A 57,671-nucleotide genomic window follows, 5' to 3' on the forward strand; every position below is an offset into this window, starting at 1 on the left:
CCTGCGCCGGGTGATTGTGGACGCTTGCGGGGTCCGCCGGGTCCTGCGCCGGGTGATTGTGGACGCTTGCGGGGTCCGCCGGGTCCTGCGCCGGGTGATTGTGGACGCTTGCGGGGTCCACCGGGTCCTGCGCCGGGTGATTGTGGACGCTTGCGGGGTCCACCGGGCCCTGCGCCGGGTGATTGTGGACGCTTGCGGGGTCCGCCAGGTCCGGCTTGTGATGGTCCACCAGGCCTCTGGGGTCTGTCCGATCTGTCCACCCTGTCCGGTCTATTCCCACTATCCCCTCTACCAAGTCTATCTGCACTGCCCGGCCTGTCTCCCCTCTCACCCTTATCAGGTCTGTCCTGTCTATCTCCCCTCTCACCCCTATCGGGCCTGTCCGGTCTATCTCCCCTCTCACCCCTATCGGGCCTGTCCGGTCTATCTCTCCTCTCCGGCCTATCAGGTCTGTCCGGTCTGGTATTCGGTGACCTGGAACTATCGGGCATCTGGGGTCTATCCGGCCTCTCCCCCCTATCGGGCCTGTCCGGTCTATCTCCCCTCTCACCCCTATCAGGCCTGTCCGGTCTATCTGGTCTGTCCTGTGACGAAGCATTTGTATCCGCCGGGTACAATTCCTGGGTCGCCGCGGGTGCAGGAAACGAAAGGAGAAATAGGGCCGCTAAGGCGATGACAATGTGTTTCCGCATTGTTTCTTACCGTCCATGAAATTACGCATGCAGCGTAGTCCCTGCCGTTAGTCTTTCAGGCGCTGCAGCTGTTCGGTCAGCCTTTCAATTAACGCGTTAAGTTTTTCGCGTGCGCTCTCGCTCAGGTCTCCAAGCTCTTCTTTCATCAGTTTACGCATGTTAGTCAGGTCTTTTTCCAATTGTTTGCGCATTTTTTCCCGTTCGACCTTCCGTTTGGCGTGCTTCTCGGTGCGTGTGGCGTCTCGCTCCTGCCGGTGTTTGGTCCTGAGTTCTTCCATCTCTGTCTGGTGTTTTGTGCGCATCTCGCCCATTTCCTGCTTGTGCCGTTCCTTGAGGCCGGCCTTGTCTACCTTTTGAGCCGAGGCTTCCGGTGCGGGTTTTTCCTCTTCCGCCAGGGCTGCAACTGACAGGGTAAGACAAAGTGCCGCCAGCACAGGTATCATTAGTTTATACATTAACTTTTACCTCTTTCATGAGTTAAGGGAATGAAATACACGGGTTCCTGCCAGGGATTAGAAATTGTACCAACTATGATTTGGATGGTTCTAAAGTCGACTCTTCCAGGAAATTACGAACACTCCGCTCTACGTCTTCCATGGTCACGTCGGTATCCTTACAGTACCCATGAGGCCTCAGGTTGGGTACCGAGACAATAGCCTTAGGGAACGCGGCCATTAGTCCTATACGCAGTTCCTTCTCGCACGCTATGGCTATCACACCGCGGATTTCGTCAGACTTGACCCTCTGCAGTGCGGCCCTTCCCCCGGTAGCCACGGCCAGATGGACACCGTATTTATCGGATAAAGCTATTAGATCCATTACCTTACACTTACCGCAGCGCTTGCACTCTGCAAGGTCGAGGGTTATCTTCTGCGGACACTTTGACCACTGGATGCAGTGTGGAAACATTATCAGGAGGCTGGAGGGTGGGCACTTAGAGCCCTTCAACCTCTGCAGCATGTTGCTCAGAGAGACAAACTTGCCGTCCAGTACCTCACCAATGCTCATATATCTTTCCCCTTCGAAATTATAGGACTTTTATGCCATTTTATATGGGGTGTGGTGAAAGTCAAGGATGTTTATTACGACACAAAGCACTCACCTTCAACCACATGGTGCCCCAGCAGGTATTCCCGTGCCGTCATCTCCCTGCCGCCCTCCGGCTGGAGCCGGGTTATCCATAACGAGCCTGCCCCCGCGGCTACCTGTATGCCCTGGTCTGACGTGCCAAGTATGGTACCCGGCCTGCCGGGTTCTCGTGACTCGTTTTTGGCCTCTACGCGCGAGCGCAGGACGATGAGCCTTTTCTTCGGCCTGCCCCCTTTACCGGGGAGGAAAGCAAAGGCACCCGGCCACGGGTTCATCCCACGGACAAAATTATGTATATTTTCCGCTGGCTGGTTCCAATTGATGAGGGCATCTTCTTTCTTTACCCGGCGTACGTAACTTGCCGATTCTTCCCGTTGAGGGGTACAGGATACCGTCGAGTCTTCGTAGGTGTCGAGTACCCTTATCAGGAGGTCACCGGCTACCACGGCAAGTCTCCGTTCCAGCTCCCCGGCCGTTTCATCAGGCCCTATCTCCACCACTTCCTTGTCGATAACGTCCCCGGTGTCTATTTCATATGCCACCTTTTGCGCCGTAACGCCCGTGACCTTTTCACCGTCTATGATGGCCTGTGCGATGGGTGCGGCCCCACGATATTTGGGCAGTAATGAGGCATGGAGGTTGATGCAGGCAATCCTTGGGATCTTGAGGAATTCCCGTGACAGCTTTTGGCCGAATGCGACCACAACGATGAGGTCCGGAGCAAGGCCCTCAAGCGTCCGGATCGTACCCTGCTCATTGACGCTCTCGGGCTGGATTATTCTGAGACCGAGCTCTTCGGCCAGCTGTTTTACGGGCGGGGGGAACGTGTGCTGGTGGTGCCGTCCCCTGGGCCTGTCCGGCCGGGTAACTACCGCAGTGATGCGATGTCCGGGGGTACCGGCAAGGCGTCTGAGCGGGGGCAATGCGAAGTCAGGCGTTCCCATGAAAACAACGTTCATTTGCTGAAAATTCTCCAGGACGGGGCACAGACGGCAGGGGGTTGTTAGTGGGGCGGTTTAAAGCCTTTGGGTGCTGGCGGTCTCTTCTTTGTAGATCGTCTCCAGTTCCTTGATTCTCCTCGAGTTTGCCACACTGCCGGCAGGGGTCATCCTGTCAATAATCAGCCTGCCGTTGAGGTGGTCTATCTCGTGCTGCCACACCCTTGCCTCAAGGCCCTCCGCCTCCATCTCCAACCTCTCACCTTCAAGATTGTACGCAACTACCCTTACCGTTTCAGACCTTGCTATGTTTCCGAACACGCCGGGCAGGCTCAGACAGCCCTCCTCTTCCAGCGACGCGCCCTCCTCATGCGTTATGACAGGGTTTACGAAGACGCTCCCGCCGGTCTTTTCGCCGGAGGTGTCTTTCACCAGCAGCCTTACGGGCCAGCCCACCTGCGGGGCGGCAAGCCCCACCCCTTCAGCCTCGTACAGAAGCCGGAGCATCTCCTCGGCCTTTTTACAAACCTCTTTGGTTATCTCTTTTACGGGCCCGGCCTTCCGGCTCAGCCTGGAGTCAGGGTAAAGTAGTATCTTCATGCTCTGTTTAAAGGAATTTTATGGGCAAAAAAGCCTGGGACAACCTGATACCAGAGAGTCCCTGCTAAAAACCAAGTATAACAGCCACTTGATAGTTCTGCAAGGGGCAGGGGGCAGCCACTTGCTTTTTACAGCGGTGGCGAGCCGGTGAGGCGGCCTCCAAAGAGTTATTTCTGTTGACAGATGGTTTCACGTCTAATAAATTATACTGTTTTCATGTTTCTTGGGAGGAGACTATGCCACAAAGACCAACGGCAAGCAAGAGCCTGAGACAGAACGTACAGCGGCGGGCGCGAAACCGCACGGCAAGGTCTGCACTCAGGACGCAGTTGAAGAAATTTGTTACGGCCGCTGAAACAGGAAACGTAGATGCGGCAAAGGAAGAACTGCGCCTTACCATCAGGGCGCTGGACCGGTCGGCAGCCAGAAACCTCATCAAAAAGGGCACGGCTGCGCGTCAAAAATCCCGCCTTACCATAAGACTCAGCAGGCTTGTGGCCGGAGAGGGCAAAAAAGCCTCAGAGACCGGGAAGTAACTGCCAGGCAAGACCGTGCAAACGTCATTATGTCATTCTGAGTTTTTTGAGCGAAGAATCCAGGTAGGGGCACGTTGCAACGTGCCCCTACGATTAGATTCATTTTTCTCCCTTAGAATGGTCCGCCACAGGTGTAATTCTTCATAATTATTCTGGTAACAGTCTGGCAGGGTAGCGGCAGGGTAGCGCGGAAGTTGGGAAATCCATTAACTAACCCTGCCAGGGAGGCTGTTAGCAACGACAAAGTCTATCAAATCTGTCTTGACCGGTAATCGGGTATTGGAGTAACGTCTCTGAGCTTTCACGATTTTTAAAGGCATGAATTAAGAAATGGGATTAACTGTACAGAAATTTGGCGGCTCATCCGTTGCCGACGCGGAGAAAATTAAGGCCGCGGCCCGGAGGGTGGTGCAGTCCTTCAGGGAAGGTAACCAGGTGGTGGTGGTCGTGTCGGCCCGCGGGGAGATGACCGACGAGCTCTTCGGGCTTGCAAAGGAGATAACAGAGAAACCTTCGTCCAGGGAACTTGACACGCTGGTCTCCACCGGTGAGCAGGTGTCCATCGCGCTAATGGCTATGGCCATACATGCCCTGGGCCACGACGCCATATCGTTTACCGGCGCGCAGGTAGGTATAGTCACGGACGGCTACCACACCAACGCCAGAATACTAAAGATAGACACAAAGAAGATAAAAAAGGAACTGGACAGCGGTAAGATCGTGGTGGTGGCCGGATACCAGGGGGTAGATGCCTACAAGAACATCACTACCCTGGGCAGGGGCGGCTCGGATGCGACTGCCGTGGCGCTTGCGGCGCTGCTGAAGGCTGAACACTGCGACATCTTTACGGACGTGGATGGTATATATACGGCAGACCCCAGGATAGTCCCTGAGGCGAGAAAGCTGGACAGGATATCGTACGGTGAGCTCCTCGAACTGGCCAGTATGGGCTCTCAGGTGATGCAGGCCCGTTCCATAGCGTTTGCCAAGAAGTACAACGTACCGTTGAGGGTGAGGTCGTGTTTCAACAACTCAGAGGGAACCATAATATGTCAGGAGGTTAAGGAAATGGAAGAAATCGTGGTCAGCGGTGCCACGGTCACCAAGGACGAGGCCAAGGTGGTTATCAGAGGCATTCCGGACCGGCCCGGGCAGGCCGCCGGGGTATTTAGAGAGATGGCACGGAACAACATTAACGTAGACATGATAATCCAGAACATAGGCTCCCGCGGCCTTGCTAACATTACCTTCACCGTGCCGAAGGCGGAACTTGACGCGGCAATGGAGGCGGTACGCAAGTTACAGAAAGAGGAGGGGTTCGCTGAGGTCCATGCCGACAGCAAAGTGGCGAAGTTGTCTGTGGTGGGCATAGGCATGCGGAGCCACTGCGGAATTGCCGAGAAGATGTTCCACGCACTTGCGGAGGAAAAAGTAAACATCCAGATGATAAGCACTTCAGAGATAAAGATCTCATGCATCATTGACGAGGCGCAGGCGGAGCGGGCGCTGAAGGCCGTGCACAAGGCATTTGAACTGGAAAAGACGGGAAAAACAGCCGTATAGCTGGGACTTTTAAGTCTGTGAAACACTGTGTTCCTGATTTTAGTGGAAGTTTATTTGAAAGAAATGTAGCGTCGGGTCTCCGTACCCGACGCGGGACGTCCGATACAGAGGTCGGACGCTACAGTAAGGTTTCGCCTGGTGCATTTGTATACGTATAAAAAGAGTGTATAAAAAAATGAAAAAAATCATCGTTTACGACACAACACTGCGTGACGGAAGCCAGGCCGAAGGGGTCTTCTTCTCTCTGCAGGACAAGATAAGCATCGCCCTGAAGCTCGATGACCTGGGGGTGGACTATATCGAAGGCGGTTACCCCGGCTCTAACCCGAAGGACAGGGACTTTTTCAGGGATATCGCGTCCAAAACGCTCTCTAACTCCAAAGTCGTCGCGTTCGGCAGCACACGGAGGGGGGATAAAAATGCCGAGGCAGACCCCGGTTTGCAGGCCCTGCTTAAGGCCGAGACCCCTGTGGTTACCATTGTGGCCAAGGGCTGGGACCTGCACGTCAAAGAGGTGCTGCGAGTGTCTCCGGAAAACAATTTAAATATGATATCGGACACCGTCAAGTTCCTGAAATCCCACAACAGAGAGGTATTTGTGGACATCGAGCATTTCTTTGACGGATATAAGTCAGACGCCAAGTATGCCCTCAAGGTAGTGAAGACTGCCGTATCCTCGGGTGCCGATGCCATCGTGTTGTGTGACACCAACGGTGGCTGTCTTCCTTCTGAAATATCATGGATGGTAAAGAAGGCGAGGGGTGGTGTGAAGGTCCCGTTAGGCATCCATACCCATAACGACTGCGACCTGGCAGTGGCCAATACACTGGCGGCCGTGGAAGCCGGAGCTACACACGTACAGGGAACCATAAACGGGTTTGGTGAGAGGTGCGGCAACGCCGACCTATGCTCAATCATCCCCGTCCTTACACTGAAACAGGGTCTAACGTGTCTGGACGAGGGAAAGCTGAAGAAGCTTACCGAGGTCTCGCGCTACGTGAACGAGGTGGCGAACCTCGCCTCCAGGTCCAACCAGCCGTTTGTGGGCGTCAGCGCGTTTGCCCATAAAGGCGGCCTGCACGTGGACGCAATCACAAAAAACCGGCAGACATACGAGCACATATCCCCGGAGGTAATAGGAAACGAGAGACGTATACTCATCTCCGAGCTCTCCGGGAACGCCACCTTGCTGGCCAAAACGGCTCAATACGACATAACCAAAAACAAGGAGACGATGAGGAAGATACTGAAGCAGGTCCAGGACCGTGAGAACCAGGGTTATCACTACGAGTCGGCGGAGGCGTCATTCGAGATACTGGTAAAGAAGGTGCTGGGGAGGTACAAGCGCTTCTTTGACACGGTAGGCTTTCACGTCACCGTAGAAAAACACGATGGCGCGCCGGTAACGGTGGCGACCGTCAAGATTAGTGTGGACGGCGTGGAGGAATTAACCGCGGCAGAGGGGGATGGCCCTGTAAACGCTCTGGACGGAGCACTGAGGAAAGCGCTGAAAAGGTTTTACCCGGAGCTTAAATGGCACCTGGTGGATTTCAAGGTCAGGGTCATCAATCCAAAAGACGGCACCGCCGCAAGGGTCAGGGTAATCATTCAGTCCCAGGACGAACAGGACATCTGGGGTACGGTAGGCGTCTCCGAGAATATCATAGAAGCCAGCTGGGAGGCCCTGGTAGACAGTATCGAGTACAAGCTCCTCAAGGACCAGGAAAAGACAACCCGGCGGCCGGCCGCGGCGCTAAAGAGCAGACAGCAATGACAGGTGCTTCTCTGGCCCCGAAGTACGACCCCAAGGAGGTAGAAGACAAGCGGTACAGCTTCTGGGAAGGACATAACTACTTCCACAGTGAGCCGGACCCCGACAGAAAGAGTTTTACCATTGTCATCCCGCCGCCCAACATCACCGGTGCCCTCCACATGGGCCATGCCCTCAACACCATCATCCAGGACGTACTCATCAGGTGGAGGAGGATGGACGGTCACAACGCCCTCTGGATGCCCGGTACCGACCATGCCGGCATCGCCACACAGAACGTCGTGGAGAGAGAGCTCATACAAAAGGGGCTCAACAGGAAAGAGATGGGCCGTGAGAGGTTCCTCAAGGCCGTCTGGGAATGGAGGGACGAGTACGGCTCCACCATCATAAAGCAGCTAAAAAAGCTCGGCAGCTCCTGTGATTGGGAGAGGGAGCGGTTTACAATGGACGAGGGCCTTTCCGCAGCCGTTAGAGAGGCCTTTGTACGGCTGTGGGAAAAGGGGCTGATATACAGGGGCAAATACATCATTAACTGGTGTCCCAGGTGCCAGACGGCACTCTCAGACGATGAGGTGGACCACGAGACCCATGACGGGCACCTCTGGTATATCAAGTATCCCTTCAGAGACGAGAGCCACCTGAACATGATTGTGGCCACGACAAGACCGGAGACCATGCTGGGCGACGTGGCCGTGGCAGTAAACCCGGAAGACGGGCGGTATAAGGACTTCGTTGGCGAGACACTCGTGCTGCCCGCAATAGGCAGGGAGATACCGGTAATTGCAGATGTTATGGTGGATAAGGCGTTTGGTACAGGAATCGTGAAGATAACCCCTGCCCATGACCCTAATGATTTCGAGATGTCACTCAACCACGGGCTTGAACCCATCGTGGTTATGGAAGGGGATGGGACGATGAACAAGAATGCCGGCGAATATGCCGGCATGGACAGGTACGAGTGCAGAGAGGCCCTTATAGAAGACCTGAGACATAAGGAGCTTATCGCCAAGATTGAACCGTACACCCATTCCGTGGGACACTGCTACAGGTGTCACACGGTAATCGAACCCCGTCTATCCGACCAGTGGTTCGTAAAGATGAAACCCCTGGCAGAGGCTGCCATAAAGGCCACAAACGACGATTTAGTCACATTCTACCCGGCCAGGTGGACAAAGGTGTATCTGGATTGGCTGGAAAACGTCAGAGATTGGTGCGTCTCGCGGCAGATATGGTGGGGCCACCAGATTCCCGCGTGGCACTGCAAGGATTGTGGAGAAATTAACGTCTCAAGGGACACGCCGACCGGATGCTCCAAATGTCAGGGTACAAATCTCGACCAGGACCCTGACGTCCTGGACACGTGGTTCAGTTCCGCCCTTTGGCCGTTTTCTACCCTCGGCTGGCCTGAAGATACGCCAGAGCTGGGAAATTACTACCCCACCAGCGTGCTGGTGACCGATAGGGGGATAATATATTTCTGGGTGGCCAGAATGGTGATGATGGGACTTGAGATGCTTGGTTCTCCGCCGTTCTCCAAGGTATACATCCACGGCACCATACTGGATGAACTGGGCAGGAAGATGAGTAAATCAATGGGCAACGGCATAGACCCTCTGGACATGACAGGGCGCTACGGCACCGATGCGGTAAGGATGTCGCTCCTGCTCCTGACCACCGAGGGCCAGGACATAAAGCTCTCAGAGAGTAAGTTTGAAATGGGCAGGAATTTCACCAATAAGATATGGAACGCAACCCGGTTTATACTGATGAATCTGGAGGGCCAGACACCTCCGGCCCTTTCTACCGTAAAAGACAGTCTGAGTTTTGAGGATAAATGGATACTGAGCCGGCTCAATCTGACGATCAAAACTGTAACCTCAGAACTGGAAAGGTTCAGGTTCAACGACGCGCTGAGAACGGTCTACGAATTCTTCTGGCATGAGTTCTGTGACTGGTATCTTGAGATAGTAAAACCGAGGCTCTATGAATCCGCCGGCCAGGAAGAAGAAGAAGATAAGACGGTTGCTCAGACGGTACTTGTCCACGTCCTGAAAGATACGGTGAAACTGCTCCACCCCTTCGCGCCCTTCCTTACCGAGGAGATATGGCAGGGCCTGCGCGAGAACCTCGATAAAGGCGCTCGGCTCGAAGAAGGCGTAATAATCGCCTCATGGCCAACGGCTGAAGCCCAAGACCATAACACAGAAACGGCCATGGAGTTGCTGCAGGAAATAGTACGGTCGTTGAGGAATATACGGCGAAACCTGGACATACCGGACAGGCAACCCCTCTCGGCCTCGATTTCTACACGCACGCCGGATAGTGTGCAGATGCTGGAACGACACTCGCAGTTTCTGAGGAAGATGGTCATCCTTAAGGATTTAGAGATAGGACAGGACATAGCCAAGCCTCCTTCATCTGCCAGTGCAGTGGTGGGACAACTCCGGCTGTTTGTCCCCCTGTCGGGGATAATAGACATTGAGGCCGAAAGAGAACGCCAGCAAAAGCGTATCACAGAGTTGGAGTCATACCACCGGAAGGTCGTGCAAAAACTATCCAACAAGAATTTTGTAGAAAAGGCACGGCCTGACGTCGTTGAGAAGGAACGGTCGCGGGAGACAGAACTCTCTGAACAGATAGGCAAGCTCAAGCAAACACTTACGGAGTTAGAGAGATGAACAGATTGTCAGGCTTTCTCTTCATCATGGTTTACATCATGCTGGTCGTTTCCGCACTATCGGCGGGCGAAGAGGTAAAGATATGCCCCAAATGTAACGCCACGTACCCCGCGGAGGCCGGCTTCTGTGCTGCGGACGGCACAGCGCTGGTTGAACAGGGGGTTGTGCTTCAGTGCCCGAAATGCGGGAGGATGGGAAGGACGGCCGAGATATTCTGTCCACTGGACGGCGAGAAATTAAGGCCGGCAGGAGAAAGGGTGCGGGCACAAAGAGCCCGTGACGCAGTGTTGGCCACACAGCACTATAAAGAAGGAAACAGACTGAGCGACCAGCGTGATTATGACAAGGCCCTGGAAGAATATCAGGAGGCGGAAAGGCTGTATCCTGACCTCCCTGAATTGCACCACAATATGGGCTGGGTCTACAGCAAACTGGGCAGGCAGAAGGAGGCGGTGAAGCACCTGCGAAGATACATTATACTAAATCCAGACGGGGAAGACTACATCGAGGTCCTTTCGTATATTACCATAATGGAAAAGTCAATGGCCGCAAATAAGGAAGGGGAAGAAACCCGGATACAGCGTGACGAGGCGATGAAAAAGGGTCTGGAAGAGGGCCGGGACAAATTGGACATGGTCCTGATACCCGCCGGTGAATTTATCATGGGGATAGAGAACCAGAGGGAAGACTCCAGACCTGCACATACCGTCTACCTGCCGGCCTTTTACATAGACAGGTATGAGGTAACAAACGCTCAATACTACGAGTTTCTAGAATATATGAAGAAGACCGGCGACCACAGCAAATGTCATAAAGACGAATCCCCGGGAAAGGACCACACCCAGAGGGAGTGGAAAGACCCTTACTATAACAACCCTGAGTTTCCCGTATCCCGGATAGATTGGTTCGACGCCTACGCGTACACTGCCTGGGCGGGTAAGCGGCTGCCTACGGAGGCGGAGTGGGAGAAGGCGGCCAGGGGGCCGAACGGCAACTGGTGGCCGTGGGGAAACGTCTGGGACCCGAACAGGTGTAACATGGGAGACGAAGCAAAACCCGTGGGGAGTTACGAGGCAGGCAAAAGTCCATACGGGTGTTATGACATGGCGGGGAGTGTGGCGGAGTGGGTGGCCGACTGGTATGACCCTTTCTATTACCCGACGAGTTCATCCAGTAGTCCAAAAGGGCCGGAGAAGGACTTGAGGAAGTGCGTCCGCGGGGGTTCACGCTACGGACGCGGCTTCCTGCTGAGGACCACCTACAGGAAATCAGAACAACCGAACTTGCACAACAAGGCCATCGGCTTCCGTTGCGTCAAGGACCCTGCATGAGAATCTTGAGTCTTATCACTCATTCAACGCCCTGACAAAACACTCTTCCGCTTCTTCGTGGCGTCCCATCTTCTCCAGCACCACTCCTTTATTCTGCCATGCACTCTTGTTATCAGGGTTCTCCTTGAGCACCACATCGTAACACTCCAGCGCCTCTTCATACCTTTCCAGTCCCGTAAGTGCGGCCCCCTTGTTGTTCCAGACGGCGTTGAACCTCGGGTTTATATCCAGGGCCCTTTCGTAGCACACCAGGGCGCTTCCATACTTCTTCAACTGGACATAGATGTTTCCCTGGTCGTACCAAATAGTGGCGTTACCGGGGTCAAACTCAATCGCCTTGTCATAACACTCCAGGGCATCGTCGTATCTCTTCAGACTCTCGAGAACCTGTCCCTTATTGTACCAGGCATGACTGTATACGGGGTCTAACTCAATCGCCTTATTATAAAATTTCAAGGCCTCTTCATGTCTGTTCAGACTGTCCATTACATTGCCCTTACCGTTCCAGGCAAAGGTGTATTTCGCATCTAACTCGATGGCCTTGTTATAACACTTCAGTGCCTCTTCATACCTCCCCAGGCCATACAGCACGTTGCCCTTGCTGTTCCACGCGTCGACGTAGTCCGGTTTTAACTCAATGGCTCTACTATAACATTCCACGGCATCCTCCAGATCGCCGCGCCGGACAAAATCGTTTCCCTGCACCAGGTACGCCTCGGCCTCTCCCGCATACGCAGTATGACATCCGGACCACCCCGATTGATTAAACCCTGCCGTCAGGTATGTTGCAATAAACATACAACTGAACAAAATGCAGCCTGTCAGCCTTTGATTAAAAACCCGTGTGAACAATTTTTCTGCTCCTAACTGGTGCAAGCGAAAGAATATAAGCGGCCTTTCGCACACCTCCTGCCATTTAACGCGCACATCACCCCCCATGATGTCCTGAGTTTACTTCCTCGTGCTCTTTGAGACATTCCCTCGCCTCCCCATCACGGCCCAATTTCTCCAGCATGTGGGCCTTTTCGTGCCATGCATCATCAAAGGACGGCTCCAGTTGAATCACCATATCATAATGCTCCAATGCCTCCTCGTACCTGTTCAGTTGATTCAGCAGGGTCGCCTTCTCATAGAATGACGCAATAACCTCAGGACCCGCAACCTCTATGGCCTGATCATAACACTCCAGCGCTTCATCGTACCTCTTGAGCGCAGAGAGTGCACTTGCCTTCCCTAACATGGCGTTGACAAAGTTAGGGTTGATTTCTACGGCCTTACCGTAGGCGTCAAGCGCTGCGTCATGCCTCTTCATATTGAACAAAATATTTGCCTTATTGAACCAGATATAATCATGTTTTGCCTCGACTGCCAGCGCCCTGTCTATGGACTCAAGTGCCTCGTCGTTCCTGTTCAACTGGGTAAATACGTTTGCCCTTCCACTTAACGCATGGACGTCGTCCCGGTTTATCTCCAGCACCTTGCCAAAACACTCCAGGGCCTCATTATACCTCTTCAGTATGCTCAGGGCATTGCCCTTGTTGTTCCACGCATGCGCAAACCCGGGGTCGGCGGCAATCGCCTTGTCGTAGTACTCAACGGCTTCCTCATATCTGCCCTGTGCGGACTTGTTGTTCCCAAAAATGTACCATTCTCTGGCATCTCCGGCACGGACTGATGTCTGGAGCGACATAATAACGCCCAGGCTGAATAAGGCCGATACTACGATGCGGGTACAGCGTCTGTGCAGGGAAGCCGTCATGTCTTTTTCCTCCATATGCATCGTTACAACCTTCCTCCGTAAAACTCTATGACCTAGCCCTTGCTCCCAATCTTGGGGTCTAATTCCAGCGCCCTGGCATTGCACTTCTCGGCCTCGTCCCGGTTGCCCATAACGTCAAGTATATTGCCTTTAGCATACCAGGCCATGGCCGATCTGGCGTCGGCGCTAATTGCACTGTCATACGCCGCGACGGCCTCGGTGAACCTGCCCAGCGTGCGCATGACGTCGCCCTTTTTGATCCACGCTCCGACATTTTCAGGATCAATTTCCACGGCCTCGTTGTAAGACCTCAAGGCCTGAACGTATCTGTGCAGCCCCAGAAGTGCGTTCCCCTTGTGTAGCCACATCTCCGCATAATCCGTGCCATCCGCTCCCCCCGCCGCATACACTCCCCTCATCGCTTCCTTTCCTTCCAGAGCCGGGTTGAGCACGTCAAGGGCAACTTTATATCTATGTAACCCATTCAGCGCGCGAGCCTTGATATTTAACATCTTATCCCCGCCAACGCGTGGTGCCGACGGGTCTTTGACAAGGTCTTCAATCGTCTTTTTCTGTTTTACCTCTTGCCTTGACTCCATATAGGTGAATATAGGCTTCTTCGCGGGAAGGGGTTTTGAGGTCTCGGCAATAACCAGCAATACGTCCTTGTATTTCCCCTGGTCAGCCAGGATTTTAGCCTTGGTCCGGATGAGCTCCACATCCCTCGGATTAATCTCCAGCGCTACGTTAACAAGTTCTTTTGCATCCTCACTTCGTCCTATTTTGTGTAGTACCTGCGCCTTGTCACACAGTATGTCGACGTCCCTGGGATTGAAATCCAGGAGCCTGTCGAAGCATACGATGGCCTCTTTATACCTGGATAAGGCTACCAGAATGTCGCCCCTGTTGGCTAGAGCAGTCAGGTCTGCCCGGTCTATCTCCAGGACCTTGTCAAAGCATACAAGGGCTTCCTCCATCCTGCCCAGTTCCTTCAGGAGCATACCCTTGCCGAACCACGGGCCTGTAAGGTCGGGGTTTCTTTCAATGGCCTTGTCGTAAAATGCAATCATCTCCGCCACGTCTTCCGCTTTACTCCTGTCCCCCCCTCTTCCCGACACCCTCACGCGTGCGCCTCTGACGGTCAATTCATGTGCGAGCCTCGAATCCAGCCCCAGGGCCCTTTCAAAGGACGCGTTGGCCGCTCCCTCATTTCCCAGCCTGTTCAGGGCGACACCCCTGTTACTCCATATCTGGGCCACATCCTCTCTAATCTCCATTGCGGCATTAAAATATCCCAACGCCTCCTCGTATTTCCCCTGCACCAGCATTACCTCCCCCCTGGCATTCAACATCCAGATGTCTTCCGGATAGAACTCCAGGAATTCGTTAATGGAGTCCAGGGCCTCTTCGGCCTCGCCCATCTTGGCCAGGGCTACGGCCTTGTTGCTCCACCCTCGTGAAAGGCTGTCATCAATATCAATCATAGCCTCAAAGCACTCCAGCGCCTCCGCATTTTTGTTAAGCCTCACCAGGGCCTGCCCCTTGCCGTCCAACGCGTCTATGTCATTGGGGTTGAACTCCAGTACACTGCTGAATGATTCGGCGGCGTCTCTGTACATGCCTTGTGCGCTGCTGGTAACGCCTTTGTTGTACAACGCCAGGATATTGTCCTCATCGAGCAGCAGCACCTCATCAAAACACCCAACGGCCTCTCCCCACCTGCCCAGTTTATACAAGGCAACCCCCTTGTTACCCAATGCCCTTATATCCCGGGGGTTTATCTTCAGTGCCATGTCAAAAGACGTTACGGCTTCTCTATATCTACCCAGTTTGCTTTGGGCCAGGCCCATATTATACCAGGCCTCGTAGAGTGTCGGATATATCCGTATGGCCCTTGAGAAGAAGTCTATTGATTCCTGGTACTCGCCGCCCTCGCTGAACGTTAAACCTTCTCTAAGCCACTCTTCCGCATATTGTTTTACAACATCTTTACTCCCTTCGTAAGACTCGTAAATCTCTACCATCGTGCCAAAGGCCTCCACGGCCTCGGCGTCCTTATTCATCTTCATCAAGACCGTTCCCTTCTCGTACCACGCATTAGTGTAATAGGGGTCCAGCTCCAATACCCTGTCAAACAGCACGACGGCCTCTTTATACATCTCTTCCACAGACTTGAAATCCTCTTTGCCATTGTCTTTCATACTTCCGCCAGCCTCCCGGCGCGTGGCCTGCGCGGAGACGGCAATGCCTTTATTGTACAACGCCAGTACATTGTTCCCGTCGGATGCCAGCACCTCACCAAAACACTCAATGGCCTCTTCCCACTTTCCCACCTTGACCAGGGAGACTCCTTTGTTAACCAGCGCGTCAGGGTCCTCCGGGTCAAATTCCAGCACGTGGTCAAAAGACGTTATGGCCTGTCCGTATCTGCGCAGTCTATTTTGAACAAGCCCCAGATTGTACCAGGCCTCATAGAGTTCCGGGTCCGCGCGTAACGCCCTTGTTAAGAAGACTAATGACTTATCGAGCTCGCCCTTTTCCCGCAGCGTTAATCCTTCACTGAGCATCCCGCTTGCATATTCCTTGAAAATATCATTACCGCCTTTATAGACCTTATATTCAATTGGAGGCAATTCCATTACCTGCGAAACATCGAGCTCATCTGCGTCCCCTGTTGACAGCTCCTCTTCCCATACGACTTCCACGTCCTCCGGTTGAGCCACGGCAGGGACTGAGCACCAACCTGAAACGAGAGCCGCGAGCATTAGCAGGAGGTAAATCATACCCTGGCCCCCCCTGTTAATTCTCTAGCCCTCTCAACGGCCTCTTCCCGTGTGTGGACCTTTCCCTCCAGTTGTTCATCATAGACCTGCGTAAGGATTTTGGAAAAAATAGGGCCCGGCTTCAAATCCATCGCTATGAGGTCGTGGCCGGTAAGGAAGTGCCGGGGCTTTAGTTCTTCTTCCCTGAATTCTTCGCGCATACGCTGGCAGTAATTGTAGTCGGTGAGGTCGCCACTGCTGGCAAGCGCGTCTGCCCTGCTGACCTCGGCCAGGAGGGGATAATCCTGGTGGGACAGCAGCCTCTTCAGCTTGCTCAGCCTCATCTTCCGGGCGTCTTTAAAGACCAGATGCTTCTTGACCAGCCATTTTATCTTATCCTTTTCCTCCCCGGACGTTCTCAGGCGGTCACAGATATCTCCCGCCATATCGGCCCCCACTGATTCATGGAGGGGATAACGTATCCTGCCGCCTTTTTCTTCCATGGTTGCGGGCTTTGCCACATCATGAAGGAGCGCGCCCATCGCAAGCACCCATGACGGTGACCTCAGATGTGACACGGTGAGCAGCGTGTGTACAAACACGTCGCCTTCGGGATGGAGATTTTCCGGTTGTTCAACGCCTTTCATGACACTTACTTCCGGAAGTATATGCTCCATAAGCCCTAGATCGTCAAGCAGTTGTAAACCTCTTTTCCTGTTCTCGTCCAGGAGTATCTTTTGCAACTCCTCCCGTATCCTCTCCCAACTAACGCCCAGGATTTTCCCGGCGTTTTCCTTGATGACATCTCTGGCCGACTCCTCTATCTCGTAGCCAAAACGGCTGGCGAAACGCGCGGCGCGTATCATGCGGAGATGGTCCTCGGAGAACCTGTCCGAGGGGTTTCCTATAGCACGCACAATCCTTAGCTTTATATCCTTCCCGCCATCAACAAAATCCAGTATTTCGTCCCTGACGGGGTCGTAAAACATACCGTTAACGGTAAAATCGCGCCTGCGGGCATCGGCTTCCGGTTCAACGAACTTGACACAGTCCGGGTGGCGGCCGTCGGAGTAAGGACCTTCGGTGCGAAACGTGGCCACCTCATAGTTAAAACCCCCGGCAACCACTACGACCACACCGAACTGCACCCCCACGGGGACGGTCTTCTCGAAAAGGGCCACCACCTCTTCAGGATGCGCGCTGGTGGCTATATCGTAGTCGGCCGGTTTTATACCCATAAGCATGTCACGGACGCAGCCGCCGGCAAAGAGGGCCTTGTAACCCCTTTCCTGCAGGCGCCTGACAAGCCCGACCGCTACCTCTTTCTTTTTGTCCTGATAGCTCATACCCAAACAAGCCCGTTCTCATTTAGCCTCAATCGCTTGAACCAGGGACTTGAACTGCCTGCCCCTCTCCACAAAATTGACAAACATATCATAACTCGCACATGCGGGTGACAGTAATACAGTGTCCCCGCTTTGAGACGCAACCCCGGCAGACCTTACCGCTTCTTCCAGGGACGGTGCAAAGAGGACTTCAGGGGTATCCCTGCCGTCTTTCGCCCGGTTAATCAATTCCCCGATAGTTTGTGCGGTTTTACCTACAAGTATAACACATTTGGTGTGCTTCGCGCATTCTTCGGCAAAGTTGTCAAACGGCACCCCTTTGTCATAGCCACCCGCAATTACCACTACCGGGGTTTCAAAGGCCCTGATGCCGGCGATAGCCGATTCGCATGTGGTAGCGATTGAATCATTGTAGTAGCGCACCCCGTCTATCTCACGAACAAACTCCAGCCTGTGCTCAAGGCCGGAGAATTCTTTCAACGCGGCGTCTATATGTTTACCGTCCGCGTCCATCAGGAATGCCACGCAGGAGGCGGTGAGGATGTTTGCCACGTTATGTGCGCCGGGAATTTTTACCTCGGAAAGGGCGGAAACCTCTGCCTCTCTTCGTCCTCCCCCGCCCAGACGCAGACGAATCTTCCCGTCCTTAAGGGAGGCCCCGTCTTCGACGGCCTCTTTGGTGCTAAACCAGCAGACCTTTGCCCCGGTCTCGGCGGGCCATTTCCTGAGTTCCTCGTCATCAAGATTGAGGACACAGTAGTCGTCGGGGCCCTGAAAGTGGATTATACTCTTCTTTGCCTCTATGTATTCCCTGTAGCTTTTATGCCGGTCCAGATGGTTTGGCGCTATGTTCGTAACGACACTCACGTGAGGAGACATCTCCAGCTCCCCCAAGTCCTCCAGTTGGAAGCTGGAAAGCTCCAGCACGACCACGTCGCCTGCGTCTATTTCGTCCACGTGCTCAAGGAGCGAATACCCGAGGCCGATATTGCCTCCGACCCATACCTTGCGCCCCTGATGACGAAGCATCTCGCCTGTCAGCGCGGTCGTGGTCGACTTGCCCTTCGTCCCCGTCACACCGATTATAGGGGCACGGCAGAGTTTGAAGAACAGGTTCATCTCAGTCTCAAGGGGAACGTTACTGTCCCTGGCAATCTGTAAGAATCTGGAATCCTTCGGCACGGCTGGGTTTACCATCACCATATCCACGTCTCTAAAGTCGTCTTCCCTGTGCCCCCCAAGGTGGAGTTCCATGGGCGGTGCGTCTGGCGTATCCAGTGAGGTTAATGAGCGGGCCAACTGTTCCTCCGTCTTCAGGTCTGTGACGACGAGTCTGGCCCCCCGGCGTCTCAGGTAGCGGGCAAGGCCGGCACCCCCGCCAAAGAGCCCCAGGCCAAAAACAGTTATCTTTTTGTCTCTGAACATCTTATCGTCCATCATCCATCCTCACCACACCGCGCCAGTCGCGCGGGATATGTCCCGCCGCATCCTAATGACCGCGTCCTCAACCGCCCTCTCCCAGTCCTTCGCCCCATATCTTTTTTTCCATGACGGGTTCTCATACGCAAAGATTATTGACCGGGAGGAACTGATAATGACCCCGTAGCCGTTAGCGTCAAAGTAATGCCGCATGTCTTCGGCCTTCGCGCCCTGAGCGCCGTAACCCGGCACAAGAAAGAAGGCCCGCGGCATAAGACGCCTCAGGCGCTTCCCCACGCCCGGTGAAGTCACGGCCACTACCGCACCCACCGCGCTGTAACCCGACTTACCCACCAGACCACTACCCCAGTCATTCACCTTCCTGGCCACAAGCTCGCAAAGCCTCTCCGCACCACAGCGTCTGTCCTGAAAGTCCTTCGAAGAAGGGTTGGTACTCTTGACAACGATGAATACACCCTTACCATTGGCCTTTGCCATTTTGAGGAAAGGCATGATACTGTCCGACCCGAGATAAGGGTTGAGCGTAACGGCATCCACGCCGTATCCCTGAACCGTGGAGCCGTCTATGTCCATCTCACCCAGGTGCGCGCGCGCGTAGGCCTCCGCAGTGTGTCCAACGTCGCCACGCTTTATGTCCCCAATGACAAGAAGCCCTTTCTTCAGTGCAAGGCGGACGGTCTTCCGGTAGGACTCAATTCCATGCGGGCCAAGGGCCTCGTAAAATGCGATTTGAAGTTTTACCACACCCACATGCGGGGATATGACGTCCAGGACGCGGCGGTTGAATTCGAGGATGGCCCTGCCGGCCCCCTTGAGATTTTTTCCGAAACGCTTGAAGTTTTTGGTCTTTATCTCAGGCGGCAACGATTGAAGCTGAGGGTCCAGACCCACTACTGCCGGGGTACCCTTCTCTTCAAGTGCTTCTATAAGCCGGTCGCTAAAACTCTTCAAAGTCCCTTCAAAGCTCAAAGAAATTACGTATTATCTTCGGCCCCACTTCAGTTAGGAAAGATTCCGGGTGAAACTGTACCCCCTCCAGTACATATTCTTTGTGTCTCAGCCCCATTATCTCGTCCTCGTCAGCCCTGGCCGTCACCTCCAGGCAATCGGGCAAGCCATTCTCCCCCACTATGAGGGAGTGATACCGTGTAGCCTCAAAGGGATTGGGCAGTCCCTTGTAAACACGCTTTCCGTCATGATGTACCATGGAGGTCTTTCCATGCATTAACCTGCGGGACCTCACCACCTCGCCACCAAACGTGTGGGCGATACACTGGTGCCCCAGGCACACCCCCAGTATCGGCACCTTCCCGGAAAAGTGCCTTATTACATCATTAGATATACCGCTTTCCTTTGGCGTGCACGGGCCGGGGGAGATAATTATGTGGTCCGGCGACTTACCCTCAATCTCTTTGACAGTAATCTTGTCGTTCCTGAACACCTCTACCTCCCTGCCCAGCTCTCCCACACACTGGACCAGATTATAGGTAAAGGAATCGTAGTTGTCGATTACGAGAACCAACTTAAGCCCTTAGTTTAAAAGACTGTAACCATCATCAGATTACTAAGATACTAACAAAAACACGGTTGGATTTAAAGATAAATAGGTTATGTGTTGTCAGCATCGTTATCCTCATTATTTATAATATAAACGGCTAGGATTGGCCTCTTTGAAACAGCCTTATTTATTGTCAAGAAATCATCAAATAAACACTCCAAACTGCCCTCAAGAGGTACACCTCCACCGGAGCTCTGGGACAGCTTACACGATAGCAGATTGTATAGAAAGTCTTTTAGGACGTGTAAGGGGAAATCTGGTCATGCACGGATTTGCCGGTCAACAAAAGGTTTTCCTCTGAGCTCATAAGGGGTTTGCCGCAGGTATGTTATGATGTTTGGAATGGTGAATACTACTGGGCAGCACCAAGATATGTGGTAAACTTATAGATTAAGGCTACTTTTATAGCATTCTTGTTCTGTCAATGTCCGGGGGGTTTTGTTAATTTAAAGGTACGGGCATGAAAGTTTATTACACACCTATTTTATTGTATCTAAAATAGGGGAGGGCTGTTGCATGGGTAAGATTGCACAGCGCAAGCAGGCGCAATTTTGCTTACTGGCCCCAAAGAAGCGGGACGTACGCAAGGGGTTGCTTGAAGACTTAAGTGGCCTGAGCGTGGAAGTTGTCGACTCGGTAACCGACTCGGGCTTGCGTTCGGCAGACGTTATTATGCCGTACGTAAAGGACGAGCAATGGGGCAAAGAAGCTGTAAAGGAGCTAAGGTCCCGGCCGGAGTTTTTTCTCAAGCCTCTGTTAATCCTTTCGGAACGCCCTCTTGAGCAGGTCACGGACGTTGTGGACGATGTGTTAGTCCTGCCTGTCCAACAAGACGTCCTGCGTCCCAAGATAGAAAGGCTCCTCGCTATATCCCAAAGGGTAAAAGGGCTTGCCGCCGTGCCTGATACATTAAGCGGAGAAATGCAGTTAGAGATATTGCTCCTGCGGTTCCTTTACACCAGAGAAAATTATCTCTTGAGACCCAGAAGAGACACCGCCGCCAGCATAGGGTATTCTTATGCCCTGGTCCGGTCATTGTTTGACATGTCTCCCGGTGCTGAAGCCGGCCTTCTGGAAGGGCAGGAAAGGGCGCGCCTGCTTAAATGGGAGATGGAAGACAAGGTCAATCTGTGTCCTTTCTGCCAGCATTTCCAGATAAACTTCCGGGAGATATGCCCCGAGTGCCGTTCCCTGATGATTAAGGAGGAGCCGACTATCCATCACTTCAGATGTGCCTACGTCGGGAAAGAAATAGACTTCAGGGAGGGTCCCGTCCTGAGATGCCCTAAATGCGGGAGGGAGCTCCGTCACATTGGCGTCGATTATGACAGGCCCACCGAGGACCTGTGGTGTACCTCATGCAGCAGCAATTTTTACGAGAGTACGGTGCAGTGTCACTGCCTTAACTGTGACAAGATATTTCCCCCTGAAGAAACCCTCCTCAAGTATATAAAGGTATACTCCCTTACCCCCGAGGGCCGGACGGTTGCCGAGAACGGGGTACTCCCCAGGATGGGCCTTATGAACATCTTAAAAGGCGAGGTCGACCTGTACAAATACGAGGCATTTAAGGAACTCTTCAGGCTGGAGGTGTTAAGGTGTAGACGCTATGACTACGACTCGGCTCTGGCCAGGGTGACTATGAAGAATTTTGATGAGATACTTGACACAAAAGGTATTACCTATGCGCACATGTTCACCAGGGAGTTTGCGACCATCTTCAAGGAAACGTTTAGAGAAACCGACATCCTGACCGAGCTCGACGGCAACGAATTCCTAGCCCTCTGCACGAACTGTGGCAACATAAACGTTAAAAAGGCCCTCGAGAGGCTGAGAGAAAAAAGCAACACCGTCTTTAAGACAGGATTAGACCTGAACTACAACATCATAGACCTCCGCACGGAGGTGGAAGACCTGGACATCGTCCTGGATAAGATGAAATGACAGACTACTCCGTCACAGACGTCATCAGCTACTTACAGTCCTTCAGCTGGGAAAAGACCGTCCGCGTGTACTGGTTCTTTCTTCTTTTTGACTTTCCCAGGTACGTCTTGACCGATGTCTACATTTTTATATACGAGATGATCAGGCTTGGCACGCCCAGGAAAAAAAGGAGCGCGTTTGCCGAAAGTCTGATGGAGAACCCGCCGCTTGTTTCCGTCCTTATCCCGGTCCTGAACGCGGGCGACACGATACAATGGACCATCCGCTCTCTAACCGAGCAGACGTACAAAAACATTGAAATCATAATCGTAGACGACGGCTCAACGGACAGTACCCCGAGAATATGCCGCAGGCTGGAGAAGCAGGAAAGAGTCACGTATTTCCGTTTTGAAGAAAGGGCCGGGAAGTCCGCCGCCCTGAATCACGCCCTAAGATATGCCAGAGGCGAATACATTGTTTTCATAGACGCAGACACCACCTTTGACAGAGACGCCATCTTTAACGTTATAAAGAACTTTGCCGACCCGAAGGTGGGCGCCGTAGCAGGAAACCTGAGGCCACGGAATGCGAAAAGGACCCTGCTGACCCGTCTCCAGCAGATAGAGTATCTCTTTACCATCGACGTCGGACGCAGGATCCGGGCGAACTTCGGTATACTGCCCATCGTATCGGGCGCGTTCGGGGGGTTCAGACGTGAACTCGTGGAACAGGTAGGCGGCCACGAACCCGGCCCGGGAAACGACTCGGACCTCACAATCAGGATCAGGAAGCTGGGTTATAAAATAGTGTTCGCCCCGGACGCCGTCTGCCTTACCAACGTGCCGGACAAACTGTACAACCTGTTAAGACAGAGAATGAGATGGAACAGGAACCTCGTCAAAACCAGAATCATGAAGCACAAAAACGTCTTTAACCCCTTCTCCAAGAACTTTATGATCCGGACCACCCTTTCGTTTATGGATACGATATTCTTCCACGTGGTGCTCGCAGTACTGAGTCTCGTTTATTTGATAGACCTTTCTGTCAACTATCGCCAGATAATGATATTTATACTGGTAGTAAACTACCTGGCCTATTTCCTGGCCGAGTGTTTAGAATTGATAATCGCCGCAATTCTGACAAGAAGCTGGTCAAACCTGGGGCTGTTCCTTTACCTGCCGGTATACAACCCCTACAAAATTATGTTGAAGATTTTCAGAGTGGTGGCATACTTCCAGGAGTTGGTATTCCGTTACTCGTACCATGATCCTTTTGCCCCGTACAAGGTAAGGGAGAGGATGATAAGATGGTAAGCCACAAGACTTTAAGTCTTCTGGCCGTGTCCATACTGGTCTTCTTATTCCAGACGGTTTATGCCTCCGATATGACTAAGCCCCCACGAAAGACCTACGGTCTAAAAGAACTCGAGCAACTGGCCGTAGAGAGAGACGCCAATGTAGAATCGGCCCGCCACCTGGTAAATTCGGCAAAGGGCGAACTGGGCGAGACCGGGCTAAGCTACGGTCCCGACGCCGACATCCTTTTTATATACGGCCCCCGTGGCGGAAAAGTAACGAAAGAAGAAATTCACAAGGAATACCAGGTGTGGATGCTCGTTGAACAGGACCTGGTAGACCTGTTGAAGATCAGGCCCGGACGGATAAAGGAAATGATGGCCGGGGTAGAAGGCGCGGAGGCGGAATTTGAAGAGGCACAGAGATTGGCAATCTATGAATTAAGGGAGCAATATGTTGACATATTGGAGGAGAAGACCCAGGCAGACTTCTACCTCCAGCTTAAAGACATCTACCAGAATTTGCTGGCAATCATGAAGATAAGGCAACTGGAGAAAGAGGCCTTGCTCTCTGACGTACTGGAAATAGAGGGGGCCCTGATTGAGGCAAAGGAGTCATTTCTCACCTTCTGGAACAACTACGAAAGCAGCAGAAACCTCCTGGCACTGTCGCTGGGACTGATGGCGGAAGAGATAGAGATAAGAGACATTAGGCCCCTGCCTCCCCTTCCTTCGGAAGAAAAATTGACACATGCCTCTCTCAAGAACAGAGGAGAGATAAAACTCTTTGAAGCCAACGCGAAACAGGAAGAAGCGAGGGCGTCTACCTCCGCCTATGAGGACATAGACGCGGAGATATTCGGCGGTTACCGTTTCAGGAAAAACAAGGAAGGGGAGTGGAGGTCCGGCCCGGAAGTGGGAGTCGGGTTTTCAATCCCCTTGAGTTACCTGGGCCTTAAGAAAAGCAGGCGGAAACGGTTTACTGAGGCGAAAAGATTCTGGGAGTCGGAGGCGAAGGCCGTTGCCGAAGAGACCAGGAGGGAAATAAGACGGGCCTATGAGAGATATGCACTCGAAAACATCCGAAGCCTGAACGCCGAGAAGGGGATGGAGCTGAAAAGAGAAGAGATGAGAATAGAGCGGGCGAGAATTGAGAACGCCGTAAGCACCGTACCGGCCGACCGTGTCAATCTTCTGATATTGGAGGCGGAAGCCGTAGAGATGGACATGGAGAAAAGGCTTGCGGAATACGAAAAGATGAAGAGCTACTATGAATTGCTTTTCTTGGCCGGCGTATCGCAGCCGGAGGAGTTGAGCGTATACAATCTTGCGGGTGGAGGCGGCAGAAAACTCTACCCCAGGGCCCTCTGGGTATGGGATGTGAAGAACGTCCTGGGCAATGACCCGCAGGAGGCGTTCTTTGTGTCCTTTTGCAAGACAAAGGGTATCGACAGGGTGTTCTTCTCTGTTAACAGGCAGATGGAGGGTTCCCTGCCCCGGAACACAGACATGCCCGATTTCATTACAAGGCTTCACCAGAACAACATAAAGATATCCGCACTCTTTGGCGACAGCCTCTGGGTCTATCCGAGGAAAAGGGCGAGGCTGATAAAACGCATACAGTCGATTGTGGCCTATAACGCCGTCCACGGCAAGCGAGCAAGATTTGACGGCATTCACCTGGACATCGAACCCCACACCTTAAAGGAATGGGGCTCAGAAAAGAAAGAACTTTTGAAGATGCTGGCGGACACCTATGGCCTGGCGAAGGCCGAAATAGCAACCGAGACCGGGTTGCTGCTGGAGGTAGACATACCCACCTTTTATGAGAAGGTAGACCCTTCAGTGTTCAAAAAGATTGTAGAGACGGTCGATGTCATAACCGTTATGGACTATGAGAGAAAGACTCCTGAGAAGGTAATCGGCGCGGCCCGGGCGGAGATAGACGCAGTCGTTAAGGCTGACAAGGGCGTTATAGTGGGTCTCAACGCCGGGGATTTTCCGGACGAGACCGACCTGGAGAAACTCATGATTGAGGTGGGTAACAGACTGTCCGCAACCCACTCCTTTATGGGGTTCGCCATCCATGACTTTGATTCTTATCGGGCACTGGCGGTAAAGTAACGATGCGCTTTAGAAAACGAACAGCATCCATGATCACACCTGAAGAGAGGGAAAGAAGGGGCTTCCCCTGGGGGAAGGTCGTCTATTTCGGCATCCTTGGCGCGATTGTCATCGGTTTCGGGGCCTGGGGGTTCAGCAAGGTATTTTACATCAAAGGCAGGGGAGTCCTCGAGGCCGATTCCATCAAGGTGGAGTCCAAGCTTAATGCCAGGATTATAGAGATAAAGCCGGGCGTAAACGACCGGGTGACAGAGGGAGAGCCCGTCGTCTTTCTGGACAAATCCAGCCTGAAAGCACAAATAACCAGCAAAGAGACAGAAGTCGGCCGGAAGAACATCCTCTCCAGAAACGAGCTTGTGAAGGCGGAGAGTGAGCTCAAACTTGCGGAACAAGAGAAAAGGAACCAGGAGGAGTTGGTAAACGGCCTGCGCGGGGAATATGACAGGGCAAAGAGACTGCTGGCACTGGAAGCCATTACACGCCCCCAGTTCCTGGAGATACAGGGTGCCTTCGGGCAGGCGGAAGCCAATCTCTCCGTCCTATCGACAGCGGCAGCCGTGGCGACGACGACGTATGAGACCCATAAGAAAGAATACGACTACTATCACGAGCTTGTACAGGCAGACAGAAAAGAACACCAGGGACTCCTCCTGGAGACCGAACTTCTGGCGCCGATTAGCGGCGTGGTGACAAAGATATACAAGCAGGTGGGAGAGATGGCGTTGAGGGGGCAGCCGGTTATCGGGATTGCCGACCCGTCAAAGATATTTGTTAAGACCTATTTTGACCCGGCAGACGAGGGGAAGATATACGTAGGGAAAAGAGTCACCGTTATTTTCGCGAACGGAGACAAATACCTGGGAGAAATCAGGGCGGTTTATCCGGCCAGCCATAAATTGCCCCTGGTGTACAGGAAGTATTATGGCCCTGCAGAGACCCCCATAGTATCTGAGGTGGACCTGCTGGCAGAAGAGCCTCCGTCTCAAACCCTGGGGACGACGGCCATGGTGCGATTCAGAAGGCCCTGGTTTTAGAGAAGAAGGGAATGCCTTTAATTCCCCACCCCATGTTCCAGGACTGACGACAAGCGCTTACCCTCTCTCAGTAGTTTTTCAAACTCCTCCGGCGGGACCGGTTTGTTGAACAGCGTCCCCTGTATCTCGTCACACTTTGCCGAGCGCAGAAACTCCAGTTGTGCCGGGGTCTCCACACCTTCGGCAACGGCCTTCAGCTTCAGGCTGTGCGCCATGGCAACCGTCGCCTTCACGACTGCGTCGTTGTCAGGATGTATCGTAAGGTCACGCACAAAAGACTGGTCGATCTTCAACTTGTCTACCGGCAGGCGTGTCAGATAGCTCAGCGAAGAATACCCGGTACCAAAATCGTCTATAGCCACGTGTACCCCCATGTCTTTTAATTCGGCCAGGGTCCTGGCACCGGCTTCCAGGTCTTTCATCAAGACGGTCTCCGTTATCTCAAGTTCAAGAAGACTGGGGGGCAGACCGGTATCTTTCAATACGCGGCCGACTACTTCTGGAAGACCCTGTTTCTGGAACATATGGGCCGAAAGGTTCACCGCCACGCATACGGGCGGAAGCCCGGCCTCCTGCCAGGCCTTATTTTGCTTACACGCAGTCCGCAGCACCCACTCCCCGATGGGTATAATAAGCCCGATATCCTCCGCCAGCGGGATAAATTCCGTCGCCGCTACAATACCCCTCTGGTTGTGCCGCCAGCGTGCCAGGGCCTCCATGCCGACAATCTCCCCGGTGTTGAGATTCACCAGAGGCTGGTAGTATACCATAAGTTCCTGATTTTTCAGAGCGCGTCGCAGGCTGTTTTCCAGTTCCAGTTTCTCAAGCACATTGGTATGCATACTCGGTGAATACAGCTGGTACTTATCCCTCCCCTCCTCTTTCGCCCGGTACATGGCGGTATCAGCATTCTTTAACAGTGTCTCAGCGTCTTCGCCGTCATTCGGGAAGAAGGCAACCCCCATGCTGGTGGTAATAAAGAGTTCATGGCCTTCGAGCATATACGGCTGCTTGATGGATTCTATAATTTTACCGGCAATACCGACCACGTCCTCCACATGGGGGACCTCAACTATTAACAGAGTAAATTCATCACCTCCCTGACGGGCGACAGTATCCTCCTTACGCACACAGCTTTTGAGCCTGCCCGCGGCGCTCTGCAGCAGCAGGTCCCCTATGTCGTGCCCCAGCGTGTCATTAATGACCTTGAAGCGGTCCAGGTCGAGGAATATAACGGCCAACATCCGTCCGGTACGCCTTGCGTGCTCCAGTGCCTGGTCAAGACTCTCCCTGAAGTGTTTCCGGTTTGACAGCCCGGTCAGGGCGTCGTGATAGGCCATGTATTTAATCTTTTCCTCGGCCTTCTTGCGCTCGACAGCATAGCGCATGGAGCGGACCAGCAGACTGGTGTCCACATTCCCCTTGACCAGATAGTCCTGTGCCCCCTGTTTCACCGCCTCAATCGCCATCGTCTCATCGTTCGAACCGCTGAACACTACTATCGGCAGTTCCGGCGCCTTTTCGTGGACACCGCGGAAGGTGTCCAGCCCGACGCTGTCCGGCAGTCCGAGGTCTAAGAGGACAAGGTTTATCTCGCCCTTCTCAAGACGTTCCAGCCCCCCGGAGAGACGGCCTACCCACTCCAGTTTAAACGGCTCGTCACGCGCCTCTGCCAGCATCTCCTTTACAAGACGGGCGTCGCCCGGATTGTCTTCTATCAGTAGCACGTTAATCTTTTCGCTCTCCATTTCCCCTTCTCTCATCTCGGTGGCAGTTTCACTATAGTGAGCCAAAAATCCTCGACAGTCTTTACTATCCCCATGAACTGGTCCAGGTCAACGGGCTTTGTTATGTAGCAGTTGGCGCCCAGGTTATAGGTCTTCAGGACGTCCTCTTCGGCCTTTGAGGTGGTCAGTATCACTACGGGGATGCGCTTCAGGTCTTTGTCGGCCTTGACCTCTGCCAGCACCTCGCGTCCGTCCTTCTTCGGCAGGTTCAAGTCCAGTAAGATAATGTCCGGACGGATCGCCCCGGCATATTTGCCCTCCCTGCGCAGGTAGGCCATGGCCTCTACACCGTCCATGACCACGCTAAGGTTGTTGCGGACCCTGCCCTCCTTGAAGGCCTCCTGCGTCAGGCGCACGTCACCGGGATTGTCCTCCACCAGTAGTATCTCGATAGGTCTGTCGTGAAGTTCCATTTTTGTATTTTATCCCTTAACTGTTGGAAGTGTAAAATAGAAAATTGAGCCCTTTCCCGGCTTCGACTCCACCCATATCCGCCCGCCGTACCGCTCGACTATCTTCTTGCACACGGACAGGCCGATACCGGTGCCGGAATACTCCTCCCTGCTGTGAAGTTGCTGGAAGATGACGAAGATGCGCTCGGCGTACTGCGGCTCTATGCCGATGCCGTTATCCTGTACCGAAAATTGGCACATTCCACCCTTAACCTCTGCGGATACGTGGACTTTCGGCGGCTTGTCGCCGCGGAATTTCAGGGCGTTGCCTATAAGGTTCTGGAACAGCTGGCCGAGTTGTATGGGGTCGGCCATCACGGTCGGCAGCTCGCCGTGGGTCACCTCCGCGCCGCTCTCCTCAATGGCGGCCTTCAGATTGGTGACTGTAAGGTCGAATGTTTCTGAGCTGTCTGTTGGCTCTGGCGCCTTGCCCCGTGTGCCCACGCGCGAGTACTCCAGCAGCGCCAGAATAAGCCTCTCCATCCGGACCGCGCCGTCTACTGCATAGTTGATGAACTCTCCGGCGTCCTTGTCCAGCTTGTCTTTATAACGCCGTTCAAGCAGCTGCATGTAGCTCGACACCATGCGCAGCGGCTCCTGCAGGTCGTGCGAGGCGACGTAGGCGAATTGCTGCAGCTCGGCGTTCGAGCGTGCCAGTTCTTCCATAGTCCGCTTCAGGTTTTCCTCCGCCTCCTTGCGCATTGTGATGTCGCGTATGATGCCGGTGAAGAGCCGCTCCCCGCCCAGACGCACCTCGCTTACCGCCAGGTCCAGAGGAAAGGTAGAGCCGTCCTTACGGCGCCCGACCACCTCACGGCCGATGCCGATTATCTTGGCCTTCCCCGTGCGCAGGTAGTTGCCTATGTACTGGTCGTGTTGGCTGTGGTATGGCTCAGGCATCAGCATGTTGACGTTCCTGCCGATGACCTCGCCGGGTGAGTAGCCGAATATCTTTTCCGCCGCTGAATTAAACGACTGGACGATGCGCTTTTCGTTGATGGTGATAATGCCGTCTACTACGTTATCTACTATTGCGCGTATGCGCTCTCTGCTCTCTATCAGTTCGTTTTCTGCCCGCCTGCGCTGGGTGATGTCGCGTATGATGCCGGTGAAGAGCCGCTCCCCGCCCAGACGCACCTCGCTTACCGCCAGGTCCAGAGGAAAGGTAGAGCCGTCCTTACGGCGCCCGACCACCTCACGGCCGATGCCGATTATCTTGGCCTTCCCCGTGCGCAGGTAGTTGCCTATGTACTGGTCGTGTTGGCTGTGGTATGGCTCAGGCATCAGCATGTTGACGTTCCTGCCGATGACCTCGCCGGGTGAGTAGCCGAATATCTTTTCCGCCGCTGAATTAAACGACTGGACGATGCGCTTTTCATTGATGGTGATAATGCCGTCTACTACGTTATCGAGGACCGCATGCAGGCGCCCTTCGCTTTCCTGCAGCGCCACCTCCGCCCGCTTGAGTCTGGAGATTCCGCTCTCACGCTCTTTGGCCATATAGTTAAAACCTCTGCTCGGGCTACCCTTCTCGTCGTTGATATTTACATCAACCCAACCCGCAAAATCCAGTCATAAATACCCTGGACGTGCTTTTGGCGAGTAACCAGTTGTGTATAAATTAACGCCCCATTAAGTAATCTGTCTGTTACTTAAATCCCCTAAAGCGTATATCATTCCGCGGCCTGAGACAAGGGTTTTCAACGGGCCTGAAGACCGCTGTTGCGATGTCATGGTGTGACCATGACATACCCGACTCATACGGCCAAAAAAGTTCTTGTCTAAGGGCCTATCCGGCGTGTATCCTTTTCTTTACTCAGGAGACGCGAGAATGGACCTTGTAGAAAGAATCAAATCAAAAGACGCGAAGGTCGGCGTTATCGGTCTCGGTTATGTCGGGCTGCCGCTTGCCTTTGAGTTCTGCAAGGCAGGCTTTAACGTAACGGGCCTTGATACAGATAAAGAAAAGGTAGAGTCGCTCGCGCAGGGCAAGAGCTATATTACATATATAGGCGCGTCACAAATCAAACGGGCCTCGTCGCTGTTTTCGGCGACGTCCGATTTCTCAAGACTTTCGGACATGGACTGTATTATTGTCTGTGTGCCAACGCCTCTCGACGAGCATCTCAGACCCAACCTCTCATACGTCCTCAGCGCAACAAAGGCCATCGCCAGGTGCCTTCGTAAGGAACAACTGATAGTCCTGGAATCCACCACGTATCCGGGCACCACCGACGAGCAGATGAGACCAATACTTGAGAAGACGGGGTTAAAGGCCGGTGAGGATTTCTACCTGGCATTTTCGCCTGAAAGGATAGACCCCGACAACAAGGACTTCTCTTTGGCGGACATCCCGAAGGTGGTAGGAGGGTATACAGGTAAATGCCTTGCCGCCGCGCAGACCCTGTATGATTCGATTGTCGTCAGGACGGTGCCGGTGTCATCGACGAGGGTCGCTGAGGCGACGAAACTCCTGGAGAACATCTACAGGGCGGTGAACATCGCCCATATAAACGAGATGAAGGTAATATTGGACAAGATGGGGATAGACGTCTGGGAGGTCATTGAGGCTGCAAAAACCAAGCCGTTCGGCTTTCAGCCGTTCTATCCGGGGCCGGGCCTTGGCGGACACTGCATCCCCATAGACCCGTTCTACCTGACGTGGAAGGCTAAGGAGTATGACTGCACCACTCACTTCATAGAGCTTGCGGCCGAGGTAATCGCTAACATGTCAAACCACGTTGTGGAAAAAGTGGCATGGGTATTGAACAGGGCCGGAAAGCCGGTTAACGGTTCCAGGATTCTCGTGCTGGGAGTCGCGTATAAAAAAGACGTTGACGACCAGAGCAGGTCGCCCGCACTCAAGATTATACAACTCTTAAAGGAACACGGCGCGGAGGTCAGCTACAACGACCCGTACGTCCCCGTATGCAGAGGGCACCACCATTATCCCGATATCGACATGAAATCCGCAGAACTCACGGAGGAAACGCTGAGAAAAGCGGACCTTGTACTCTTGATAACGGACCATACGCCCTATGACTACGGCTTCATAGAAAGACATGCACAACGGATTGTGGATACAAGGAACGTTTTCGCGAGGAACGGAATCAAGAGCGACAAGGTGCACAAGGCCTGACGTTTTTATAACCTCCCTTGAGTAAGACCGTGTATCTGACCAGCCCCTCTTAAACATACATAAAGTGTAAAGAGGGTCACTCTCATAACCCCTAATAGAATTAAATAGATAGCAATAGACAGGAAAACAGCCCACCCTAAACAATTTAATTTAAAGAAAAATAGAGGAAGGAGGCACTCCCGCGAAAGCACTTACATGCCGGGTTCATTCTCAGGGAGTGGAGTAACCGAATAATTTTTGTGAAGTGACGAGATACTTCGCCAGTTCCTTCGCTAATAAGGCTCGGAGACACAGGCGTATTGGAGTGATTCTCTCAGACTCTCAGAACTCTCAGATTAGGGGGGACTGTCTACCGGAAAACAGTTTATGAGGCGCTGTTGGGGGGAATGGGGTCATTCTTACTGCTGTAGATAAAATCGGATAAACTCTTTTCTATTACTTCATCTTCCAGCATTTCCTTCATCTCAAAGAGACCGTCATCACCTAGACTGTCGGCCTCGTCCACCGGGCTATCGGCCACTACACCCGTGTTGCTGTAGACGATGTCGGACGCGTCAATCTCTAGCGTATCGCCTTCTACGGTATTATAAACGACGTCGACGCGTGCAATCTCCATCACCTCCTCCAGGCCGTCATCCGCGGTCAGTCCGGGAGTGGAAGCTAAATAGGTAAAATTATCGCCGCCCGTTGTGTCGCCAACCGCAGTCGTCCCGGTATCTCCCGATTCCAGGGCCTTGTCCAGCACGCTGTCCCTCAGCAGAGTGTCCAGTTCCCGAGGCGACTCGGTGGCCCGCCCTGCACCATTGGCATGGGCAAGCTGCACCCCCTCTATTACTTCTTCAGGGGTATCTTCACCCGGCTTGATGGCAGTGATGGCGCCGCTATCCTCATCTGCCACGCTGGGTTCCTCGTTAGCGCCCTCGGCCACAAGGACTGCCCCGCCGCTGTTGGCAATCGCTATTTTCTCCTTGATGGCCTGTATGTCAGTGTTAGAGGCGACGTAGTTCTTCCAATACGATTCTTTCTCCTTCACCAGCTTCTCGACAATGGGAATATTCGCGACCAGCTCCCGGCAGGCCTCGTCTGCGGCCCTGGCCAAATGAAGTTTCCGGACGTTAAAAGTGTTTTGCAGAGAGGTGGCAATCATGTCTATCGGGCTGAACGCCATGCGGAACTTGTTGTCGCGTCTTACCTCGCTCGCGATAAAAAGATCCTGGCCGTCCTTACCTGATACGCACTTCACCGAGAGCCCTACGGCCACCTGAGTGTAAAGGAATAAATACTTGGCGCTGTACTTAGTCATTTTTCCATATATCACGGCATCCACTCCGAGCACCTTGGCAAGGTCGCGCGCGTCCGTGTTATAAAGTTGTTCGGAGTTGTTTATCTCTAATTCCTTCAGGATGGTGTCCGTCTCCATCAAGCTAAGAAGCTCAAATTCCCTGAGCGACATGTAGGCAAAGAAGAACTTTCTCAGCCTGTTGGCGTAGGTCCAGCTCCAGTCATCCTCTTCCTGTTCGTCACGGGCCGTAACGGGTATCCAGTTGAGCCTGAAATTGCCTCCCTCCAGGTTCTCAAACGGCAGGATGGCAATCTTTCTGGGTGGGTCGTCGAGAAATGACTGGGAGTACTGCACTTTGCCTGTGGCGGGGTCAAGTTGGGCGGCCCTGTCCAGTGCGGTCTTTTTCCCGAAGGTTCCGTTTTCCTGCTCTGACCGGTAAAACGGGTCGTCACTCTTCCAGACCAGGTCGTGACTCTGCATGGCACAACCGGCAACTAAGAATAACGACAAAAAGAGTACAAAGCCCTTCATTATCCCGATTTCCCCCCACTTTAGAAGCGATTTGCTGTGAGCAGCCCACTCCCAGCTTAATCTTAAGAGTATAAGGCTTTAGACGCTAGTGTCAACAAATAATTCCTGAAAATTTTGCATAAATCATTGCCTTGACAGGGGATGTTTTTGTGTTATATTATTTTATATAAAGAACGCGGGGTAGAGCAGTCCGGTAGCTCGTCGGGCTCATAACCCGGAGGTCGTGGGTTCAAATCCCACCCCCGCTACCATTTGCCATATAAGGACTTAGGATAAAATCCCGAGTCCTTCTTTTTTGGCCTGAGGTGCCCGAAAAGTGTCCGCCTGTAAAAAATTGCCACATTAATGCGGACCTGTCTTACATTACCCGGCCATTTTCTATTAACTGTTTTTAAAATAAACCGGCCTAAACTCCTACCCCGCCGCCAACATCATTTAAAGTCGACACATTTTCAGGTATCATAAATATCCCGGAAAAATGCACCGGAATTTTTTTGGCGGTCTTTTTGGCGGTTCTTTTGACGGAAAAGGGGTGGTATTCGTGTCTGACCCGTTCTTCGATGAGATAGGTCTAAATAATGCGGAGAAAGAGCGGCTGCTGCTATCCGAAAAATACGCAACCAAAAGTTCCGACGGCCTTCGCAGGCGCCCGGAGGTGGAGGACGACCTGCGGGGCGCATTTTCACGTGACGCCGACCGTATACTCCACTCCGGCGCATACACAAGGTACATAGACAAGACCCAGGTTTTTTACCTCGTCCCCCACGACCATATCACCCACCGGGTGCTCCACGTCCAGCTTGTATCGAAGATATCCCGGGTGATCGGGCGGGCCATGGGGCTCAACGAAGACCTGATAGAGGCCGTCGCGCTGGGACACGACCTGGGACACTGCGCCTACGGCCATGACGGTGAAGACTATCTCTCCGCACTGTGCGTGGAACACGGCATCGGCATGTTCGTTCATTCCGTCCAGGGCGTCCGCTTCCTGAACAGGATTGAATGGCAGGGCAGGGGCATGAACCTGACCCTGCAGGTACTCGACGGCATCCTCTGCCACGACGGGGAGAGCGACCTGCTCACACTTAAACCATACCGCAACAAAACATGGACCGACCACGAAAGAGAGTTGAAAGAAAAGATGGACGAAAGCGTACGGGCGAAGCCCCTGCCCATGACCCTTGAGGCGTGTGTGGTCAGGCTGGCGGACGGTATCAGCTATGTGGGACGAGACATTCAAGACGCCATCACCCTGAGCCTTATCGGACGGAAAGACATCCCCGCCGACTGTGTAGAGACCCTCCGCATAGACCCCGACAAGATAGTCGCAACACTGGTAAACACCCTGGTCAGGGATTTAATCAGGAACAGCCTGGACAGGGACCGCGCGGCCTTTAGTAGACATGTCTCTAAAGCTTTCGTTAAGCTGAAAAATTTCAACTACGAGAACATTTACAAAAACCCCCGGATAAAGACGCAGGCACAAAAGATACAAAAAATCTTCCGGTTTATGTTCGAGTCCTTCATCAAACACGTAGAGCAGGGCAATGAAGATTCCCGCATATTCAAAGACTTTTTGGATAATAAGAACGACGACTATTCGCGTAACACCCAACCGGCGGAAAAAGTCAGGGACTTTATCGCGGGTATGACGGACAATTACTTTATCGACTGCTTTGAGGAACTGCCCTCCCGGCCCGAAGGCCTGACACCGCCGGAACCATTCGGCTACATAATTCCATGAACATTATGAATGACAAAAGATTCCTGTCATATTTTTTTGGAGAAAAATAATTATGGACATAATAGACATATCCGGGCACAAGGGAGGTTTTTTCAAGATCCTTCAGCAGACGGAGAAGACCCAGTCGGCGGTGATGACTTTCGAGGTGGGACAGGACTCCGGAGGGGAAGACTCACACCCCGGCGACCAGATTATTTACGTCGTGGAAGGCAGGGCGTTCGTGCGCGCGGGAAAGGAGGAGGCTGTGGCCGGACCGGGGATGCTGCTCACCATCCCGGCGGGCGTTAGCCACTACGTGAGGAATGAGGGAGACGTGCCGCTGTTCATCCTAACCGTGTATGCCCCGCCATCCTTTTGACAATTTCTATAATTTCTCCAGCGCCCCGATTACCTCTTCGGGCGCCGGGCGGACCATAAAATTCGGCGCAACCCGCATCCAGCGGATTTTGCCCTCTTTGTCTATAACAATCGTCGCCGGCCTCGCGATGTCCCCGCCTTCGTGCCCCTTCGGGTGCACAAGACCGTACTGCGCGATGACCTGGCACTTTGGATCGGAGAGCAGCGTTACGTCAAAACCAAGTTTTTCATCCTTAAAGACCCTGAGTGATTCCACACTATCCGTGCTGACCGCCACCAGCCTCGCCTCCAACCCCTTAACGTCCGGTATCCTTGCCCCAAGACCTTGGAGCTCCGCGTTGCACGTCATTCACCACACCCCGCGGTAGAATACCAGTACAACGTTTTCCTTTCCGCGGAGGTCTGAGAGGACAAACTCCCTGTCTTCAGAGTCGGGCAGCTTGAAGCCAGGGGCCTCGTTCCCGACCGCGACATTGACATGCGCCTCGGGCAGCGACGCGAGGCCGAAACGCACGTATAGAAACCCCGCGGCTATTACCAGCGTGACCGCCAGCGCCACAGAGGTGCCGGTTGAATGTTCCTGTCTTAATTGTATTAACGCCCAGGACACCGCTATCAGGAGGATAAAGACGTTGGGCCAGGCAGTGTTCCTTACCCAGGGGATTTTGAGTAGTAGAAAATAGGCCACCGGCCCGCCCAACAGGGCGAGAAAGACGGGACCCATGCAAAGAATGTTGGACTTCATTGGTCAGTAGCCAGTAACTAGTTTATACCAGAGTGATAAACCGGCGGGGGGTTTTCTTGATAAAAGCTCAGTCCGGACCTATCCAGTCAGATTGAAAAGACCTGCTGCTATTATTTACCCTTGGCCTTTCTCTGGCGCCTCTTGAGCAGGTACTTCTTCCTGTTCAGCCTGTGTTTCTGCTTACCTTCAAAACCTGCTGCCACTAAATTCCTCCTTTAAAACGAATTGATACGCCAGATAAACTACCACAAATCAGGCACATGTACAACCAACACTTACGGAATCTCGGTAGAAAAGGCCTTGACCCGAAGCTCAGCGGCCTCCCTTTCCAGTCTTTCTTTAACCTCAACCAACGGCACAAACTTCTTTTTCCTCAATTTAATGCTCAGGAAATGGTCGTCCTCTATTTTCATCGGCACTATTACCTCGGAAAAGAAGTCTATGGGGAACCTCTGGTAATATGGCGTGTCTATCTTCGCGTACAGAGTCTCCCTTTCGTATTCCAGCGTCCCGTCCTTGTCTCTCTTCTCTATCACAATCTTCCGTGTGCCGTAGTAGGTAAACTCCATCACCACCGGGCTCTCGCCGATCAGCTCGTTATCGACGAATACCTGCGCTCCCGGAGGGTCTGTCTTGATGGTAAGCGTCCTGGTCACGCATCCGGCACCGCTCAGGATAATAAGCGCCAGGCATGCACATAGCTGAAAATACCTGCTGTTATTGTTCAAGAAAGACAACATGCGCCTCAAGTGTCTCCAGGTCGAGAATGGCGGCAGACGGCCTGCCGTAAAGCCACCCGCCGCACTCCCCCGGGTTTATAAACAGCGGCCTGCCGCCGTTTATCTCAGGCTCGTGCGTATGGCCGGATATGACCACGTCGGCCTTTTCTTTCAGTTTATCCCGCACCCGTTCCAGATGGTGTGTCACAAGGATGTTCCGGCCGTCAAGTTCGAACATGAACGGCGCCTCGTGCACCTCGCCGCAAAGTTTTTTAAGACCCTGCTTTTCGCCGTCATTGTTGCCGAACACACCGATTATTTTTATCCCCGGTTTCTGCAGTTCCTTCAGGGCGAAGGGCGCCACGTAGTCACCGGCGTGTATCATGCATTCCACGTCATGCGCCTTAAACATCTCCATGGCCCGCCGTATCATCGGCACGTTATCGTGGGTGTCCGCTATTACTCCTACCTTCATGGGCTAAACACGTATTTACAAAACAGTGATATAGGACTGGGGCTCTGTCCCCAGTCAGACATCAATGTAGACAGTGTAACTTAAACATGGGTGGCAGAGCACCCATGCTATAGTTGTTTGAAACAATGCTTAGAAATTTATATCGTCTTTTATTAAATATCGTTTAGCTGGTTTTTTAAATGGGGTAATAAAATATTCTTCTTCCATTCTTCTTGCAGGTGAATTTATTGAGTACGGAAAGGCAAAACCGGAGCGTATACACCCTCTGTATATCCTGTACATTTTCTTTATCTCCTGTGCTTTATCATAACTCAAAATCCATTTATTTTTCAGGCGTTTAATTGCCTTGCTTAATTCTAAATGCTCTTTTTCGTTAAAATAATGCCTGTACAAACGATTACCCTTTTTGTAAAAGGGGGGGTCAAAATAAAAAAATATCTTATTATTTTGTTTTACCTTTTCAGCATATCTAATCGTTTTTTCCCAGCCATACGGCAAGACAATCACCCGATTCTTAAAGTGAGAAATGTATTTTATTTTTTCAATCAATAATTTTCTATTAAACCTACAATTTATTTTATATTTTGCGTTTTGCTTCTTTCCGCCTATCGGCCCAGTGCTATCTTTTAAAATCCCTGAAAAACTTGTTCTGTTTAAAAATATACATGCCTCCGCGAATTTTTTATTACTTGCCTCTTTACTTGTTGCTATTTTTTTATATTTGCAAAAGTTTTCAACATTTATATCTACATTCTTGATAAATTTTATTAAACATTTAGGATCGTTAAATACAACCTTCCAAAAACTATATATTAACCGATCTTTGTCGGCAATAATAACTTTATTCACCCAGTTATTTAATAAAAAATTTAATGAAACACTTCCCCCACCAACAAAGGGTTCTACTAAAACGTCAGGCTTGAATTCATTAAAATCCAAAACTTTCTTAATATATTTAACTAAATTGTTTTTAGATCCAGGGTATCTTAATGGGCTTGTGATTTTTTTCATAACACTATCAAATAAATTTTACTTTTTCATTTTTGGATCATTAACGAGAAAACCAAAAAACTTGCTCAAATTTTTCCATAAATCCTTTATAGTAGTCCCTGTCGCTGAAAAGACTGTGTTATGAACTACTTGGTTTAAATTTTTTGTCAGCAGTTCGTTATTAAGTAAAACAACTGTGTCCTTTAAATCTTCGTCTTTAATATACTTATCTCTTACATGATTGATTCTGCTAACAAGTGGCTTCCCGTCTTTTCTTGAATCACCCTTCTTCTTTAAATACTCATCTATTGTAATTTCAATTAATGTCCTTACTAAAAGAGTGCTTGCCGTTGGACACTTAGTTACATTAACCTCTTGCAGCTCTCTAAAAACCTCCTTTATTTTTTCAGATTTAATTCTTGGTAGCGCTTTTCTTGGGTTAATAAGCGATGAAAAGCTTCCTTGTTCAACTATCTTAGTTTTCCTAACACTTATTTTGGGGGCTTCTTTTGCTTTAGGAGGGTTCTCTCTTGCTATTTTAATTAGACCATCAATAACTTTTGCATCAGTAATCGATATGGAATTTAGATATTTTTGTATCTCGGTGTCTTTATTAAGAGTTCTAGTGTTAAGTGGCTCTCCAGATAATGTTTTTTTATGAAAAATATTATATACAATCACTTTTAGTAGAGACAAAAACTCTTTTTCATTATCAATGTATAGACCGTAATCATCTTTTTTTTCGTATTTTAATTTTTTTCTACCTTGCGCACTGTCTACCACTCTATAAAATATTGTCGTAAAGCCTCTCCCTAGTATTTCTTGTTTTATCTTCCGTGGAAAGTCAAGTAACTCAATTTTCTCACCAAGTCTAGCTCGAAATATACTCTTTCGTTCCTTTGGAGAAAGCTTATCTTCAGACTCGCCTCTTGTTCTTTTAATGTAGTGGTCTCGTTCATAATGTTCCCATCTTTTCTCATTATTGCCATGATAGTGCTTCCGCTTTACATAACGCATTCCTTCTTCTTTGTTAGATGTTACGACGGATTCTAGTTGAAACTCTTCGCTGATGGGGATTTTATTCTTTAAAGCCTCAAACTCTCCTCTTAAATTATCCTCTCTGACAAGATTTGGATTTATTAAGCATTTGTAAGCCGCAACTCTTCTATTGCCCTCTAAAACAACATTTTTATCCCTCGTTTTCCAAACGACCAGTTTTTCTAATTGAGGCAAATAAAACTCTTCTACTATTTCATTAGCTAAAGCTGCAATATCATATCTTTCTAATAGAACTTTGATTAATTCTCCCTCATTCCCATCTTGAAGATAATCAGGGAATCTGGAATTTGCATCCCACAAGGTTAGATCCTTAATTGCAACTTTTTTAGCTTCGAAATTCTTATTTCTCATATGTTTAATTTTATTAACCGTTTTTAATAAGTAGTAATTCTCGGATGTTTTCTTCCAGCCTTTGCTTATAAATATTTATAGACGGAAGGATGTCCTCAAAAAGAGCTGTTCGAACTTCTGCATTGGTGAGCGGACACTTGTCCTTGATTTGAGCAATCCTTGGAAAATAGCCAAAACAATAGCTTGTCAAGGCAACAGCCCCCTAATAGCCGAAAGCAAAAATATGGCGGAGAGGCCGGGATTCGAACCCGGGGAGGGGGTAAAAACCCCCTCAATGGGTTAGCAACCCACCGCTTTCAGCCGCTCAGCCACCTCTCCTAAGACGGATTATAACCACTCATATTAACAGGGTCAACACAAAACGGCTTGCTTAAGAATTTCTATTACAAACACCTACGACTTGTTACCGTTTCCCAAGCGCAAGGATTATCTTCGAGGATTCCTCGAGGGCGGAGGTATAGTACAGGGCCTCTTCAAGTGTTTCGCCGGCCGCAAAACTGCCGTGCCCCCTGACCATCACTACGTGGGACTTCTTGAGGGCCGCCGCCACCGCCTTAGCCACCTGTTTGGACCCCACGGCATCAACCACATTCCGCGTAGTAACCACGGGTATCTCGCCCAGGAGGATTTTGCCCTCAGCGTCCAGCGGTTGTATATTCTTGGCCGCCAGTGAGAGGGCGATGGTGTTTGGAGGATGCGCGTGGATGACGGCCCCCGTGCCTGTCGTCTCATATATCTCCCTGTGGACCGGGTACTCCTTGGATACCGTAACATGCCGCCCCCTTGCATTGTTATTGACATAAGAGACCCTGACCACGTCGCCCCTTTGCAGGTCTCCCAGCATGGCGGAGTGGCGGGTGATATGCATGAAGCTGCCCCTGCGGACGCTGGCGTTTCCGCCGTGGGAGGTTATCAGCCCCAGGTGCAGGAGTTGTCTGCCGACTCGTTGGAATTCTTTCAGCATAATCTATTAATTAACGGGTAGACAACGACCTTTACGGTCGTTGATGTTAACGGTTCTGAGAATCGTAGTCCTCCACGCCTATCTCTGCGGCTCAATAATGACCTTGACTGATTCCCCGCCGCCCGCGACAAGCCCGAAACCTTTACCCGTCTCGGCCAGACCCAGGCGGTGTGTAATCATCTCATTAACAGGTACCCTGCGGGCGCGTATGAGTTCCATTGCCGTGGCGATGTCCACGGGCGCGGCGCCGTACGAGGGCATTATGGTTATGGAATTGCGCCAGAAATCGTTGACGGGGACGGGCAGCTCGACGCCGGGTTCGGTGGGCGCGAAACATAGTACAGTGCCGCCGCGGTCCGCCGACCTCAGCGCCTGTTCAAAGGCGGGGAGGGCACCGGCGCATACTATCACCACGTCCGCAAGCCGGCCGCTGTTCATCTCCGGGAGCCGCGCAGGTACGTCATCGGAGGCACGCATGACCGCGTCCGCGCCAAATTTCCCGGCCATGTCGAGACGGTATTCGTTCAAATCGGTGGCGATTATGCGTCCCGCACCGAGCGCGCGGGCAAGCGCTATGTGGAGCAGTCCCGAAATGCCGCTGCCTATGACCAGTACGCTGCCGCCCGGCCGCAGGCGGGCCGTCCTCTGACCCCGTACCACGCACGCAAGGGGCTCGATAAAGGAACCGTCTTCGTAAGACATCTCGCCGGGCAGGACATACACCCCCCTGTCGACGTTGATTTCCGGCACACGCAGGTATTCAGCGAACCCGCCGGGGTCAAAATTCGTGGTGTGCAGGGTATCGCATGCGGTATGGTTGCCGTTCAGGCAGTAGTGGCACGTGTTGCAGGGGACGTGGTGCGAGACAAACACCCTGTCGCCCTTTTTATACTGCACAACCCCCTCCCCAACCTCGACTATCTCTCCCGTAATCTCGTGGCCGAGTATAAGTGGAGCCTTCTTGACGCGGTACCACTCCATTACGTCGCTGCCGCAGACGCCGCTGGCCATCACCTTTACCAGCAGCTCGCCGTCGCCGACTTTGGGAACCGGCCTTTCTTCAAGCCGCACGTCACTGTTGTTGTAATAAACCGCTACGCGCATGTGTACCGATGAACTGGGAATGCCTAGTTAAAAAACGTGGGAGCAAGCTCCCACGCTACGTTTTGTTGTAGGGGCGGGGTAATCCCGTCCCTGCGCAGGAAATCAGAGAAATGGAATTTTAGGAAGACTTTTCTCACACCTACGAAGCTACGACCTCTTTACCGCTCTTGACCTCATTGAATATCTCGTTGGCCTCCCCGGCGGTGGCCTTTTTATGGATAATGGCGTGCAGGGCCTTGGCCATGGCAACGGGGTGTTTGTTCTGCCAGATGTTCCTGCCCAGGTTTACGCCTATGGCCCCCTTTTCCATACCGTCGTGGACGAACTCGAAGACGGGGAGTTCAGTGTCAAACTTGGGACCTCCGGCGATAACGACCGGGACGGGACAGCCGCCCGTGACCTTGTCAAAGTCTTCACACCAGTACGTCTTCACCACCCGCGCGCCCAGCTCAGCGGCGATGCGGCAGCACAGGGACAGATAACGGGCGTCCCTCTTCTCAAGCTCCTTGCCGACTGCGGTAACCGCCATTACGGGGATGCCGTACTCCTCGCACTCATCCACAAGCTTCCCGAGATTTAACAGCGTCTGGCGCTCATAGCTGCTCCCGATAAAGACCGAAATGCCGACCGCCGCGACGTTAAGCCTCACGGCCTCTCTTACGGATGTGGTAAGCCCTTCGTTGGCAAGGTCTCCCCCGACGACGCTGGTTCCGCCGGATACACGGAGGATGATCGGCTTGCTCTTGTCAGGGTTAATCGCCGAGCGCAACACCCCCCTCGTTACGAAGAGCGCGTCAGCAAACCTGATTATAGGCTTAATCGTATCGCCGGGTCTTTCGAGTTTACTTGTGGGTCCCAGAAAGTATCCGTGGTCTATCGGCATAAACATACAGTGGCCGTCTTGTTTTATAAGCTGCGCCAGGCGGTTTTGCATTCCCCAATCCATAACTGATCCTCCTCGAATTATCTGAGTTACCGACAAGAGGGGGCATTGCGGCCTGCTTCACCCTCTTGCACCATATTATATCTATGAAATTCATTTTTCGGGCCGCACTATCAGATAGCCTTTATCTATCAACCAGTGGTGAAACTCGTACGTGGTGCGTATACAGGCGGTCTGACATTTCTGGCGTATGTTTTGGTGCTCCTCGGAACCTTCCTGCCGGGTGTCCAGCTCCAGCTGTACGGGGCATTTCGTTTCCTTGCAGTATTCCCGCCGTTTGTAGTCTGCGTGTCCTTCGATTGGCATGACCTTACCCTTTCAACACGTGTGGATCTTCGTCAAAACCCTGCAGGTCTTTAAGTCTGCAATACATAAGCAGAAGGCAGATGCCGCAATTATTACCACACAACCAGAATGGTGTCAACTCAAAATGCCGCGGCATCAATCAGGTTGACTCTCGTGCCGTAATACTGTTATAATCCGGCCCACCTCAACATCTTAAACAGGATCAAGGACGTCTCTGCCTTGAAAAAAACACTGCTCGACTGCCTGCGTGACAACATAGGTAGACGGTTCACATCCAGCGAACTGCTCCTGCGTACCTCCCTGACCCGGAGCCGGCTATATCAGGAAGTCCGGCACTTACGGCAGGCAGGCTACGTCATTGACCACCGCCCACGCCACGGATACCGGCTTAAGGCCATCCCTGACCGTCTGATACCAGACGAAATACATCGGGGGCTCAAGACACACATAATCGGCCGGGACATACTTACGTACAAAGATGTGGATTCCACCATGGACGTGGCCGCAAGGCTGGCGGAAAAGGGCGCCCGCGAAGGGACCACCGTCTTTGCAGAACGACAGCGCGCCGGAAAAGGCAGGGTGGGACGCCACTGGTACTGCCCCGGACACAAGGGGATACTAATGACCACCATATTGAGACCACATATAAAGGCCGATCGTATATATTTATTGACGGTGATGATGACCGTGGCTACCGCGGAGGCCATTCGCGACTTCCTGAACCTGCCCGCCTACATAAAATGGCCTAATGACGTCATCATCAATAACAAAAAGGTATGCGGCGTCCTGGTGGAGACGAAGGCACCCAGAGGAAGGAAGCCGTACTTCCTGGCCGGTATAGGAATAAACGCAAACCTTACAGGGCCGGAACTGCCGAAGGGCGTCATCTACCCCGCCACTTCATTGCTCCTGGAAAAAGGCTCGCGTGTCAACCGCATCGCGTTCTCACAGGCCCTTCTGATGCGGCTGGACGGATGGTACGCACATTTTAAGAAAGGAGACTACAGGAATATCAGAAAGCGGGGCGCGGAACTGTGCCCCATGATAGGACACCGGGTAAGGCTACAGGAAAAAGACATCGAATATACGGGCAAGATATTGGACCTGTCGGCGCATGGCGGCCTGGTTGTGGAACTCGACACCGGCGCCCGTGTGACGTTCCGGGGCGAACACCTCGTAATAAAAGAAATCACTCCATAGCCTGTCTTCTTTTCAGGCCCCTTTTGCTTAAGCACCAGGTAAATTCGCCCAGAATACGTAAGTATCATAATACTGCCTCATAGGCATTCTACCCCCCCATTAAATCCTTGACATATGAGACACTTAGTGAATATAATTCCGCCATGGGGAAATTAGTGAAATTGGGGGTTTTGCCTGTTTTCGTAATAGCCGCTTTTCTCAGTGCTTCCGCCTCTGCGCAGGTGGATTTTCAAGAAAAAAAGGTGCATCTTGATAAAAAGAAGCACTATGAAGCGGGCATGCAAGAGTATGGTATAAGCGGCGGCTTTGCGGTTAGCCCTGAGGACAAAATTATAACCGATTTCATTTTGCTTCCAAAATGGGGTTATATCGTTGCCGACTTTGACGGCCTCATCCCGGGAGCCTTTGAGGTAGAGCTGGAAGGTGTGGCCGGGATGTTTATGACACCCGGCGCGGCCTATGAGACCGGTTTTAATCTATTGTTCACCTATAATTTTGAGACAGGGACACAATTTGTACCTTTCTTCTCTGCGGGGGCAGGGTTTCTTTACACTAACCTCGGCAGCCAGGTCCCCGACGTGGGCTCAAAGTTTAACGCCAGCCCTCAGGGAGGATTGGGGGTTAAATACTTTATAAACGACACGACCGCCCTTAGCCTCATGGGACGCATCAGACATATCTCCAACATGAGTACGGTCGAACCAAACGGCGGCATTGACGGTGGCATGCTGTTATTCGGTATTGACTTCCTCCACTAAAACGAAAACAAAAATTCTCTCATCAATTATCTCTAAAAAAACCCGCCTCACTTCTTTTGTGCACACGGACATCACCCAAAGAACCTGCCCGCGTTGACACGCCTTGCGTAATCTGCTAAACTCGGAAATCGTCTTACCTGAGACTTGCTCAACGTTTGCGCCTGTAGCGGATAAAGTAACATGTCAAAAGTATACGCAGTAGAAAGACCCTGGCAACGCGAGACGCGATATTACTCCTTCGGCCGCTACCTCAAGGAGAGGTTCCCGTTCAAGGTACACAAGATACCAATCCACGCGGGTTTCACCTGCCCCAACAGGGACGGTTTCAGGGGCACCGGCGGCTGCACGTTCTGTGAGAACGAGAGCTTTAGTCCCAACGCCAAAGGCCCTTTGACGTCGCCTGTCAGAGAGCAGATACGCAGGGGCAAAAAATTTCTCCGCTCCAGGTACGGGGCGGAGAAGTTTATCGTCTATTTTCAGGCCTTCAGTAACACGTACGCGGACATCTCAACACTAAAATCCAGATACGACGAGGCCATGGATGAAGAAGACATCATCGGCCTCTCAATAGGCACCCGGCCGGACTGTGTTTCAGACAAGGCGCTGAGGCTCATAAACTCTTACTCCGACGATTATCACGTCTGGATAGAGTACGGCCTTCAAAGTATCCACGACGATACCCTCGAGCGCATAAACCGCTGCCATACCTGTCAGGAATTCGAGGACGCGGTGTACAGGACCAAGGCGCTTGGGGGTGTGAACGTCTGCGCGCACGTCATACTCGGCCTGCCCGGCGAAAACCGCTCAGACATGATAGCCACGGCACGCAAGGTCTCCAGCATGGGTATCGACGGCATCAAGCTACACCATCTCTATGTGGCAAGAGGCACCGCCCTGGAACGGGAATACAGGTCGGGGAGGGTGAAGACCATGGAGATGGAGGAATACGTCTCCGTTGCCGCCGATTTTCTGGAAAACCTTTCCCCGGACATCACCGTTCAGAGACTGGTCGGAGATACCCAGGGAGACGGCCTTGTCGCTCCCCTGTGGACCGCCGGTAAGGGTGAGGTCGTCCGGTCTATCAGCGGTGAGCTTCGCCGCAGGGGTACTTTCCAGGGTGCGCAAATTGTCCCTTGACTTTGATATGTTTTGTGCTTAAATTCCCGCTGAAGGTTGATATACAACAAACACGCGGGCGTAATTCAGTGGTAGAATACCAGCTTCCCAAGCTGGGTGTCGTGGGTTCGAATCCCATCGCCCGCTCCATTTCTACCAGCAAAGGACCCGCTAGCAGGTGATTTCAGAAGTAGATTTACAAGGTTCGCCAGAAAAAACCAGCCGGACTTCCCTGCTAAGGCTTTGTTTGACAGTATTGTTGCTAGCGTATTTCTCCGGCTGCGCCCGACCACCGGAAGCTGTCCCTCCGACACCTGCCGCGCTTAAAAGACCCGGATATACCACTCATAAGATCCGGCACGGCGAGACGGTGTGGGCGATCTCCCGGAGATACAATATCCCGCCCCAGACAATCATCCAGCTAAACGGGATTAAGGACGTAACGGATATCAACGTAGGAACAGAACTACTGATACCCCGCAGCGGTTATTCATCAGTCGCAAGCACTGCTTCCACGTCTTACACTACCCCCGGGCCGGCATCCGGCAAAGGTTTCATCTGGCCCGTTAAGGGGAAAATCATCCAGCGTTACGGTGACATCGTGAACGGGCAGAAGTGGACGGGGATAGACATAGAAACGCAATCCGGGCAGGACGTCCTGGCGGCAAAAGGCGGCGTGGTTGAAGTTGTAACTGAAAATCCTGACGGCTGGGGTAAGGTAGTTGTGATAAGGCACAACGACGGCATCCACACCTGGTATGCCCATAATTCAAAGGTCTTTGTAAGAAAGGGCAACTGGGTTAAGCAAGGGCAGAGAATTGCCCAGGCGGGCCAGACCGGCAGTGTGACAACACCGGAACTGCACTTCAAAGTCTTCAATAACGACAGGCCAGTTAATCCGCTATCCTATCTGCCCCGGTGATTGCAGTATGTTCAAATAATACTTGAGACCTCTGAAAAAGTCACTACAGGGCTTTATGTCATTCTGAGCCGAAGCCCTGAGCGGAGCGAAGGGGCAGTGAAGAATCTAGTTTTTGTAGCGTTGGAGCTTGCTCCAACGTTGAACGTGGCAGCAAGCTGCCACGCTACACCTTCGGTCGTTTCACTCCCTCAGAATGACAATTGTGGGGAGCTTTGCAGAGGTCTCTACCTGTAAGAAAAGGCTATTGTTGCCGTTCATTTCACAGGCGAACCGAAGGGCGCTTCTCATAAGGCCCTGCAGGACTGGATAAGGAAGCCCCGCCCACGGTATGACCGGTCTTTTTTCCGGCGGCCCTAAATCTCTGCACGAGGGCCGCCTGTTTTTTTCAACCCTGGTTATTAGGGACAGACATGACCTGGTTCCATTATTCGCTTATCTCCGCGTTCTTTACCGCCAGTTCCGTTGCGCTCTCTAAGAAGGCCCTCGATGGCAGCGACGTATATACGGTGGCCTGGGTGCGCTACGGGTATGCGTTCCCGTTTCTGCTGTGCATGCTCCTGTTTATTGAGATTCCCCCGTTAGACTCCACTTTCTTTCTGGTTAATCTTGTGCAGGTGCCGCTCAACAGTCTTGCCATTATTCTGTATGTGAGGGCCATAAAGTACTCCCCCCTTTCACTTACCCTCCCGTTCCTCGCCCTGACCCCTGTCTTTCTCGTCGGTACCAGCTTCGTCATGTTAGGGGAACGGCCTGACAGGTCAGGTCTGGCAGGGATACTACTTGTCGCGCTGGGGGCGTACATGCTCAACGTACGCTCTACCAGGGATGGCCTGCTCGGCCCGCTGCGCGCAATCCTTGAGGAAGAGGGTTCTGTCCTGATGATTGCCGTTGCTCTTATATACAGTATCAGCGGCAATCTCAGTAAACTTGCCATCCTGCATTCAAGCCCCATGTTCTTTGCCGCAGTTTATCCAGCTATCATGGCGCTGGCCCTCTTTCCCCTTCTAATGTTAGAAGGCGGTGGCGCCCTGAAGAAGGTGTTTTCCCGGCCCATACTGTTTGCTTCCATAGGGCTGTCAACTATACTAACGCTTATCCCGGGCAATCTGGCCTTCCAGCTTGGAGAGGTTTCCTATGTGGTCTCGGTCAGACGTATCAGCCTTGTCATGGGGATTTTATACGGCTGGATATTATTCCGGGAGACAAACGTGAGAGAAAGGCTCCTTGGGGGTGTAGTAATGCTAATCGGCGTGGTGCTTATAGCCGTCTTTTGATGCGACGGATGTATTGTATATTGTCCGGCTCCGCATTCAGGCGACCTTAAATACCTGAAAGGATGGATGTTCCTGGAGACCGAACAGGAAGACCAAAATGACCTGGTTTTACTATTCTGAACTTGCCGCCTTCTTCGATGCCTCGACCTCTGCACTCTCAAAAAAGGCCCTTGAGGACAGCGACGTGTACACCGTGGCCTGGGTGCGTTACGGGTATGCGCTCCCGTTCCTGCTGTGCATGCTCCTGTTTATTGAGATTCCCCCGTTAGACTCCACCTTTTTCCTGGTCACCATAGTGCTGATACCCCTCGAGATCCTGGCCCTCATCCTGCGAATAAGGGCGATTAAACATTCACCCCTGTCGCTCACCCTCCCGTTCCTTTCCCTGACCCCGGTTTTCCTCATAGGCACCAGCTACTTCATGCTGGGAGAGAAGCCGGATGAGTCCGGCCTGATTGGGATATTACTCATTGCGCTGGGTGCATACCTGCTCAACGTACGCTCTACCAGGGAGGGCCTGCTCGGCCCGCTGCGCGCAATTTATAACGAAGAAGGCTCTTTACTCATGATTGCCGTGGCCTTTATATACAGCATCACCTCTAACCTCGGGAAGATTGCCATCCTCCATTCAGGACCCGTCTTCTTTGCCGCAGCCTATCCCGCCGTAATAGCCCTGGCCCTCTTCCCGCTCATGATGATGATGAAGCCCGCCAACGGCTTTAAAAACGCGGCTTCCCGTCCATTTCTTTTCGCAACCATCGGCGTCTCAAACCTGCTAATGTTTGTTACGCACAACCTGGCCATACAGCTGATAGAGGTGCCCTATATGCTGTCGGTAAAACGTACCAGTCTTATCTTCGGCGTGCTGTACGGATGGCTACTATTCCGCGAGACAAACGTGAGAGAACGGCTGCTTGGGGGCGTAGTAATGTTAATCGGCGTGGCGTTTATAGTAGTATTTTAATATATCGGCGGGCCGCATAAAGACATTTTTAACGGAGTATTGATAGACGGAACCAAAGGTGTATTTTGTCCTACCTATATGACCTTTTTGCGTACTACAAACTAGCACTTCTGTGGGTATCATTACCCACGTGCCCCCCTCCGCCAGGGGCTGTTAGAGGTAAACAGTTCTATACACCTTTGGTTCCCTTTGCAGTTACCGACAAAAGTATACCACACCTTCAGGATTCTGCAAACCCGCCAGAGCGGACCTGACAGGGCCGTAAAGATTATAAATTCCTAATGCATTGTGGTGTGAACGGTTGAGACGAAACATACGACCGTAAAATATTGAAAATATACATGAAAGAAATTATTGTAGGGATTACCCCGGCACACCACATCTCCTGTAAGCTCTTACCTGAAACCACCTTACAGGAACAGCGCGGTTTTATCCCAAAAGGGCTTCGGCTATGGCAAGGTCGTCGGGGGTGGTAATCTTGATGTTGGTGTGGCTGCCGGGGACTATCTCGACGGGGTGGCCCAGTCTCTCAACCGCCTGGGCGTCGTCGGTGACCTCGGCGTCTTCTTCAACAAGGGCGTCATAGGCCCTCTCCAGAATGTCTTTCTTAAAACCCTGGGGTGTCTGGGCCAGCCATAATTTACCCCTGTCTACGGTGCGTATTACCCTCCCTTTTCCCTCCACCTCTTTGACGGTGGCGTTTACGGGTACGGCAAGTATGGCCGCGCCGGATGTGGTGCTCTTGTTGATTACAGCCTCTATCATCTCTCTGGTCACTATGGGTCTGACGGCGTCATGCACCAGCACTATCTCTGTATCCGGTTCAAGATGTTGCAGGCCCTCGTATATGCTGTCCTGCCTCCTCCTCCCGCCCGGCACTATCTTAACGCTGACACTGCGGTCTTTATATCTTTCGGCCCATTCGTCTCCAATTTCTTCAACCTCGGATTGACCCATCACAAGGATTATTTCGCGGACACTGTCCACATCAAGGAATTTTTCCAGGGAATGCTGGAGGATGGGTTTACCCTTGAGGAGAAGATAGGGCTTTTTTACGTCTCCGCCCATCCGCACGCCAATACCCGCGGCGGCCATTATTATAGATACGTGTGGCATCGTGTTGTAGGGTGCGTCTCGATGCACCGTGCCTGCTATACCCTCTCATAGGGATAGAACAGCTTCATGTATTCGTCCTGGGCGTAGCGGTCTGTCATACCGGCTATGTAGTCACAGATGCCTTGATAAACGCCCGCCTCTTTTACCCAGTACTGGGCATCCGGCGGCAGCTGCCTTGGGTTGGCGACATAAACCCTGAAGAGTTCTTCAACAAACCGTTTGGCCTTATCCGCCATGCGCATTACCCGGTAGTGCCGGTACACCCTTTCGTTAATGAAGTCCTGCAGTTTCTCTTTCTGCCGGGCCAGTTCCGGTGAGAACTGCACAATAGGCTCTTTGCACTTACGCACGTCCTGCACACCTCGTATACCGAGGTCTTCCAGCCTCCGCTGCGTATTATTTATCAGGTCGGTAACCTCAAGGTTTATGAGGAATATGATGGTCTGTGTCTTCTTGAATCCTTTGTCCAGGCCGTTCCACTTCTTTTCGACGTTTTCTGAGGCGTAGCGCCACAGTTCGACACTCTCCAGGTCGTCTTCGGTTATAAGTCCCGCTTTCAGGCTGTCATCGAGGTCATGGTTGTCGTACGCTATAGAGTCGGCGTTTTCCACCACCTGTGCCTCAAGGAGCGGCCTCTCTTCCGGATTGAATTCCGTGATTATATTCCCGGTGGAGCCGTGCTTCACGATAGATTCCCTCAGTTCCCAGCATAGGTTAAGCCCCGGGAATCCCGGGTAGCGTTTCTCCAACATGTCAACCACCCGCAGGCCGTGCAGGTTGTGTTCAAAACCCCCGTGGTCCCGCATGAGTTCGGACAGCGCCTCCTCACCGGAGTGGCCAAAAGGTGTGTGTCCAAGGTCGTGTGCCAGGCCAATGGCCTCAGCGAGGTCCTCATTCAGATTGAGGGCCCTGGTCACGGAGCGCGAGATCTGCGCCACCTCCATCGTGTGAGTAAGCCGGGTACGGTAGTAGTCTCCCTCGTGGTTCACAAAGACCTGGGTCTTGTATTCAAGCCGTCTGAAGGCGGTGGAATGGATAATACGGTCCTTATCTCTCTGGTAGACGCTCCGGTAGTCATGTTCTTCTTCCGGGTGTTTTCTGCCGAGAGAATCCCTGCTCTTCATGGCATAGCCGGCAAGTTCTCTTTCTTCCCGTTCTTCTATGTCTTTCCTGGTAATCACCTGTCACCGGCCTCAGAAGGACTCTTTAAGCCTCGTTAACAGCGTCGAGTTATACTGGGAGACAACCTTCGTGTCAGAAATGACGGGCATAAAATTGGTGTCGCCCGCCCATCTCGGCACTATGTGAAAATGAAGGTGCAGCAGGCCGGCCCCCGCCGAAACACCTATGTTTACCCCTATATTAAATCCGTCCGGTTTTATGTGCTGCCTCAAGGCCGTCTTTGTTCTCCCGATGAGTTTCATTATCCCCAGCATCTCCTTGTCGCTCAATTCATCGACGTCGCACTTGTGTTTGTTGGGTGCTACCATCAGGTGGCCGTAATTGTAGGGATATTTATTGAATATCAGAAAACATTCTTTTTCTCTGTGGACGACCAGGTTTTTATCGTCGTCGTCCTCCTCAATGACATGACAGAAGAAGCATCCCTTTTTCTCTGACTGGATATATTCTTGACGCCAGGGTGCCCAAAGATTTTTCATGATATCCCAATAACATTAAAACGGGCTAACGTGACAGTGAGGTAAAGGTCTTTTATCCACCACAAGAACTACAATCTTTGGATGTGCATGTGTCGCAAGAAGAACCGCCGCCGGAGGCGTTGTTGCCGCCGCCCATACCAAACACAGAAAAAACCTTCTCTGTCTTTTGCCCCCCACACTCCGGGCATTTGACAGACCTCTTTTGTGAGGGGCTGGAGAAATACTCCTCAAATCTGTGTGTACAGCCTGTGCAGTTGAATTCGTAAATGGGCACGGCCTTCAGTCACGATGGTTCTTGGTCAAGATTCTCTATTCTGTTAAATGGCCTTGCGCCTAAAGTCTCTCGAGCAGTTCTCTTTTCTTCTTTTCGTAATCCCTATCTGAAATCAGGCCTTCGTCCAGCAGGTTCCTGAGTTCCTTGAGTCGTTGCGGAACAGACCCGCCGGACTTTGATTCCCTCTTGAGGAGTTCCTTTTTCTTATAGCTATACTCTTCAGGCGAGATAAGGTCATCGTCCAGGAGTTCTTTCAGGTCCTTGAACTTCTGGTTCAGGCTCATTCCTTCCTCGGAGGAAGATTCATCCTCCGTGGGCTGGAAGCCTGAGATTGAACCGTCTGAAGACACAATCCCAACCCGTTCCTCCAGCTGCCTGAGTCTTTCTTCCAGTGCGGGGTTAGTATGCGCGAAGAACTCAAACCCCTTCTCCTGCCCTCGTTCAGCTAAGGGGGAGGCAGGTGTAGCTTCGAAGGTTTTTTCATGCAGGTTTATGACTACCCAGTTTCTGTGGCCCTGTTTGTAGCTATGGCCTTCGCCGAGCCCAAGCTCCCAGAAACCACTGCTCTTGATAGAAGTTGGGTCTTTTGTGGAACGACCTCTCCTTGGGGCGCTGCGTAGCATCCTTTTCGACCTCGATCGTACGCTGCTAAAGGCCAGGTTAATGTTATCTTCCGTAACGAACACGCAGAAGATTGTCTCCAAATCATCAAGGAGTGCCCTGTCACGTGGGACGTAAACATAGAGATATTCATCCGCGTTTGCCTTGGAAAGGGTGTCTGTAATAAGTGGAACCAGCGTCTCTATCTCTGTTTCATTGAAGATCTTTTTGCCCCCCTTTTTACCCAGTATTCCCTTTTCTCTGTAGTAGAGTGAGCGCAGGATATTGCTCAGCTTTTCTTCTCTTATAATATACGGCTGGCTGAACGGAGGAGACGCGCCCCTTAACTTCTTTGCGTTTTTCAGCTCTACGTACGTATCCCCGTCCTTGAATACCTTGTCAGAGTCTGCCTGGATACTACCGGTCGGAAGGACAATCAATATGAGGCTGAAAAAAGCGGCCCTAACCACTGCAGCAATAAAACTTACTATCATCTTCTCTTTTTGGATATTTTCTTTCTGGACACAGCCTTTCTCGCCTTGGCATATAAGGATTCCATGTATGCGACCGTCTTCGTCAGACCATGTTTCTTGGCCTTGAAGCGTACGGCCTCCAGGGTCCTGCCAAGCTTTTTGGCCAGTTTCGTGGTTTCTGTAACCGGGTACTCTTCTCTGAGTTTAGAGATCTCTGACACCGTCCACTTTTTCAGACGCTTAAGTCTTGAAACTTTCCTTGTTCTTTTTGCCTTTGTTTTTGCCTTTGCCTTTGATTTTACTTTTGATTTTGTTTTTGCTTTTGCCATAGTGTTTGTGCCGAAGCGCCCATAGACCTCTAAAGATTTATAATCACCCACAACACTTAACATACACCCCTATTACTTGTCAAGGAAAAACTAAATGATGACATAAGAGCCAACAATCGCAGGGTTTGGGTGTTTTTCCCCTTGAAAGACCGTGCCGCAGTATGTAGAATCTGTCGAAGGAGAAAACCGTCTTGAAGGCTACCGTTATAACACTTTTGAGAATATTGCTGGTATTCGTAATTGCAGTGCTTTTTGGGCACGGGTTCGCCTTTGACGCGATAGCTACACTCCTTATTGTCTGTGTCATAGCAATGGACGGCCTTGACGGATATATAGCCCGCAGGTATGGTGAGACGTCTAAACAGGGTGCCGTATTGGACATCCTGGGTGACCGGATAGTAGAAAACGTGCTGTGGATATATTTTGCCTGTGTTGGAGAGTACTCCTTTTGGATACCGATTATAGTAATTACAAGGGCTGCGGTGGTTGATAATATAAGGAGTCTCGCCCTTGCCCAGGGTCTAACCGCCTTTGGAGAAACAACCATGCAGAAGGAGGGGTGGGCCAGGTTTCTCGTCAGCTCAAACTGGAGCCGTGGCCTCTACGCCCTCGCTAAGTGCGTTTGCTTCGCCTACATTGGCCTGATGGTTACTATAGGAAATGCCAACGTTTCGGTGGCCTGGATCGATTATATGATAACCATAAAGTTCGTGCTTATCTATGGCACTGTGGCTATGTGTTTGTTACGTGGGCTGCCTGTTATCTGGGAAGGGCGCAGGTACATCTTCGAGAACCGCCTAAAAGAGACCTCTTAGGCCACATGAAAAAGGCCGCTATCTTTGACATAGACAACACCATCCTGAAGAGGCACTCCTCCGAGCGCATCTTCATCAGATACCTGATGCGACGGAGCATTGTTACTGCCCGGGATATCGTTCGCTCTGTGTTTACTTTCCTGACGAAACTAATCAGCCTGAACGGCATCTTCATCAAGAACAACAAATCCTATTTGAAGGGAAAGGACGCAGCGGTACTGGAGAAAGAGGCGGTAAAGTGTTTCCAAAAGGAGATAATGCCTCTGATATCTGCGAAAGCCCTTAAAGAGATGCAGGAGAAGAAGGAATCCGGTTACAGCATTATTCTCCTGTCGGGCACACTTGACATACTGGCAAAGCAGTTTAAGGAGTCTTGCGGGGCTGACGTAGCTATAGGAACAAACCTTCAGAGGGTAGACGGCCTGCTCACGGGCGAACTCCAGAGCACTCATGTCTACGGCCACGGCAAGGCCAAGACACTGGAAGACCTCGCCTTAAAAATGGAAATAGACCTGAAGAATTCCTATGCCTACGCTGACCACTTTTCTGATATAGAATTCCTCAGCATGGTTGGCAACCCCGTTGCGGTAAATCCGCATCTGGGCCTGAGAATCTATGCAAAAATAAAGGGTTGGCCCGTCATTGATTTCTAGAGACCGTCACGAGTCCTAAAAATCTTCAAGGATAAAGCCGCTCTTTTTCTCTTCCACAACGCCGCCTTTCTCTACTATGACTTCCTCCTCCCCCACAATGATCAGTTCTTCTTTTTTCTTTGCTTGTTCAGCTCGAGCACGTTCTCTCCTGGCGGCTGCTGCTGCCCTCTTTTTCCTTCTCGCTTCCGCCCTTGCTTCCGCTTCCGCTTCCGCCCTTATCCCGGATTCGGGCCGCGGCGCCAGTCGCTCTATTTTTATTATCTTGTCTCTGGGTATCTCCTGTATTTGTACCTCTTCTTCTATCTGGCTTCTCAGCCTTTCCTCCAGGCGTTTTCGCCTCTGTTCGGCAACTTCCGCCTTCTGCTTCTTGCCCAGTTGACCCACCTTTATGTTCAGCGATTCGGTATATTCACGTAATTTAACGACGGACCCCTTTAATGATTCCTGGTAGGAAACCAGCTCAAGTTGCATCTTCTCCATACCTGCCTGTTTTTCTTCCAAAAAAGTCAGCCTTCGGTCTGTCGACGTGTCTTTGGCAAGTTCTTCCACGTTCTCCATAATTTCCTCGTTGGTTTCCTCAATGGTCCCAATCCTTTCAATCACTACTGCCAGCTGTTGTTCCACGGCGTCCATCCTCGTAGTTCTACTACCGCCACCACCGAAACAACCTGAGACAAGCACTGCCAGGATAACGCATAAAGGCGTTCTCATCGATCTCTACTCCTTTAGTGTTTTGTTATTGTATATTGCAAATTCCTTTTTCGCCTCTTTCTTGAGACCCTGCTTATGATAGCATAAGCCCAGGTTCTTGTGGGCCTCGGCCAGACTGGGATCTATTTCTAACGCCTTCTTATAGTAAGAAACGGCCTTTTTCAGGATGCCTCTTTTGTCGTACACCAGGCCGAGCCCCACATAGGCATTCCCCAGCGCCGGGTCTAATTCAATGGCTTTTTCATATTCTGTAATGGCGCTCTCCAGCAGCCCTTCTTCTAACATAATATCAGCTATATTGTAATGCATCAAAGCTTTGCTTTTCTTCCGACTATACATATTGGCGGCGTTTCTGTAGACGAGAGTGGCCTCATCGTACCTTGCCGTGCGCACATAACACGTCCCAAGCCTTTCATACAACCCCGCCAGGACGGGCTTGAGCTCCAGGGACCTTTCCCAATATCTAAAGGCCTCCTCGAACATGCTCTTACCATAGTATTCAAGTCCCTGCTCATCATAGCCCGTAATTACGGAAAGCCTTAACTCCAGTGTTTTGAGCAATTCACTTACGGCCAGTTCCGTCATATACTTCTTGGAATAGATGGACGCGAGGTGGTCGTGTATCTCAGCCTTTTGTAGATACCTGTTTTCGTCGAAGAACCCCAGCGCCTGCTCGTAATTGGCGATGGCTTCTTCCAATCTTGCCGCGTCCTCATCAATCATCGCCTTACCTTTATACGCACTGGCGAGATTAGGGTTCAGGCCCAGCGCCCTGTCAAACTCAAGGTCCGCTGCTTCCGCCATGCCTTTCCTGTAATATGCGCGCCCTAAATTCATGTGCAGTCTGGCTGACGACGGGACGGTCCCCATGGCTGTGCGGTATTCCCTGATAGCATCGTCCAGCCTGTTCTGTCCCACATATACTATACCACGGTTGTTGTGGACGCTTGCCCTCCCGGTCGATGACTCCAGCACCTTGTTATACTGCTCCATTGCCTTGTCAAGCATATCCATTTTCAAGTATACATTTCCCAGAAGGAGCTCGGCCTCTTCGTTGCCCGGGTAGAGTAGCGCAACCTTCCCGGCCTCTCTAAGTGCGCTTTCAGGGTCATTCTCCTTGATAAGTATTTTTACCAAATCAAGCCGCGCCCCCAAAAGGGTAGGATTAATCTCGAGGGCCTTTTTCAACTCGAATTGCGCCTCCTCGATGTCACCCTTCTTCAAATATGCCTGTGCCATCGTCAGGTGAATCTTTTGTGAAGCTTTGTCAAAAGTATCGGCCTGGAGTAATTCATTGAAAGAAGAACATGCCTCCTCCAGAGCATCTCTCTCAATCCTGGCACCCGGCATGCTGCCCGCCTCAAGGCAGTGGACGATCAGACTCCTCCACTGTTCCAGGGCCTTAACCTTGTCTCCCAT

The 57,671-nt window shown here is 51.9% G+C and carries 52 protein-coding genes and 3 tRNA genes (1 of these 55 running past the window's edge); 22 read left to right on the forward strand and 33 right to left on the reverse strand.

Annotated elements, in window-relative coordinates; translation table 11 throughout:
• The 5 genes from NOU37_03520 to def form a co-directional block, all read right to left on the reverse strand.
• Window positions 1-598 (reverse strand): hypothetical protein (locus tag NOU37_03520; GenBank protein ID MCQ4574305.1); only part of this gene is annotated, 598 nt, incomplete at its 3' end.
• 141 nt (window positions 599-739) lie between these two features.
• Window positions 740-1,147, reverse strand: a complete 408-nt coding sequence (locus tag NOU37_03525) for a hypothetical protein (GenBank protein ID MCQ4574306.1) — start codon at window positions 1,145-1,147, stop codon at window positions 740-742.
• Between the two features lie 73 nt (window positions 1,148-1,220).
• The gene (locus tag NOU37_03530) at window positions 1,221-1,700 is read right to left on the reverse strand and encodes a DUF116 domain-containing protein (protein MCQ4574307.1); all 480 of its coding nucleotides are present in this window, start codon (window positions 1,698-1,700) and stop codon (window positions 1,221-1,223) included.
• A 74-nt stretch (window positions 1,701-1,774) separates the two neighbouring features.
• The gene (gene fmt / locus NOU37_03535; GenBank protein MCQ4574308.1) at window positions 1,775-2,740 is read right to left on the reverse strand and encodes a methionyl-tRNA formyltransferase; all 966 of its coding nucleotides are present in this window, start codon (window positions 2,738-2,740) and stop codon (window positions 1,775-1,777) included.
• Between the two features lie 57 nt (window positions 2,741-2,797).
• Window positions 2,798-3,319 carry a peptide deformylase gene (gene def, locus NOU37_03540; GenBank protein MCQ4574309.1) on the reverse strand — a complete coding sequence of 174 codons (522 nt, stop codon included), beginning with the start codon at window positions 3,317-3,319 and terminating at the stop codon, window positions 2,798-2,800.
• 236 nt (window positions 3,320-3,555) lie between these two features.
• Here def and rpsT point away from each other — a divergent pair, with 236 nt between their 5' ends.
• From rpsT to NOU37_03565, 5 genes are all read left to right on the forward strand, one after another.
• On the forward strand, window positions 3,556-3,855 hold the full coding sequence (gene rpsT / locus NOU37_03545) for a 30S ribosomal protein S20 (GenBank protein MCQ4574310.1): 300 nt from the start codon (window positions 3,556-3,558) through the stop codon (window positions 3,853-3,855).
• A 330-nt stretch (window positions 3,856-4,185) separates the two neighbouring features.
• Window positions 4,186-5,418, forward strand: coding sequence for an aspartate kinase (locus NOU37_03550; protein MCQ4574311.1), 1,233 nt, complete (start codon window positions 4,186-4,188; stop codon window positions 5,416-5,418).
• Window positions 5,419-5,593: 175 nt separating this feature from the next.
• A complete protein-coding gene (gene cimA / locus NOU37_03555; GenBank protein ID MCQ4574312.1) occupies window positions 5,594-7,192 on the forward strand; it encodes a citramalate synthase in 1,599 nt (532 codons plus the stop codon).
• Complete coding sequence (locus tag NOU37_03560) at window positions 7,189-9,867, forward strand: valine--tRNA ligase (GenBank protein MCQ4574313.1); 2,679 nt, start codon at window positions 7,189-7,191, stop codon at window positions 9,865-9,867. The genes cimA and NOU37_03560 overlap by 4 nt, the downstream gene beginning before the upstream one ends.
• Window positions 9,864-11,198, forward strand: coding sequence for an SUMF1/EgtB/PvdO family nonheme iron enzyme (locus NOU37_03565; GenBank protein ID MCQ4574314.1), 1,335 nt, complete (start codon window positions 9,864-9,866; stop codon window positions 11,196-11,198). Before NOU37_03560 ends, NOU37_03565 begins: the two co-directional genes overlap by 4 nt.
• A 15-nt stretch (window positions 11,199-11,213) precedes the next feature.
• Here the strand turns inward: NOU37_03565 and NOU37_03570 are convergent, their stop codons facing one another.
• From NOU37_03570 to NOU37_03600, 7 genes are all read right to left on the reverse strand, one after another.
• Window positions 11,214-11,996, reverse strand: coding sequence for a tetratricopeptide repeat protein (locus NOU37_03570; protein MCQ4574315.1), 783 nt, complete (start codon window positions 11,994-11,996; stop codon window positions 11,214-11,216).
• A gap of 130 nt (window positions 11,997-12,126) precedes the next feature.
• Window positions 12,127-12,957 carry a tetratricopeptide repeat protein gene (locus NOU37_03575; protein MCQ4574316.1) on the reverse strand — a complete coding sequence of 277 codons (831 nt, stop codon included), beginning with the start codon at window positions 12,955-12,957 and terminating at the stop codon, window positions 12,127-12,129.
• Window positions 12,958-13,010: 53 nt separating this feature from the next.
• Window positions 13,011-15,740: a tetratricopeptide repeat protein gene (locus tag NOU37_03580; protein ID MCQ4574317.1), complete on the reverse strand. Its 2,730-nt coding sequence runs from the start codon at window positions 15,738-15,740 to the stop codon at window positions 13,011-13,013.
• Window positions 15,737-17,065: an HD domain-containing protein gene (locus tag NOU37_03585; protein MCQ4574318.1), complete on the reverse strand. Its 1,329-nt coding sequence runs from the start codon at window positions 17,063-17,065 to the stop codon at window positions 15,737-15,739. Before NOU37_03585 ends, NOU37_03580 begins: the two co-directional genes overlap by 4 nt.
• Window positions 17,066-17,083: 18 nt before the next feature.
• Window positions 17,084-18,505 carry a UDP-N-acetylmuramoyl-L-alanine--D-glutamate ligase gene (gene murD, locus NOU37_03590; protein ID MCQ4574319.1) on the reverse strand — a complete coding sequence of 474 codons (1,422 nt, stop codon included), beginning with the start codon at window positions 18,503-18,505 and terminating at the stop codon, window positions 17,084-17,086.
• Between the two features lie 6 nt (window positions 18,506-18,511).
• Entirely contained in the window at window positions 18,512-19,456 is a 945-nt protein-coding gene (pyrF, locus tag NOU37_03595; GenBank protein MCQ4574320.1) for an orotidine-5'-phosphate decarboxylase, read from the reverse strand.
• Window positions 19,457-19,463: 7 nt separating this feature from the next.
• Window positions 19,464-20,027, reverse strand: a complete 564-nt coding sequence (locus NOU37_03600) for an aminodeoxychorismate/anthranilate synthase component II (protein ID MCQ4574321.1) — start codon at window positions 20,025-20,027, stop codon at window positions 19,464-19,466.
• A 552-nt stretch (window positions 20,028-20,579) separates the two neighbouring features.
• On the opposite strand from NOU37_03600, the gene NOU37_03605 reads away from it, so the two are divergent.
• From NOU37_03605 to NOU37_03620, 4 genes are read left to right on the forward strand one after another with little or no spacing between them, the layout of a single operon-like run.
• On the forward strand, window positions 20,580-22,007 hold the full coding sequence (locus tag NOU37_03605) for a diguanylate cyclase (protein ID MCQ4574322.1): 1,428 nt from the start codon (window positions 20,580-20,582) through the stop codon (window positions 22,005-22,007).
• On the forward strand, window positions 22,004-23,299 hold the full coding sequence (locus NOU37_03610; GenBank protein MCQ4574323.1) for a glycosyltransferase: 1,296 nt from the start codon (window positions 22,004-22,006) through the stop codon (window positions 23,297-23,299). Before NOU37_03605 ends, NOU37_03610 begins: the two co-directional genes overlap by 4 nt.
• Window positions 23,293-25,404 carry a TolC family protein gene (locus tag NOU37_03615; protein MCQ4574324.1) on the forward strand — a complete coding sequence of 704 codons (2,112 nt, stop codon included), beginning with the start codon at window positions 23,293-23,295 and terminating at the stop codon, window positions 25,402-25,404. Before NOU37_03610 ends, NOU37_03615 begins: the two co-directional genes overlap by 7 nt.
• Before the next feature lie 29 nt (window positions 25,405-25,433).
• Window positions 25,434-26,438, forward strand: coding sequence for an HlyD family efflux transporter periplasmic adaptor subunit (locus NOU37_03620; GenBank protein ID MCQ4574325.1), 1,005 nt, complete (start codon window positions 25,434-25,436; stop codon window positions 26,436-26,438).
• A 17-nt stretch (window positions 26,439-26,455) separates the two neighbouring features.
• Here NOU37_03620 and NOU37_03625 read toward each other — a convergent pair whose 3' ends face one another.
• Genes NOU37_03625 through NOU37_03635 form a run of 3 tightly spaced genes read right to left on the reverse strand, consistent with a single transcriptional unit; the run spans window position 26,456 to window position 30,177 of the window.
• The gene (locus tag NOU37_03625; protein MCQ4574326.1) at window positions 26,456-28,186 is read right to left on the reverse strand and encodes an EAL domain-containing protein; all 1,731 of its coding nucleotides are present in this window, start codon (window positions 28,184-28,186) and stop codon (window positions 26,456-26,458) included.
• A gap of 11 nt (window positions 28,187-28,197) precedes the next feature.
• The gene (locus NOU37_03630) at window positions 28,198-28,638 is read right to left on the reverse strand and encodes a response regulator (protein ID MCQ4574327.1); all 441 of its coding nucleotides are present in this window, start codon (window positions 28,636-28,638) and stop codon (window positions 28,198-28,200) included.
• 9 nt (window positions 28,639-28,647) lie between these two features.
• Entirely contained in the window at window positions 28,648-30,177 is a 1,530-nt protein-coding gene (locus NOU37_03635; GenBank protein MCQ4574328.1) for a PAS domain S-box protein, read from the reverse strand.
• 331 nt (window positions 30,178-30,508) lie between these two features.
• Between NOU37_03635 and NOU37_03640 the strand changes: the two genes are divergently transcribed.
• Entirely contained in the window at window positions 30,509-31,816 is a 1,308-nt protein-coding gene (locus NOU37_03640; protein MCQ4574329.1) for a nucleotide sugar dehydrogenase, read from the forward strand.
• A gap of 364 nt (window positions 31,817-32,180) precedes the next feature.
• Here NOU37_03640 and NOU37_03645 read toward each other — a convergent pair whose 3' ends face one another.
• Window positions 32,181-33,629 carry a DUF799 family lipoprotein gene (locus tag NOU37_03645; protein MCQ4574330.1) on the reverse strand — a complete coding sequence of 483 codons (1,449 nt, stop codon included), beginning with the start codon at window positions 33,627-33,629 and terminating at the stop codon, window positions 32,181-32,183.
• A gap of 174 nt (window positions 33,630-33,803) precedes the next feature.
• Between NOU37_03645 and NOU37_03650 the strand changes: the two genes are divergently transcribed.
• From NOU37_03650 to NOU37_03660, 3 genes are all read left to right on the forward strand, one after another.
• Window positions 33,804-33,880: transfer RNA gene (locus NOU37_03650), tRNA-Met, on the forward strand.
• 227 nt (window positions 33,881-34,107) lie between these two features.
• Window positions 34,108-35,373 (forward strand): HD domain-containing protein, encoded by a 1,266-nt coding sequence (locus NOU37_03655; protein ID MCQ4574331.1) that lies wholly within the window; start codon window positions 34,108-34,110, stop codon window positions 35,371-35,373.
• A gap of 52 nt (window positions 35,374-35,425) precedes the next feature.
• On the forward strand, window positions 35,426-35,731 hold the full coding sequence (locus NOU37_03660) for a cupin domain-containing protein (GenBank protein MCQ4574332.1): 306 nt from the start codon (window positions 35,426-35,428) through the stop codon (window positions 35,729-35,731).
• Window positions 35,732-35,737: 6 nt separating this feature from the next.
• Here NOU37_03660 and NOU37_03665 read toward each other — a convergent pair whose 3' ends face one another.
• The 10 genes from NOU37_03665 to NOU37_03710 all read right to left on the reverse strand — a co-directional run bounded on the left by NOU37_03665 (window position 35,738) and on the right by NOU37_03710 (window position 43,386).
• Window positions 35,738-36,454, reverse strand: coding sequence for a peroxiredoxin (locus tag NOU37_03665; protein MCQ4574333.1), 717 nt, complete (start codon window positions 36,452-36,454; stop codon window positions 35,738-35,740).
• Between the two features lie 296 nt (window positions 36,455-36,750).
• On the reverse strand, window positions 36,751-37,215 hold the full coding sequence (locus tag NOU37_03670; GenBank protein MCQ4574334.1) for a PEGA domain-containing protein: 465 nt from the start codon (window positions 37,213-37,215) through the stop codon (window positions 36,751-36,753).
• Complete coding sequence (locus tag NOU37_03675) at window positions 37,193-37,669, reverse strand: metallophosphoesterase (GenBank protein ID MCQ4574335.1); 477 nt, start codon at window positions 37,667-37,669, stop codon at window positions 37,193-37,195. Before NOU37_03675 ends, NOU37_03670 begins: the two co-directional genes overlap by 23 nt.
• A gap of 129 nt (window positions 37,670-37,798) precedes the next feature.
• Window positions 37,799-38,680 carry a DNA adenine methylase gene (locus NOU37_03680; GenBank protein MCQ4574336.1) on the reverse strand — a complete coding sequence of 294 codons (882 nt, stop codon included), beginning with the start codon at window positions 38,678-38,680 and terminating at the stop codon, window positions 37,799-37,801.
• Window positions 38,681-38,698: 18 nt separating this feature from the next.
• The gene (locus NOU37_03685) at window positions 38,699-40,069 is read right to left on the reverse strand and encodes a hypothetical protein (protein ID MCQ4574337.1); all 1,371 of its coding nucleotides are present in this window, start codon (window positions 40,067-40,069) and stop codon (window positions 38,699-38,701) included.
• 224 nt (window positions 40,070-40,293) lie between these two features.
• Window positions 40,294-40,387 (reverse strand) — tRNA-Ser (locus NOU37_03690).
• Window positions 40,388-40,472: 85 nt separating this feature from the next.
• The gene (locus NOU37_03695) at window positions 40,473-41,033 is read right to left on the reverse strand and encodes a class II aldolase/adducin family protein (GenBank protein ID MCQ4574338.1); all 561 of its coding nucleotides are present in this window, start codon (window positions 41,031-41,033) and stop codon (window positions 40,473-40,475) included.
• Between the two features lie 78 nt (window positions 41,034-41,111).
• A complete protein-coding gene (locus tag NOU37_03700) occupies window positions 41,112-42,137 on the reverse strand; it encodes a zinc-dependent dehydrogenase (GenBank protein MCQ4574339.1) in 1,026 nt (341 codons plus the stop codon).
• A 139-nt stretch (window positions 42,138-42,276) separates the two neighbouring features.
• On the reverse strand, window positions 42,277-43,119 hold the full coding sequence (lsrF, locus tag NOU37_03705) for a 3-hydroxy-5-phosphonooxypentane-2,4-dione thiolase (protein ID MCQ4574340.1): 843 nt from the start codon (window positions 43,117-43,119) through the stop codon (window positions 42,277-42,279).
• 54 nt (window positions 43,120-43,173) lie between these two features.
• Entirely contained in the window at window positions 43,174-43,386 is a 213-nt protein-coding gene (locus tag NOU37_03710) for a hypothetical protein (GenBank protein ID MCQ4574341.1), read from the reverse strand.
• A gap of 219 nt (window positions 43,387-43,605) precedes the next feature.
• On the opposite strand from NOU37_03710, the gene NOU37_03715 reads away from it, so the two are divergent.
• From NOU37_03715 to NOU37_03745, 7 genes are all read left to right on the forward strand, one after another.
• Complete coding sequence (locus tag NOU37_03715; GenBank protein ID MCQ4574342.1) at window positions 43,606-44,586, forward strand: biotin--[acetyl-CoA-carboxylase] ligase; 981 nt, start codon at window positions 43,606-43,608, stop codon at window positions 44,584-44,586.
• A gap of 170 nt (window positions 44,587-44,756) precedes the next feature.
• The gene (locus tag NOU37_03720; GenBank protein MCQ4574343.1) at window positions 44,757-45,344 is read left to right on the forward strand and encodes an acyloxyacyl hydrolase; all 588 of its coding nucleotides are present in this window, start codon (window positions 44,757-44,759) and stop codon (window positions 45,342-45,344) included.
• Between the two features lie 180 nt (window positions 45,345-45,524).
• A complete protein-coding gene (locus tag NOU37_03725) occupies window positions 45,525-46,481 on the forward strand; it encodes a TIGR01212 family radical SAM protein (protein ID MCQ4574344.1) in 957 nt (318 codons plus the stop codon).
• 54 nt (window positions 46,482-46,535) lie between these two features.
• A tRNA-Gly gene (locus NOU37_03730) sits at window positions 46,536-46,610 on the forward strand.
• A 97-nt stretch (window positions 46,611-46,707) separates the two neighbouring features.
• Complete coding sequence (locus NOU37_03735; protein MCQ4574345.1) at window positions 46,708-47,382, forward strand: LysM peptidoglycan-binding domain-containing M23 family metallopeptidase; 675 nt, start codon at window positions 46,708-46,710, stop codon at window positions 47,380-47,382.
• Between the two features lie 410 nt (window positions 47,383-47,792).
• On the forward strand, window positions 47,793-48,656 hold the full coding sequence (locus NOU37_03740) for a DMT family transporter (GenBank protein ID MCQ4574346.1): 864 nt from the start codon (window positions 47,793-47,795) through the stop codon (window positions 48,654-48,656).
• A gap of 97 nt (window positions 48,657-48,753) precedes the next feature.
• Entirely contained in the window at window positions 48,754-49,620 is an 867-nt protein-coding gene (locus tag NOU37_03745) for a DMT family transporter (protein MCQ4574347.1), read from the forward strand.
• Between the two features lie 429 nt (window positions 49,621-50,049).
• On the opposite strand, the gene ispD is transcribed toward NOU37_03745, so the two are convergent.
• The 5 genes from ispD to NOU37_03770 form a co-directional block, all read right to left on the reverse strand.
• Window positions 50,050-50,763 (reverse strand): 2-C-methyl-D-erythritol 4-phosphate cytidylyltransferase, encoded by a 714-nt coding sequence (ispD, locus tag NOU37_03750; GenBank protein MCQ4574348.1) that lies wholly within the window; start codon window positions 50,761-50,763, stop codon window positions 50,050-50,052.
• Between the two features lie 8 nt (window positions 50,764-50,771).
• Window positions 50,772-51,917: a deoxyguanosinetriphosphate triphosphohydrolase gene (locus NOU37_03755; GenBank protein ID MCQ4574349.1), complete on the reverse strand. Its 1,146-nt coding sequence runs from the start codon at window positions 51,915-51,917 to the stop codon at window positions 50,772-50,774.
• A gap of 12 nt (window positions 51,918-51,929) precedes the next feature.
• On the reverse strand, window positions 51,930-52,397 hold the full coding sequence (locus NOU37_03760) for an HIT domain-containing protein (GenBank protein MCQ4574350.1): 468 nt from the start codon (window positions 52,395-52,397) through the stop codon (window positions 51,930-51,932).
• A 333-nt stretch (window positions 52,398-52,730) separates the two neighbouring features.
• Window positions 52,731-53,765 carry an SHOCT domain-containing protein gene (locus tag NOU37_03765; protein ID MCQ4574351.1) on the reverse strand — a complete coding sequence of 345 codons (1,035 nt, stop codon included), beginning with the start codon at window positions 53,763-53,765 and terminating at the stop codon, window positions 52,731-52,733.
• Window positions 53,762-54,073: a hypothetical protein gene (locus NOU37_03770; GenBank protein MCQ4574352.1), complete on the reverse strand. Its 312-nt coding sequence runs from the start codon at window positions 54,071-54,073 to the stop codon at window positions 53,762-53,764. The genes NOU37_03765 and NOU37_03770 overlap by 4 nt, the downstream gene beginning before the upstream one ends.
• A 191-nt stretch (window positions 54,074-54,264) precedes the next feature.
• Here NOU37_03770 and NOU37_03775 point away from each other — a divergent pair, with 191 nt between their 5' ends.
• Complete coding sequence (locus NOU37_03775) at window positions 54,265-54,888, forward strand: CDP-alcohol phosphatidyltransferase family protein (protein ID MCQ4574353.1); 624 nt, start codon at window positions 54,265-54,267, stop codon at window positions 54,886-54,888.
• 5 nt (window positions 54,889-54,893) lie between these two features.
• Window positions 54,894-55,541: an HAD-IB family hydrolase gene (locus tag NOU37_03780; protein MCQ4574354.1), complete on the forward strand. Its 648-nt coding sequence runs from the start codon at window positions 54,894-54,896 to the stop codon at window positions 55,539-55,541.
• Between the two features lie 15 nt (window positions 55,542-55,556).
• Here the strand turns inward: NOU37_03780 and NOU37_03785 are convergent, their stop codons facing one another.
• Both NOU37_03785 and NOU37_03790 read right to left on the reverse strand, forming a co-directional pair.
• Window positions 55,557-56,252 carry a hypothetical protein gene (locus NOU37_03785; GenBank protein ID MCQ4574355.1) on the reverse strand — a complete coding sequence of 232 codons (696 nt, stop codon included), beginning with the start codon at window positions 56,250-56,252 and terminating at the stop codon, window positions 55,557-55,559.
• Window positions 56,253-56,258: 6 nt separating this feature from the next.
• On the reverse strand, window positions 56,259-57,671 hold the 3' portion of the coding sequence (locus NOU37_03790) for a tetratricopeptide repeat protein (protein MCQ4574356.1). The gene runs 930 nt beyond the window's last position; the window shows 1,413 of its 2,343 coding nt (coding positions 931-2,343); the start codon falls outside the window, past its right edge; the stop codon is at window positions 56,259-56,261.

Origin of the sequence: Candidatus Bathyanammoxibius amoris, from assembly GCA_024451685.1 — a bacterium.
Classification (GTDB): domain Bacteria; phylum Planctomycetota; class Brocadiia; order Brocadiales; family Bathyanammoxibiaceae; genus Bathyanammoxibius; species Bathyanammoxibius amoris.

Bases quoted from the DNA above. Each gene is read 5' to 3' on its own strand.
- NOU37_03675 (MCQ4574335.1), bottom strand. From the start codon at position 37,669: ATGAAGGTAGGAGTAATAGCGGACACCCACGATAACGTGCCGATGATA.
- NOU37_03605 (MCQ4574322.1), top strand. From the start codon at position 20,580: ATGGGTAAGATTGCACAGCGCAAGCAGGCGCAATTTTGCTTACTGGCC.
- def (MCQ4574309.1), bottom strand. From the start codon at position 3,319: ATGAAGATACTACTTTACCCTGACTCCAGGCTGAGCCGGAAGGCCGGG.
- NOU37_03670 (MCQ4574334.1), bottom strand. From the start codon at position 37,215: ATGTTGTCTTTCTTGAACAATAACAGCAGGTATTTTCAGCTATGTGCA.
- NOU37_03620 (MCQ4574325.1), top strand. From the start codon at position 25,434: ATGATCACACCTGAAGAGAGGGAAAGAAGGGGCTTCCCCTGGGGGAAG.
- NOU37_03745 (MCQ4574347.1), top strand. From the start codon at position 48,754: ATGACCTGGTTTTACTATTCTGAACTTGCCGCCTTCTTCGATGCCTCG.
- NOU37_03560 (MCQ4574313.1), top strand. From the start codon at position 7,189: ATGACAGGTGCTTCTCTGGCCCCGAAGTACGACCCCAAGGAGGTAGAA.
- NOU37_03550 (MCQ4574311.1), top strand. From the start codon at position 4,186: ATGGGATTAACTGTACAGAAATTTGGCGGCTCATCCGTTGCCGACGCG.
- NOU37_03700 (MCQ4574339.1), bottom strand. From the start codon at position 42,137: ATGCGCGTAGCGGTTTATTACAACAACAGTGACGTGCGGCTTGAAGAA.
- NOU37_03615 (MCQ4574324.1), top strand. From the start codon at position 23,293: ATGGTAAGCCACAAGACTTTAAGTCTTCTGGCCGTGTCCATACTGGTC.
- NOU37_03565 (MCQ4574314.1), top strand. From the start codon at position 9,864: ATGAACAGATTGTCAGGCTTTCTCTTCATCATGGTTTACATCATGCTG.
- NOU37_03645 (MCQ4574330.1), bottom strand. From the start codon at position 33,629: ATGAAGGGCTTTGTACTCTTTTTGTCGTTATTCTTAGTTGCCGGTTGT.
- NOU37_03765 (MCQ4574351.1), bottom strand. From the start codon at position 53,765: ATGATAGTAAGTTTTATTGCTGCAGTGGTTAGGGCCGCTTTTTTCAGC.
- NOU37_03770 (MCQ4574352.1), bottom strand. From the start codon at position 54,073: ATGGCAAAAGCAAAAACAAAATCAAAAGTAAAATCAAAGGCAAAGGCA.
- NOU37_03575 (MCQ4574316.1), bottom strand. From the start codon at position 12,957: ATGACGGCTTCCCTGCACAGACGCTGTACCCGCATCGTAGTATCGGCC.
- NOU37_03530 (MCQ4574307.1), bottom strand. From the start codon at position 1,700: ATGAGCATTGGTGAGGTACTGGACGGCAAGTTTGTCTCTCTGAGCAAC.
- cimA (MCQ4574312.1), top strand. From the start codon at position 5,594: ATGAAAAAAATCATCGTTTACGACACAACACTGCGTGACGGAAGCCAG.
- rpsT (MCQ4574310.1), top strand. From the start codon at position 3,556: ATGCCACAAAGACCAACGGCAAGCAAGAGCCTGAGACAGAACGTACAG.
- NOU37_03725 (MCQ4574344.1), top strand. From the start codon at position 45,525: ATGTCAAAAGTATACGCAGTAGAAAGACCCTGGCAACGCGAGACGCGA.
- murD (MCQ4574319.1), bottom strand. From the start codon at position 18,505: ATGATGGACGATAAGATGTTCAGAGACAAAAAGATAACTGTTTTTGGC.
- NOU37_03785 (MCQ4574355.1), bottom strand. From the start codon at position 56,252: ATGAGAACGCCTTTATGCGTTATCCTGGCAGTGCTTGTCTCAGGTTGT.
- NOU37_03570 (MCQ4574315.1), bottom strand. From the start codon at position 11,996: ATGTTTATTGCAACATACCTGACGGCAGGGTTTAATCAATCGGGGTGG.
- NOU37_03625 (MCQ4574326.1), bottom strand. From the start codon at position 28,186: ATGGAGAGCGAAAAGATTAACGTGCTACTGATAGAAGACAATCCGGGC.
- NOU37_03780 (MCQ4574354.1), top strand. From the start codon at position 54,894: ATGAAAAAGGCCGCTATCTTTGACATAGACAACACCATCCTGAAGAGG.
- NOU37_03695 (MCQ4574338.1), bottom strand. From the start codon at position 41,033: ATGCTGAAAGAATTCCAACGAGTCGGCAGACAACTCCTGCACCTGGGG.
- NOU37_03630 (MCQ4574327.1), bottom strand. From the start codon at position 28,638: ATGGAACTTCACGACAGACCTATCGAGATACTACTGGTGGAGGACAAT.
- fmt (MCQ4574308.1), bottom strand. From the start codon at position 2,740: ATGAACGTTGTTTTCATGGGAACGCCTGACTTCGCATTGCCCCCGCTC.
- NOU37_03585 (MCQ4574318.1), bottom strand. From the start codon at position 17,065: ATGAGCTATCAGGACAAAAAGAAAGAGGTAGCGGTCGGGCTTGTCAGG.
- NOU37_03760 (MCQ4574350.1), bottom strand. From the start codon at position 52,397: ATGAAAAATCTTTGGGCACCCTGGCGTCAAGAATATATCCAGTCAGAG.
- NOU37_03710 (MCQ4574341.1), bottom strand. From the start codon at position 43,386: ATGCCAATCGAAGGACACGCAGACTACAAACGGCGGGAATACTGCAAG.
- NOU37_03580 (MCQ4574317.1), bottom strand. From the start codon at position 15,740: ATGATTTACCTCCTGCTAATGCTCGCGGCTCTCGTTTCAGGTTGGTGC.
- NOU37_03525 (MCQ4574306.1), bottom strand. From the start codon at position 1,147: ATGTATAAACTAATGATACCTGTGCTGGCGGCACTTTGTCTTACCCTG.
- NOU37_03680 (MCQ4574336.1), bottom strand. From the start codon at position 38,680: ATGAAAAAAATCACAAGCCCATTAAGATACCCTGGATCTAAAAACAAT.
- NOU37_03685 (MCQ4574337.1), bottom strand. From the start codon at position 40,069: ATGAGAAATAAGAATTTCGAAGCTAAAAAAGTTGCAATTAAGGATCTA.
- NOU37_03740 (MCQ4574346.1), top strand. From the start codon at position 47,793: ATGACCTGGTTCCATTATTCGCTTATCTCCGCGTTCTTTACCGCCAGT.
- NOU37_03610 (MCQ4574323.1), top strand. From the start codon at position 22,004: ATGACAGACTACTCCGTCACAGACGTCATCAGCTACTTACAGTCCTTC.
- NOU37_03640 (MCQ4574329.1), top strand. From the start codon at position 30,509: ATGGACCTTGTAGAAAGAATCAAATCAAAAGACGCGAAGGTCGGCGTT.
- NOU37_03655 (MCQ4574331.1), top strand. From the start codon at position 34,108: ATGCACCGGAATTTTTTTGGCGGTCTTTTTGGCGGTTCTTTTGACGGA.
- NOU37_03635 (MCQ4574328.1), bottom strand. From the start codon at position 30,177: ATGGCCAAAGAGCGTGAGAGCGGAATCTCCAGACTCAAGCGGGCGGAG.
- NOU37_03660 (MCQ4574332.1), top strand. From the start codon at position 35,426: ATGGACATAATAGACATATCCGGGCACAAGGGAGGTTTTTTCAAGATC.